54 protein-coding genes and 2 pseudogenes (1 of these 56 only partly in view) are annotated in these 57,168 nt (G+C 64.2%); 26 read left to right on the top strand and 30 right to left on the bottom strand.

From position 1 onward, the window contains the following. Together panB and P8014_RS01395 are read left to right on the top strand one after the other, a co-directional pair. On the top strand, positions 1-32 hold the 3' end of the coding sequence (gene panB, locus P8014_RS01400) for a 3-methyl-2-oxobutanoate hydroxymethyltransferase (protein ID WP_337815519.1). The gene continues 841 nt to the left of window position 1, outside the view; only the last 32 of its 873 coding nucleotides appear in the window; its start codon lies beyond the left edge, outside the window; it ends in the stop codon at positions 30-32. A 92-nt stretch (positions 33-124) separates the two neighbouring features. After that, entirely contained in the window at positions 125-559 is a 435-nt protein-coding gene (locus tag P8014_RS01395; RefSeq protein ID WP_337815518.1) for a GNAT family N-acetyltransferase, read from the top strand. Between the two features lie 19 nt (positions 560-578). Here the strand turns inward: P8014_RS01395 and P8014_RS01390 are convergent, their stop codons facing one another. Then, positions 579-1,760 (bottom strand): MFS transporter, encoded by a 1,182-nt coding sequence (locus P8014_RS01390; RefSeq protein WP_337815517.1) that lies wholly within the window; start codon positions 1,758-1,760, stop codon positions 579-581. A 299-nt stretch (positions 1,761-2,059) separates the two neighbouring features. Between P8014_RS01390 and P8014_RS01385 the strand changes: the two genes are divergently transcribed. The 3 genes from P8014_RS01385 to P8014_RS01375 all read left to right on the top strand — a co-directional run bounded on the left by P8014_RS01385 (position 2,060) and on the right by P8014_RS01375 (position 3,892). Beyond that, entirely contained in the window at positions 2,060-2,635 is a 576-nt protein-coding gene (locus tag P8014_RS01385; RefSeq protein WP_337815516.1) for an AAA family ATPase, read from the top strand. A 46-nt stretch (positions 2,636-2,681) separates the two neighbouring features. After that, entirely contained in the window at positions 2,682-3,098 is a 417-nt protein-coding gene (locus P8014_RS01380) for a VOC family protein (protein WP_337815515.1), read from the top strand. A gap of 122 nt (positions 3,099-3,220) precedes the next feature. Then, complete coding sequence (locus P8014_RS01375) at positions 3,221-3,892, top strand: hypothetical protein (protein ID WP_337815514.1); 672 nt, start codon at positions 3,221-3,223, stop codon at positions 3,890-3,892. 69 nt (positions 3,893-3,961) lie between these two features. Here the strand turns inward: P8014_RS01375 and P8014_RS01370 are convergent, their stop codons facing one another. Both P8014_RS01370 and P8014_RS01365 read right to left on the bottom strand, forming a co-directional pair. Further along, positions 3,962-5,245 carry an FAD-binding oxidoreductase gene (locus P8014_RS01370; RefSeq protein WP_337815513.1) on the bottom strand — a complete coding sequence of 428 codons (1,284 nt, stop codon included), beginning with the start codon at positions 5,243-5,245 and terminating at the stop codon, positions 3,962-3,964. Positions 5,246-5,313: 68 nt separating this feature from the next. Next, positions 5,314-6,696 (bottom strand): glutamine synthetase family protein, encoded by a 1,383-nt coding sequence (locus P8014_RS01365; RefSeq protein WP_337815512.1) that lies wholly within the window; start codon positions 6,694-6,696, stop codon positions 5,314-5,316. A gap of 249 nt (positions 6,697-6,945) precedes the next feature. On the opposite strand from P8014_RS01365, the gene P8014_RS01360 reads away from it, so the two are divergent. The 9 genes from P8014_RS01360 to P8014_RS01320 all read left to right on the top strand — a co-directional run bounded on the left by P8014_RS01360 (position 6,946) and on the right by P8014_RS01320 (position 18,019). Continuing rightward, positions 6,946-7,695, top strand: coding sequence for a gamma-glutamyl-gamma-aminobutyrate hydrolase family protein (locus tag P8014_RS01360; RefSeq protein WP_337815511.1), 750 nt, complete (start codon positions 6,946-6,948; stop codon positions 7,693-7,695). A gap of 86 nt (positions 7,696-7,781) precedes the next feature. Further along, the gene (locus tag P8014_RS01355; RefSeq protein ID WP_337815510.1) at positions 7,782-9,140 is read left to right on the top strand and encodes a glutamine synthetase family protein; all 1,359 of its coding nucleotides are present in this window, start codon (positions 7,782-7,784) and stop codon (positions 9,138-9,140) included. Positions 9,141-9,171: 31 nt separating this feature from the next. Then, positions 9,172-10,545, top strand: a complete 1,374-nt coding sequence (locus P8014_RS01350) for an aspartate aminotransferase family protein (protein WP_337815509.1) — start codon at positions 9,172-9,174, stop codon at positions 10,543-10,545. Positions 10,546-10,729: 184 nt separating this feature from the next. Then, positions 10,730-11,836 (top strand): polyamine ABC transporter substrate-binding protein, encoded by a 1,107-nt coding sequence (locus P8014_RS01345; protein WP_337815508.1) that lies wholly within the window; start codon positions 10,730-10,732, stop codon positions 11,834-11,836. Positions 11,837-11,911: 75 nt separating this feature from the next. Further along, the gene (potA, locus tag P8014_RS01340; protein WP_337815507.1) at positions 11,912-13,039 is read left to right on the top strand and encodes a polyamine ABC transporter ATP-binding protein; all 1,128 of its coding nucleotides are present in this window, start codon (positions 11,912-11,914) and stop codon (positions 13,037-13,039) included. After that, positions 13,036-13,944 carry an ABC transporter permease subunit gene (locus P8014_RS01335; RefSeq protein WP_337815506.1) on the top strand — a complete coding sequence of 303 codons (909 nt, stop codon included), beginning with the start codon at positions 13,036-13,038 and terminating at the stop codon, positions 13,942-13,944. The genes potA and P8014_RS01335 overlap by 4 nt, the downstream gene beginning before the upstream one ends. Then, on the top strand, positions 13,941-14,855 hold the full coding sequence (locus P8014_RS01330) for an ABC transporter permease subunit (RefSeq protein ID WP_337815505.1): 915 nt from the start codon (positions 13,941-13,943) through the stop codon (positions 14,853-14,855). Before P8014_RS01335 ends, P8014_RS01330 begins: the two co-directional genes overlap by 4 nt. Before the next feature lie 241 nt (positions 14,856-15,096). Beyond that, positions 15,097-16,461, top strand: a complete 1,365-nt coding sequence (locus tag P8014_RS01325; protein WP_337815504.1) for an NAD-dependent succinate-semialdehyde dehydrogenase — start codon at positions 15,097-15,099, stop codon at positions 16,459-16,461. A gap of 142 nt (positions 16,462-16,603) precedes the next feature. Then, entirely contained in the window at positions 16,604-18,019 is a 1,416-nt protein-coding gene (locus P8014_RS01320; RefSeq protein WP_337815503.1) for an APC family permease, read from the top strand. A 3-nt stretch (positions 18,020-18,022) separates the two neighbouring features. Here the strand turns inward: P8014_RS01320 and P8014_RS01315 are convergent, their stop codons facing one another. From P8014_RS01315 to hisB, 11 genes and pseudogenes are all read right to left on the bottom strand, one after another. After that, on the bottom strand, positions 18,023-18,667 hold the full coding sequence (locus tag P8014_RS01315) for a cytochrome b/b6 domain-containing protein (protein ID WP_337815502.1): 645 nt from the start codon (positions 18,665-18,667) through the stop codon (positions 18,023-18,025). Positions 18,668-18,791: 124 nt separating this feature from the next. Further along, a complete protein-coding gene (gpmI, locus tag P8014_RS01310) occupies positions 18,792-20,342 on the bottom strand; it encodes a 2,3-bisphosphoglycerate-independent phosphoglycerate mutase (protein WP_337815501.1) in 1,551 nt (516 codons plus the stop codon). Positions 20,343-20,527: 185 nt separating this feature from the next. Next, positions 20,528-21,229 (bottom strand): annotated as a pseudogene (gene tatC, locus P8014_RS01305) (twin-arginine translocase subunit TatC); the annotation flags it as partial. Between the two features lie 113 nt (positions 21,230-21,342). Beyond that, entirely contained in the window at positions 21,343-21,879 is a 537-nt protein-coding gene (gene tatB / locus P8014_RS01300; RefSeq protein ID WP_337815500.1) for a Sec-independent protein translocase protein TatB, read from the bottom strand. 29 nt (positions 21,880-21,908) lie between these two features. Then, positions 21,909-22,154 (bottom strand): twin-arginine translocase TatA/TatE family subunit, encoded by a 246-nt coding sequence (gene tatA, locus P8014_RS01295; protein ID WP_337815499.1) that lies wholly within the window; start codon positions 22,152-22,154, stop codon positions 21,909-21,911. 96 nt (positions 22,155-22,250) lie between these two features. Further along, positions 22,251-22,571, bottom strand: coding sequence for a phosphoribosyl-ATP diphosphatase (locus P8014_RS01290; protein ID WP_337815498.1), 321 nt, complete (start codon positions 22,569-22,571; stop codon positions 22,251-22,253). After that, complete coding sequence (gene hisI, locus P8014_RS01285) at positions 22,561-22,974, bottom strand: phosphoribosyl-AMP cyclohydrolase (RefSeq protein ID WP_337815497.1); 414 nt, start codon at positions 22,972-22,974, stop codon at positions 22,561-22,563. Before hisI ends, P8014_RS01290 begins: the two co-directional genes overlap by 11 nt. 70 nt (positions 22,975-23,044) lie before the next feature. Beyond that, positions 23,045-23,824, bottom strand: coding sequence for an imidazole glycerol phosphate synthase subunit HisF (gene hisF / locus P8014_RS01280; protein ID WP_337815496.1), 780 nt, complete (start codon positions 23,822-23,824; stop codon positions 23,045-23,047). Between the two features lie 6 nt (positions 23,825-23,830). Next, complete coding sequence (gene hisA / locus P8014_RS01275; protein WP_337815495.1) at positions 23,831-24,571, bottom strand: 1-(5-phosphoribosyl)-5-[(5-phosphoribosylamino)methylideneamino]imidazole-4-carboxamide isomerase; 741 nt, start codon at positions 24,569-24,571, stop codon at positions 23,831-23,833. A gap of 56 nt (positions 24,572-24,627) precedes the next feature. After that, the gene (gene hisH / locus P8014_RS01270; RefSeq protein WP_337815494.1) at positions 24,628-25,281 is read right to left on the bottom strand and encodes an imidazole glycerol phosphate synthase subunit HisH; all 654 of its coding nucleotides are present in this window, start codon (positions 25,279-25,281) and stop codon (positions 24,628-24,630) included. Between the two features lie 33 nt (positions 25,282-25,314). Further along, on the bottom strand, positions 25,315-25,908 hold the full coding sequence (gene hisB / locus P8014_RS01265) for an imidazoleglycerol-phosphate dehydratase HisB (protein ID WP_337815493.1): 594 nt from the start codon (positions 25,906-25,908) through the stop codon (positions 25,315-25,317). Between the two features lie 152 nt (positions 25,909-26,060). Here hisB and fnr point away from each other — a divergent pair, with 152 nt between their 5' ends. Then, positions 26,061-26,819 carry a fumarate/nitrate reduction transcriptional regulator Fnr gene (fnr, locus tag P8014_RS01260; RefSeq protein ID WP_337815492.1) on the top strand — a complete coding sequence of 253 codons (759 nt, stop codon included), beginning with the start codon at positions 26,061-26,063 and terminating at the stop codon, positions 26,817-26,819. 24 nt (positions 26,820-26,843) lie between these two features. On the opposite strand, the gene dtd is transcribed toward fnr, so the two are convergent. Genes dtd through ttcA form a run of 3 tightly spaced genes read right to left on the bottom strand, consistent with a single transcriptional unit; the run spans position 26,844 to position 29,155 of the window. Next, positions 26,844-27,290, bottom strand: coding sequence for a D-aminoacyl-tRNA deacylase (gene dtd, locus P8014_RS01255; protein WP_337815491.1), 447 nt, complete (start codon positions 27,288-27,290; stop codon positions 26,844-26,846). Further along, a complete protein-coding gene (gene pip / locus P8014_RS01250; RefSeq protein ID WP_337815490.1) occupies positions 27,287-28,243 on the bottom strand; it encodes a prolyl aminopeptidase in 957 nt (318 codons plus the stop codon). The genes dtd and pip overlap by 4 nt, the downstream gene beginning before the upstream one ends. A 42-nt stretch (positions 28,244-28,285) precedes the next feature. Next, positions 28,286-29,155: a tRNA 2-thiocytidine(32) synthetase TtcA gene (gene ttcA, locus P8014_RS01245; RefSeq protein WP_337815489.1), complete on the bottom strand. Its 870-nt coding sequence runs from the start codon at positions 29,153-29,155 to the stop codon at positions 28,286-28,288. A gap of 302 nt (positions 29,156-29,457) precedes the next feature. Here ttcA and P8014_RS01240 point away from each other — a divergent pair, with 302 nt between their 5' ends. Beyond that, complete coding sequence (locus tag P8014_RS01240) at positions 29,458-30,339, top strand: lipid A biosynthesis acyltransferase (RefSeq protein ID WP_337815488.1); 882 nt, start codon at positions 29,458-29,460, stop codon at positions 30,337-30,339. Positions 30,340-31,256: 917 nt separating this feature from the next. On the opposite strand, the gene P8014_RS01235 is transcribed toward P8014_RS01240, so the two are convergent. The 12 genes and pseudogenes from P8014_RS01235 to def form a co-directional block, all read right to left on the bottom strand. Continuing rightward, positions 31,257-31,850, bottom strand: a complete 594-nt coding sequence (locus P8014_RS01235) for an ATP-dependent Clp protease proteolytic subunit (RefSeq protein WP_337815487.1) — start codon at positions 31,848-31,850, stop codon at positions 31,257-31,259. Positions 31,851-32,488: 638 nt separating this feature from the next. Next, positions 32,489-32,800 (bottom strand): tetratricopeptide repeat protein, encoded by a 312-nt coding sequence (locus P8014_RS01230; RefSeq protein ID WP_337815571.1) that lies wholly within the window; start codon positions 32,798-32,800, stop codon positions 32,489-32,491. 10 nt (positions 32,801-32,810) lie between these two features. After that, on the bottom strand, positions 32,811-33,389 hold the full coding sequence (locus P8014_RS01225; protein ID WP_337815486.1) for a methyltransferase domain-containing protein: 579 nt from the start codon (positions 33,387-33,389) through the stop codon (positions 32,811-32,813). After that, positions 33,389-34,837: a TrkH family potassium uptake protein gene (locus P8014_RS01220; protein ID WP_337815485.1), complete on the bottom strand. Its 1,449-nt coding sequence runs from the start codon at positions 34,835-34,837 to the stop codon at positions 33,389-33,391. Before P8014_RS01220 ends, P8014_RS01225 begins: the two co-directional genes overlap by 1 nt. Positions 34,838-34,902: 65 nt before the next feature. Further along, positions 34,903-36,354, bottom strand: coding sequence for a TrkH family potassium uptake protein (locus P8014_RS01215; protein ID WP_337815484.1), 1,452 nt, complete (start codon positions 36,352-36,354; stop codon positions 34,903-34,905). Between the two features lie 10 nt (positions 36,355-36,364). Then, positions 36,365-37,608, bottom strand: a pseudogene (gene trkA / locus P8014_RS01210) (Trk system potassium transporter TrkA). 20 nt (positions 37,609-37,628) lie between these two features. Further along, positions 37,629-38,993 carry a response regulator gene (locus tag P8014_RS01205; protein WP_337815483.1) on the bottom strand — a complete coding sequence of 455 codons (1,365 nt, stop codon included), beginning with the start codon at positions 38,991-38,993 and terminating at the stop codon, positions 37,629-37,631. Beyond that, entirely contained in the window at positions 38,990-41,206 is a 2,217-nt protein-coding gene (locus P8014_RS01200; RefSeq protein ID WP_337815482.1) for an ATP-binding protein, read from the bottom strand. Before P8014_RS01200 ends, P8014_RS01205 begins: the two co-directional genes overlap by 4 nt. Next, positions 41,191-41,769 (bottom strand): DUF4390 domain-containing protein, encoded by a 579-nt coding sequence (locus P8014_RS01195; RefSeq protein WP_337815481.1) that lies wholly within the window; start codon positions 41,767-41,769, stop codon positions 41,191-41,193. The genes P8014_RS01200 and P8014_RS01195 overlap by 16 nt, the downstream gene beginning before the upstream one ends. Continuing rightward, positions 41,766-43,079 (bottom strand): 16S rRNA (cytosine(967)-C(5))-methyltransferase RsmB, encoded by a 1,314-nt coding sequence (rsmB, locus tag P8014_RS01190; RefSeq protein WP_337815480.1) that lies wholly within the window; start codon positions 43,077-43,079, stop codon positions 41,766-41,768. Before rsmB ends, P8014_RS01195 begins: the two co-directional genes overlap by 4 nt. A gap of 137 nt (positions 43,080-43,216) precedes the next feature. Continuing rightward, positions 43,217-44,146 (bottom strand): methionyl-tRNA formyltransferase, encoded by a 930-nt coding sequence (gene fmt / locus P8014_RS01185; protein WP_337815479.1) that lies wholly within the window; start codon positions 44,144-44,146, stop codon positions 43,217-43,219. 28 nt (positions 44,147-44,174) lie between these two features. Beyond that, a complete protein-coding gene (def, locus tag P8014_RS01180) occupies positions 44,175-44,708 on the bottom strand; it encodes a peptide deformylase (RefSeq protein WP_337815478.1) in 534 nt (177 codons plus the stop codon). Between the two features lie 166 nt (positions 44,709-44,874). On the opposite strand from def, the gene P8014_RS01175 reads away from it, so the two are divergent. The 9 genes from P8014_RS01175 to P8014_RS01135 all read left to right on the top strand — a co-directional run bounded on the left by P8014_RS01175 (position 44,875) and on the right by P8014_RS01135 (position 54,337). Then, the gene (locus tag P8014_RS01175) at positions 44,875-46,029 is read left to right on the top strand and encodes a LysM peptidoglycan-binding domain-containing protein (RefSeq protein WP_337815477.1); all 1,155 of its coding nucleotides are present in this window, start codon (positions 44,875-44,877) and stop codon (positions 46,027-46,029) included. A 7-nt stretch (positions 46,030-46,036) separates the two neighbouring features. After that, the gene (gene dprA, locus P8014_RS01170) at positions 46,037-47,155 is read left to right on the top strand and encodes a DNA-processing protein DprA (RefSeq protein WP_337815476.1); all 1,119 of its coding nucleotides are present in this window, start codon (positions 46,037-46,039) and stop codon (positions 47,153-47,155) included. Between the two features lie 53 nt (positions 47,156-47,208). Beyond that, on the top strand, positions 47,209-47,685 hold the full coding sequence (locus P8014_RS01165) for a DUF494 domain-containing protein (protein WP_337815475.1): 477 nt from the start codon (positions 47,209-47,211) through the stop codon (positions 47,683-47,685). A 59-nt stretch (positions 47,686-47,744) separates the two neighbouring features. Further along, the gene (locus tag P8014_RS01160) at positions 47,745-50,132 is read left to right on the top strand and encodes a DNA topoisomerase I (protein WP_337815474.1); all 2,388 of its coding nucleotides are present in this window, start codon (positions 47,745-47,747) and stop codon (positions 50,130-50,132) included. Positions 50,133-50,273: 141 nt separating this feature from the next. After that, complete coding sequence (locus tag P8014_RS01155) at positions 50,274-50,837, top strand: Sua5/YciO/YrdC/YwlC family protein (protein WP_337815473.1); 564 nt, start codon at positions 50,274-50,276, stop codon at positions 50,835-50,837. A gap of 2 nt (positions 50,838-50,839) precedes the next feature. Beyond that, positions 50,840-51,751: an oxygen-dependent coproporphyrinogen oxidase gene (gene hemF / locus P8014_RS01150; RefSeq protein WP_337815472.1), complete on the top strand. Its 912-nt coding sequence runs from the start codon at positions 50,840-50,842 to the stop codon at positions 51,749-51,751. 30 nt (positions 51,752-51,781) lie between these two features. Continuing rightward, complete coding sequence (gene hemB / locus P8014_RS01145; RefSeq protein WP_337815471.1) at positions 51,782-52,783, top strand: porphobilinogen synthase; 1,002 nt, start codon at positions 51,782-51,784, stop codon at positions 52,781-52,783. 5 nt (positions 52,784-52,788) lie between these two features. After that, on the top strand, positions 52,789-53,625 hold the full coding sequence (gene aroE, locus P8014_RS01140; protein WP_337815570.1) for a shikimate dehydrogenase: 837 nt from the start codon (positions 52,789-52,791) through the stop codon (positions 53,623-53,625). A 37-nt stretch (positions 53,626-53,662) separates the two neighbouring features. Further along, positions 53,663-54,337: an OmpA family protein gene (locus P8014_RS01135; protein ID WP_337815470.1), complete on the top strand. Its 675-nt coding sequence runs from the start codon at positions 53,663-53,665 to the stop codon at positions 54,335-54,337. 46 nt (positions 54,338-54,383) lie between these two features. On the opposite strand, the gene gorA is transcribed toward P8014_RS01135, so the two are convergent. Further along, positions 54,384-55,739: a glutathione-disulfide reductase gene (gorA, locus tag P8014_RS01130; protein WP_337815469.1), complete on the bottom strand. Its 1,356-nt coding sequence runs from the start codon at positions 55,737-55,739 to the stop codon at positions 54,384-54,386. Positions 55,740-55,882: 143 nt separating this feature from the next. On the opposite strand from gorA, the gene ubiA reads away from it, so the two are divergent. Further along, entirely contained in the window at positions 55,883-56,791 is a 909-nt protein-coding gene (gene ubiA, locus P8014_RS01125; RefSeq protein WP_337815468.1) for a 4-hydroxybenzoate octaprenyltransferase, read from the top strand. Positions 56,792-57,168 lie beyond the last annotated feature (377 nt).

Below are 57,168 nucleotides of genomic sequence, written 5' to 3'. Positions count from 1 at the left end.
TTGTCAGGGAGGTGAGGGAAAGGGCGTTTTAGCTTTTGCATCCACGGGCGTAGTCCCGTAACCGACCGACAGGAGGAACGTGCGTTGTATATTTGCGCATGGAGCCCACCCTGCAATAACGCCAATGCCCTATTCGTTCATCGTCACCGACAACGCCGAAGAAGCCGACGTCAAGGCCATCCTCGCGCCCCTGAGGCAATTCAACGAAAACCAGGCCGGCCCCAGCGGACACCGCCCGCTCGGCGTGCTGCTGCACGACGAAGGGGAACAGGTGGTCGGCGGCATGTGGGGAGCCACCAGCTACGGCTGGCTGTTCACGCAGTTGCTGGTCGTGCCCGAACATCTGCGCGGCCGCGGTTTCGGCACGCGTCTCATGCAGCTGGCCGAAGAGGAGGCACTGGCCCGCGGCTGCCACGACGCATGGCTGGACACGCACGAATTCCAGGCCCGCGCGTTCTACGAACGCCTCGGCTACACCTGTTTCGGCGAACTGCCCGACTATCCGCGGGGCCACGCCCGGTTTTTCATGCGAAAGTCGCTGGAGCACGCCACCGCATGAGCAGAATTTCAAACCACGGCTAGTCCGGCTCTGCTGCGCCCCGGCGCAGCAGAGCCGGACCGGCCAGCAGCGACGCCAGCACGCAATAGGCGGCGAAAGCCAGCCCCATCGCCCCGGCGCCGATCTGCGGCGACAGCATCAGGGCGGTAACCGCCGGAGCCACGGCGGTGGCGAGCACCGTGCAGGCCACGAACACGCCGCGCACCAGGCCTATCGACGCGGTGCCGAACAAATCCACCCAGACCGCGCCGCCGAGCACCGAATTGGCGCCGTTGGTAAAGCCGACGCCGGCAAAGGCCACCCAGATCGAAGCGCTCCCCAGGGGGACGGCCAGCGACGCGAACGCGAGCGCCATGGGCAGCAGGTGCAGACGCGCCATGCGCAGCGCGCCGAAACGGTCCGCCAGGCGGCCATAGCCCCAGGTCCCCAGGGCCCGCGACAGCGCGAATACCATGAACGCCGCACCGATCGACTGCGGCGACCAATGCATCAGCCTGCCGATGGCGGCCTGTTCGAACAGAAATCCGGTCGCCATGAACGGCGGGGCCAGCAACAGGGCCGCTCCGGCCCAAAAAGCAGGCTGGCGCAACAGGACGCGGCGCTGCCCTATCGAGGGCTGCGGCGTGCCTGCATCGCCGGCGGAAACCATCCAGGGCAGGCCACGGCCGAACAGCAACAGCGCCGGCAGGACCGCACACAGGAGCAGAGCACTCACGCCATGCCACAACCAGCGCCACTCGACCACGGCCACGGCGGCCAGCACCGCAGCCGGCAACACCGCTTCGCCCAGGATCACGCCCATCGATGCCCAAGCGATCATCGCCCCCTTGCGTCTGCCGCCGCCACGCGCGGCAGTGACGATTCCAAGGTGCGACATCAGCCCCTGACCACCCAGGCGCAACAGGAAAAACGCCGCGAGCAGACCGGTCTGCGTGCCTACCGCGCCCGCCAGCAGGCTTCCGGCCAGGTAGATACCCGACGCGATGAGGATGGCCCGGCGCAGCGGCACCCGGTCCAACGCACCTCCGAGCCAGAACAGCAGGCTGCCGCTGAGCAGGGTCGCCAAGCCGTACAGCATGCCCAGACCAGCGCCGCCGATACCGGTGGCCGCCTCGAACTGCGGGCTGAACAAGCCCAGGAAAAAGGTCTGTCCGAAACTCGAAACGAAGGTTGCGATGAAGCCGAAAGCGATGATGCGCATACCGAGTCGCCCATCACTCTGAAGAGACTGTTCTTGCATCCGAATCGTCATGCCTCCTGGCTGTAGCGGTGTGTACCGGTCCCTGGCACACTCGGGTGACTTTCCGGCCGTGGCCCGCCTGTCAGCGGGCGCAAAGCACCGTGCCGCAGCAAGGTAGCGAGGGGGCGATAGGGCCGGAACAATCAAATACGAAGGGCAACAGCAGTCGCCTGTCGTCGACAAGCGTGCCGGAACGCAACTGCCTCGGACAACAATAGCAGGCCGACGGACCACGTGCGGAGCCGGGAGGATCAAAGCCGATGATGAATGCTCCGCGAGGCCGCAAGCCCGGACCACCCGCCTCGGTGAACGGCGGCGACCACGGAACGCCGGTCCTCTACAGCTTCTCCGGCCTGCCCGGCACGGGCAAGACGACGCTGGCCAGGGCGCTCGCCGGCCACCTTCACGCCGCCTATCTGCGTATCGATACGCTGGAGCAGGCGCTGCAAGATATCTGCGCCGTCAGGGTGCACGCGGACGAAGGCTACCGCCTGGCTCACAGGATCGCCGCCGACAACCTGCAACTGGGTATCGACGTGGTTGCCGACTCGTGCAACCCGATCGAGATCACGCGCCGGGCGTGGGAGCACCTGGCCGAGAAGTCCGGCGCCAGATGCATCGATGTCGAGCTTCTCTGCTCGGACCCGCATGAACATCGCCAGCGCGTGGAGAGCCGCGCAAGCGACATCGACGGACTGCGCCTGCCCACCTGGCAGGACATCGAAGATCGCGAATACCAGCCGTGGGCGGACGCCGTCATTCACATCGATACCGCGGGGCGGTCGCCGCAGGAGTGCTTTAATCAGTTGTTACGTGCCTTGAACGCGACTTCCTGAACGGCGCTGCCAGGGTCGTCCCACCCGTCTGCACAAGGCTCCAGCCATGAATCCACGCATCAGCATGATCACCCTTGGCGTCCGCGACCTGAGCGAGGCGATCGAGTTCTACGAGCAGGGCCTGGGCTTCCCGCGCATGGAATCGCCCACCGAAGTCGCATTCTTCACGCTCAACGGCACCTGGCTCGGCTTATACGGCTACGACGCTCTGGCCGAGGATGCGGGCGTACCCGCCGACGGTGATGGTTTCAGAGGTTTCACTCTGGCGCACAACGTCGCCTCGGAAGCAGAAGTCGACAAGGCGATGGCACTGGCCGTTAATGCCGACGCAAGGCTGGTGAAATCCCCACAGAAGGTCTTCTGGGGCGGCTACAGCGGATACTTCAGAGACCCGGACGACTACCTGTGGGAAGTCGCCCACAACCCGCTGTTTTGGGTCGGCCCCCGGGACGCCCCCGAATGACAGGCCACCGCTGCGCGCAATCCGGCGGCTGATCGACTATGCTTTCAGGTGGAATGCTTTGCGCCTGCAGGCGCAAGGTGACCATCACACGGCATCGAGGAACGGCCTCAAGGGAGGTCATCATGTCCATCGACAGTATCGGCAACGCACCGCTCGGCGGTCTGTATGCCGCGAACACCCCCTACAACAGCACGCTGTCCGGTGCCGCGGCCGACAGCGGCGCGGAAACCACCGGCAGCGGCGCTCAAAGCGCAGCCAACGGCTTGGTACAGGCGCTCAGCCTCGCCCTGCAGCAAAGCGGCTTCGAAACACCTCCTGTCGTTACGCCGCCCGCTGCAGCGAGCAGTGCGGCGGAAGCGGCCAACGCCCCGCCACCGCCTCCTCCACCCATCGCAAATTCCGGTCAAAGCTCAGGCAACCCGGTGCATACGTTTATCTACGCGCTCGCCCAGGCCCTGTCCGCCGATGCTGGCGCGACCCCGGTCAGCAGCGCATCCGGCACCTACTCCGGCTCCAGCGCCGGCTACGCCAGTCTGGAAAACCGCTTGCAGAGTCTGATATCCACCCTCGACTCGAACAACGAGACCAATTCCAACCCTGCCCTCAAGCAACTGGAATCGGCTTTTCAGAACCTGGCCACTCAGTCCGCGCCACCGACTACCGGGACGGGAGCGGCAAATGGCTCCAGTCTCGAGCAATTCCTGCAGACCCTGACCCAGAATCTGGCAGCCAGCGACCTCACCGCCGGGCAACCGCTCAGCGGGAGCGGCACGCTGGTCGGCACCACTGCATAGAACCCGCAGGCGAGTGTTAAGGGCCGACACGCGGCTTCCATACACCGCCGAGCGTTCTTCTCTGGCCGGTCAGGGCAGCATGTCGCGCAGCCGGAACCATGCCATGCCGAGCACCAGCGCCGGAGTCCGGAACCAGCGCCCTCCGGGAAACGGCATGTGCGGAATGCGCGCGAAAACGTCGAAACGCTCGGCCGTGCCGGCGACTGCTTCGGCCATGAGCTTGCCCGCAAGGCCGGTAAGCGCGATGCCGTGGCCGGAAAAACCCTGTGCATAGAAGATGTTGTCGGCGAGGCGGCCGAAGTTCGGCGCGCGATTCTGTGTGATGGCGACGTAGCCGCCCCAGGCATAGTCGATACGCGCGTCGGACAGCTGAGGAAAGACCTTGAGCATGCGTGCCCGCATGGACTGCCCGATCGACATGGGCTCGATGGTGGAATAGGACACCCGGCCGCCGAACAGCATGCGGTGATCGGCGGAACGACGGAAATAGTCGAGCACGAAGTTGCTGTCGGCAACCGCCGCATTGCCGGGCAGCAGTTGCTCGGCAAGCGCCTCGCCCAGCGGTTCGGTGGCGATGATGTAGGTACCGACCGGCATGATGCGATGCCACATCTTCGGCTCCAGCCCGTCCAGATGAGCATTGGCGCAGACCACGACGTGGCGCGCACGCACCTGTCCGACAGAGGTATGCACCACCGCCGGTTCGCCCCGCTCGATGCGGATGACGCGTGAATCCTCGAAGAACCTCGCGCCGGCGCGTTCGGCCGCCTCGGCCAGGCCCATCGTGTAGTTGAGCGGATGGATGTGACCGCAGCGCGGATCGGACACGCCGGCAACATAGCGGTCGCTGCCGATCATCGCATGCAGGGCATCACCCTCGACGAGTTCAAGTCCATGGAAGTCGTACTCGCGCGCCATGTCCTCGACCCACTCGGCCAGATCCCGGCGCTGGCGCGGTTTGACGCCTGCATGCAGATAACCTTGCGCCGAGTCGCAGTCGATCGCATGTCGTTCGACCAACCCATCGAGCAGGTCGACCGCTTCCAGCGACATATCCCACAGCCTGCGGGCGTCGTCGGCGCCGACCTGCCGCCGCAGCACGCTCATGTCGCAGCCGAAACCGTGCAGCTTCTGGCCGCCGCTGCGCCCCGATGCACCCCAACCGACCCGATCGCCTTCCAGCACGGCGACACTGTAGCCGCGCTCGGCCAGATGCAGCGCGGCCGAGCAGCCGGTGATGCCGGCACCGACCACGCAGACATCGACGGATTGCTCGCCCTCCAGACGCGGAAACTCGGGATTTCGGTTACGACTGGCGGCGTAGTAGGAATCGACGTGTGGCTGGCCCGGCATAATTTGGTCTCGCAACGTGATAGAGGGCCGGATGCCCCGGGAGGATCGCCCCCCGTCCGGCCGTCCGTTTAAACAGTGAGCAGATACCACTCGTGCTCAAGCGGCGAGACGTGGTAGCTGAAACGCTCGCGCTCGAAGTACTTGTTCGCCAGATAGACGCGCAGGAAATCCGCCCCCAGATACCGCGGAATGATCTCGGCGTTCTCCAAGGCGGTCAACGCCTCACCCCAAGTGGTCGGCAGGCAGGGTTCCAACTGCGCGTAGGCATTGCCCTGCACCGGCTCGCCGGGGTCGACCCGCTGGCTCAGCCCATGGTGGATACCCGCCAACACGGCGGCGGTCAGCAGATAGGGATTCACGTCGGCGCCGGCCACGCGATGTTCCACGCGGCGGGCATGATCGGCACCGGCCGGAATGCGCAACGCAGTAGTGCGGTTGTTGAACGCCCAGGCGGGACACAGCGGCACGAAGTTGTCGCGCCGGAAACGGCGATAGGAGTTGGCGTTGGGTGCGAACAGCGCCATGGATTCGACCATCGTGGCCATGAGCCCCCCGATGGCGTGGCGCAAAGTCTCGCTGCCCAATTCATCCGCACCGGCCAGCACGTTGCGCCCGGCATTATCGACCAGGCTGACGTGAACATGCGTTCCGCTGCCGGCGCGGTCATCATAGGGCTTGGCCATGAACGTGGCATCCATGCCGTGGCGCGACGCCACCTGCTTGACCACGCGCTTGAGCAGGATGGCATGGGCACAGGCGGCCAGCGCGTCGGGTGTGTAATGTAGGTTGATTTCGTACTGTCCGGGAGCATACTCGGCGACGGCGGTGTCCGCCGGGATGCCCTGCTCCTCGCAAGCGTCGCTCACATCCGCTAGAAACGCACTGTAGTCGTCAATCTCGGCCATGCCGTAGACCTGCGTCTTGCGCTCACGCTCACCGGTTACCGGCGAAATCGGCGGCTGCGGAGCGCCCAGCGCGGCACGCTCTCGATCGATCAGGTAGAACTCCATTTCCACCGCGACCACGGGCGTCAGCCCGAAATCGTGTTTGAAACGCTCCAGCACGCGGGCCAACACGTGCTGAGGGTCGGCGAAATAGGGGCGCCCTTCAAGATCGTACATGCTCAGCAACAACTGGCCCATGGGCTGCGGGTGCCAGGGCACGCCCGCCAGGGTGCCGGGAACCGCATGGCAGATCTGATCCGCATCACCGATGTCGAAACCCAGTCCGGTTTCCTCCGCCGTATCCCCGGTAATGTCGGCACCGAACACCGAACCGGGCAGATTCACGCCGTCGGCGAACACCTTGTCCAGGGCGTCGATGTCGATCCGCTTGCCGCGCAGTACGCCATTGACGTCCGGAATGAGAAGATCCACCGCGCGCGCCTGTGGATATCGGCGCCGGAACTCAGCCAGCTCCTCGTGCATTTCAACGTGCGCCGATGCCGCCATCGTCATTCCCCCTGAGAACTCCCATCGGACGCCGACAACGTGCGCGGTCAGCGGTCGTCCACGGCCTTGCGTGTTTAATATCCAAATACTGGTAACAGAGCGCCCAGACTGTCAAGACATCTACCAATAATGCCGAAAGGCGCATAACTAAGCCACCAGAAAGGATTTTCAAGCATCAAAAAAGACAGCTTGTCGCCTTCAAAGACCGGTGCTATGTTTAATATATTACACATAAAATGAGGTCGCTTAATGCCGCGCAAGCCACTCATCGGGGTTCCGGCAGACCGCAAAATCATCGGCCTCCATCCTTTTCATACGGTGGGCGAAAAATACCTGACGGCGCTGACCGACGTCGCCGGGGTCACGCCTCTGGTGATCCCTTCTCTGGCGGACCGCCTGTCCGTCGACGCACTGCTCGACGCCCTCGACGGCCTGCTGTTCACCGGCAGCCCCAGCAACGTCGAGCCAGAATACTACGGTGGCTCGCCCAGCACGCCTGGCACGGAGCACGATCCTGCCCGCGACGCACTGACCCTGCAGTTGCTGCCCACAGCGCTCGAACGCGGCATCCCCATACTGGCGATCTGCCGCGGATTCCAGGAATTCAACGTGGCGCGCGGCGGCAGCTTGCACCAGCAGGTGCACGAGTTGCCCGGCCTGCTCGACCACCGCGAGGACCCGAACCAGCCGCTGGACGTACAGTACGGTCCGGCGCACAGTGTCGAATTGTGCGAAGGCGGCCTGTTGCGGCGCCTGACAGGACGTTCGAGCATAGAGGTCAACTCGGTACACGGGCAGGGCATCGACCGGCTGGGGGCCGGCCTGCGCGCCGAGGCACTCGCCCCGGACGGCCTGGTTGAAGCCTTCACCGCGCCGGACGCGCCGGGCTTCAATCTTGCTGTACAGTGGCATCCCGAGTGGCGCGCCGCGGAAAATCCGGTCTCGGTGAACATGTTCGAGGCCTTCGGCTCGGCTTGCCGCGAAGAGACGTCCACCTGAAACGCCGGACACACGGCCTTCGATACCCCACCAATTCACGACAGGCGGAAACGGACCATGACACCACCGCCGAATCAAGGTGAAACATGAGTTTCAACACCGCAGAAATGGACTACATCAACGCGTGGTTCAAGGAACACTGTATCACCGAGGTCGAATGCCTGATCCCCGACATGACGGGCAACGCACGCGGCAAGATCATCCCTGCGGACAAGTTCTGCAAGGAACAGGGCATGCGCCTGCCCGAAATGCTCTTCATCCAAACCGTCACCGGCGACTGGCCGGACGACGAAAGCATGGTCGATCCGCGCGAAATCGACATGGTCCTGCGCCCCGATCCCGACACGGTGCGGCTGGTACCCTGGGCCGTCGACCCCACCGCCCAGGTGATCCACGACTGCTATCTGCGCGACGGCTCGCCGGTCGACATCGCCCCGCGGGCGGTGCTCAAGCGGGTGCTGGCCGAATACGCCAAGCGCGGCTGGCAACCGGTGGTCGCCCCCGAACTCGAGTTCTACCTGGTGCAGCGCAACACCGACCCTGACTATCCTCTGGAACCGCCCGTCGGCCGCTCCGGCCGCCCGGAGCGCGCGCGCCAGTCCTATGGCATCGACGCGGTCAACGAATTCGATCCACTGTTCGAGGACATCTACGACTACTGCGAGGCGCAGCAACTCGACATCGACACGCTGATCCACGAATCCGGCGCCGCGCAAATGGAGATCAACTTCCTGCACGGCGAGGCGCTGTCGCTGGCAGACCAGGTCTTTCTGTTCAAGCGCACCGTTCGCGAAGCGGCCATGCGCCACGACATGTACGCCACGTTCATGGCCAAGCCCTTCGAGGACGAACCCGGCAGCGCCATGCACATTCATCAGAGCATGATCGACGCCGCAACCGGCGAAAACCTGTTCGGCACCGCTGACGGCGGCATGAGCGAACTGTTTCGCCACTACATCGGCGGCCTGCAGGCCTATCTGCCCGCGGCAATGTCGTTCTTCGCCCCGAACGTGAACTCCTACCGCCGCATCGCACGCCACGAATCGGCCCCGATCAACGCGGACTGGGGCACCGACAACCGTACCGTCGGCCTGCGCGTACCGTTCGCCTCACCCCAGGCCAGGCGCGTGGAGAACCGCGTGGCCGGCGCCGACGCCAATCCCTACCTGGCTCTCGCGGCAACTCTGGCCTGCGGCCTGCTGGGAATCGTTGAAGGCATCGAGCCCCGCCCCGAACAGAAGGGCAGCGCCTACGAACTGCCCTTCGGCCTGCCGCGCAGCATCGAGGACTCCCTGCAGAACCTCGAAGACGCTCCCGAGTCCCTGCACGCACTGCTCGGCAAACGCTTCGTCCGCGCCTATGCCGCGATCAAGCGCAAGGAGTACGAAACCTTCTTCCGCGTCATCAGCTCCTGGGAACGCGAATTCCTGCTGCTGTCCGTCTGAACACGCATCAACCGCCACCGGAATCGTCGTCATGAGTCAACCGCAACGCTCCACCGCCGACTGGCAGCGCCTCGACGCCGCCCACCACCTGCATCCGTTCACCGATTACGGCGAACTAGGCGCCAAGGGCTCGCGCATCATCACGCGCGCCGAAGGCTGCTATCTGTGGGATTCCGACGGCAACCAGATCCTGGACGGCATGGCCGGCCTGTGGTGCGTCAACATCGGCTACGGGCGCAAGGAACTGGCCGAGGCCGCCTATAAGCAAATGCAGGAGCTGCCCTACTACAACAATTTCTTCCAGTGCAGCCACCCGCCGGCCATCGAACTGTCGCAGCTGCTGTCGGAAGTCACCCCCGAGCACATGAAACACGTGTTCTTCACCGGCTCTGGCTCGGACTCCAACGACACCATCCTGCGCATGGTGCGCTACTACTGGAAGCTGCTCGGCAAGCCCTACAAGAAGGTCATCATCTCGCGCGAGAACGCCTACCACGGCAGCACCGTGGCCGGCGCCAGCCTGAGCGGCATGAAGCCCATGCACGGGCAGGGTGACCTACCCATCCCCGGCATCGAACACATCGAACAGCCCTATCACTTCGGCCGCGCGCCGGACATGGACCCGGCCGAATTCGGCCACCAGGCCGCGCGGGCGCTGGAGCGCAGGATCGACGAGATCGGCGAGTGCAACGTCGCCGCCTTCATCGCCGAGCCCATTCAGGGCGCCGGCGGCGTGATCATCCCGCCCGACAGCTACTGGCCGGAGATCAAGCGCATCTGCGCCGAGCGCGACATCCTGCTGATCGTCGACGAGGTCATCACCGGCTTCGGCCGCCTCGGCACCTGGTTCGGCTCGCAGTACTACGACCTCAAGCCCGACCTCATGCCCATCGCCAAGGGTCTGTCCTCGGGCTACATGCCGATCGGCGGCGTGATGGTATCGGACCACGTGGCCAAGGTGGTCATCGAGGAAGGCGGCGAGTTCTTCCACGGCTATACCTACTCCGGCCATCCAGTGGCGGCGGCGGTCGCTGCGGAGAACATCCGCATCCTGCGCGACGAGGGCATCATCGAACGCGCCGGCGCGGAAATCGCCCCCTACCTCCAGGCCCGCTGGCGCGAGCTGGGCGAGCATCCACTGGTTGGCGAGACGCGCGGCGTGGGCATGGTGGCGGCGTTGGAACTGGTCAAAGCCAAGCAGCCCCTGGAGCGCTTCGAGGAACCCGGCAAGATCGGCAGCCTCTGCCGCGACCTGAGCGTCAAGAACGGCCTGGTAATGCGCGCAGTGGGCGGCACAATGATCATTTCGCCGCCGCTGGTTCTCAGCCGCGAACAGGTCGACGAGCTTATAGACAAGGCCCGCAGGACATTGGACGAAACCTACAAGGCCATCGGCGCCGGCTGAACCGGCGCCCTGCAGCATACCTTTTGCAACATCCGTTTTTGGGCACGACAGAACACCGGCTTTCACGTAATAATTCGACAACAAAGACCCTGCGGCATGACCGCGGGGATGCAGGAAGGGGAAGCAGTTCGAAATCACTGACGGCGCCGCTCGCGGCACAACCGGAAATGAGGGGGGAACCACCATGCTACGCAAAACCCTGACGTCGCTTACACTCGCGGCCTGCGCCGCGATGGGCGTGGCACAGGCCGCGCAGGCGGCCGATGCGCCGCCCCTGCGGGTCTACAACTGGTCGGACTACATCGCCGAAGACACTATCCCCAATTTCACCAAGCAAACCGGCATCCCTGTCACCTACGACGTCTTCGACAGCAACGAGGTACTCGAAGGCAAGCTGCTGGCCGGCCACACCGGTTACGACGTCGTCGTGCCCTCGTCCTACTTCCTGTCGCGCCAGATCCAGGCCGGCGTGTTCCAGAAGCTGGACAAGGCCATGATCCCCAACATGAAGGGTCTCGATCCGCACCTGATGGCCGAGCTCGCCAAGGTCGATCCGGGCAATGCCTACGGCGTGCCCTACATGTGGGGCACCACCGGCATCGGCTACAACGCCAAGCTGGTGAAGAACGCCCTTGGCGCCGACGCCCCGCTCGACAGCTGGAAGCTGGTGTTCGATCCGAAGTACGTCTCCAAGCTCAAGGGCTGCGGCGTTGCCTTCCTGGACGCGCCAACCGACGTGATGCCTGCAGCACTGCATTATCTCGGCCTGAATCCCAACAGCCAGAATCCAGCCGACTATTGGAAAGCCTACCAACTGATGAAAAAGGTTCGCCCCTACATTCGCTACTTCAGCTCCTCGCAGTACATCAACGACCTGGCCAACGGCAATATCTGCGTCGCCATCGGCTGGTCCGGCGACGTATTCCAGGCGGCCGACCGGGCCAGCGAAGCCAAGAACGGCGTGGATGTCACCTACGTGATTCCCAAGGAAGGCGCGCAGCTCTGGTTCGACATGCTCGCCGTGCCGGCCGACGCTTCGCACCCCAAGGAAGCCTTCAAGCTGATCAACTATCTCCTCTCGCCCAAGGTCGAGGCGGCCAATACCAACTACATCAGCTACTCCAACCCCGTACCCGCCTCGCTGCAGTACGTGGAAAAGGACATCAAGGACAACCCGGCGATCTATCCGCCGCAGGCCGTCATGGACAAGCTCTACACCTTCATGACGCCGACGCCGAAGATTACGCGGACCATGACGCGGCTCTGGACCCGTCTGAAGACGGGAACCTGAGCGATCGATGTATGGCACCTCGCCGTCTGCGGCGAGGCGCTTTTTCCTGCATGCAAGTGTTTCCCGGTACTCACCATGGCTGAGCAAACGACGACTATCGCCGCTTCCACGGCCGACGAGCACTACGTCCGCCTGGAAAGGCTGCGCAAGGAATTCGATGGCACCATCGCCGTCTTCGAGACAAATCTAGACATCCACAAAGGCGAGATCTTCGCCCTGCTCGGCAGCACCGGCTGCGGCAAGACCACCCTGCTGCGCATGCTTTCGGGCTTCGAGACGCCGAGTGCCGGACGCATCCTAATCGACGGCGAAGACATGACCCGCGTCGCACCGCATCACCGCCCGACCAACATGATGTTCCAGTCCTACGCGATCTTCCCGCACATGACCGTCGAGCAGAACATCGCCTTCGGCCTGAAGCAGGAGGGCCAGCCCAGGGAACAGATCAGGAAAACGGTCAGGGAAATGCTCGAACTGGTGCGTATGACGCCCTACGCCAAGCGCAAGCCGCACCAGCTCTCTGGCGGCCAGCGCCAGCGCGTCGCGCTCGCCCGCAGCCTGGCCAAGCGCCCCAAACTGCTGCTGCTCGACGAACCGATGAGCGCACTGGACAAGAAACTGCGCAACCAGGTGCAGTTCGAGATCGTCAACATCCTGGAACAGCTCGGCATGACCTGCGTCATCGTCACGCACGATCAGGAAGAGGCCATGACCATGGCTCACCGCATGGCGGTCATGGACCAGGGCGAGATCCTGCAGGTCGGCACGCCGAGCGAGATCTACGAACACCCGAACTGCCGCTTCACCGCCGAGTTCATCGGCAGCGTCAACCTGTTCGAAGGCACGCTGACCGAGGACGAGCCCGACCACGTGATCATCGAATCGAACGAAGCCTGCTGCCCGATCCGCGTCGGCCACGGCATCAGCGGGACGCTGGGCATGCAGGTGTGGGCCGCGATCCGCCCGGAAAAGATCCGTATCCAGCGCGAACCTTCCGAACACGGCTTCAACTGTGCCCAGGGTACCGTGGACGAAATCGGCTACCAGGGCAGCCACTCGATCTATCACGTCCGTCTGGACAGCGGCAAACGCGCCATCTCCACCCAACCCAATCTCAGCCGCGACCTCGATGAACGTCCCACCTGGGGCGACCGGGTCTATCTGAGCTGGGACGAACACGCCGCCGTGGTGCTGACGCGATGAAACCGATCTACAAACCGCTGTTTCCGCACGGGCGGCGGTTCATCATCGCCGTTCCCTATCTATGGTTGCTGCTGTTCTTTCTGATCCCCTTCGTCATCGTCCTGAAGATCAGTTTCGCCAACTCGGCCATCGCCATCCCGCCGTACACGGCGCTCTATCATTTCAAGGACGGCGTCATCCAGCTCACCCTGGACTTCGGCAACTATCTGTTCCTGCTCGGCGACGACCTCTACGCCCTGGCCTATCTGGGATCGATCAAGATCGCGGCGATCTCGACTCTGCTGTGCCTGCTGATAGGCTACCCGATGGCCTACGCCATCGCCCGCGCCACACCCACGCGGCGCAACATCTTCCTGATGCTGATCATCATCCCGTACTGGACCTCGTTCCTGATCCGCGTCTACGCCTGGATGGGCATCCTCAACACCAACGGCCTGCTCAACGATATGCTGCTCAAGCTGGGCCTGATCGATCGTCCGCTGCATATCATATTCACCCAGTTCGCGGTGTACCTGGGCATGGTCTACGCCTACCTGCCGTTCATGGTGCTGCCGCTGTACGCCAACCTGGTGCGCCACGACCCCAGCCTGCTGGAGGCGGCGCACGACCTCGGCGCGCGGCCCTGGAAGGCGTTTTTCACCATCACCCTGCCGCTGTCCAAGGGGGGCGTCATCGCCGGCTCGCTACTGGTGTTCATCCCGGCCGTCGGCGAGTTTGTCATCCCCGAACTGCTCGGCGGACCGAACACGCTAATGATCGGCCGCGTGGTGTGGAACGAGTTCTTCGCTAACCATGACTGGCCCACCGCCTCGGCCGTGGCCATCGTCATGCTGGCGATTCTACTGATACCCATCGTGCTATTTCACCGCTACCAGTCGCGAGAACTGGAAAGGGGCGTGCGATGAGCAACGGCGTCATGAAACTGCGCACGCCGAACATCATGCTCGGCCTCGGACTGATGTTCCTTTACATCCCGATCGTCAGCCTGATCGTCTACTCCTTCAACGCCTCGCGGCTGGTCACCGTATGGGCCGGCTTCTCGCCCAAGTGGTACGCCGCCCTGTTTCAGGACCAACAGATCCTCAACGCCGCCTGGATGAGCCTGCGCATTGCCTTCTTCAGCGCCAGCACCGCCGTAGTCCTGGGCACGCTGGCCGCGCTGTCCATGGTGCGCTACGGACGCTTCCGCGGCCACACCCTGTTCGCCGGCATGATCACCGCGCCGTTGGTCATGCCGGACGTCATCCTCGGGCTGTCGCTGCTGCTGCTGTTCGTGGCCCTGCAGACCAGCATCGGCTGGCCGTCCGACCGCGGCATGCTCACCATCTGGATTGCACATTCGACCTTCTGCACAGCCTACGTCACGGTGGTCATCGCCTCGCGCCTGCGCGACCTCGACCGCTCGCTGGAAGAGGTCGCAATGGATTTGGGCGCCGCTCCGTGGAAGGTGTTCTTCGTGGTGGTGCTCTCCGGTCTGGCGCCGGCGCTGATGGCCGGCTGGCTGCTCTCCTTCACCCTGTCGCTGGACGATCTGGTGGTCGCCAGCTTCGTCGCCGGTCCCGGCTCGACCACGCTGCCGATGGTGATCTTCTCGCGCGTGCGCCTGGGCGTCAGTCCCGTCATCAACGCGTTGGCCACACTGCTGGTGCTGATCGTGACCGTCAGCGTGCTGTTGTCGGCCTGGATCAGTCACCGCATGGACCGCAAGCTGCGGCGCGAGGCCCAACTCGCCCGGTCCGACGCCGACGAGACGCTGGAATCACCCTCAGTTCCCGGCCGCAATCCGGACGTCGCAGCGCACGGTGTGCGCGAGTAGAACCCCCTGTCCAGAGCGAAGAGTGTTTAATATTCAAATACTGAATATTTGACCATCACAACTGCCCCATATTCGAACACGATTAAAAAAACCTTAAAAATCCAGTGCGGAACTGTTTTTGACGCCTTGTGTCAGATCACCTTGAGAAGGTGAAACGGTGCTGCTATGTTTAATAAATTAAACAGCCATCGACCCCGAGTGCGATACGCACCCTGAGTCGCCCCCACTCCGCGGAGATCTCATGCGCCTCGAATCCATCAACGCCGCAACCGGCGAACAGCTTTCCGCTTTCGATTTCTGGAACGACGCCACGCTCGAAAATGCGCTGGAGAGCGCTGCCGAGGCCTCTCGCGCCTGGCGCAGCCGCAGCGTAGGCGAGCGCGCGGAATACGTCGGCGCCCTGGCCAGCCATCTACGCGAACGCAGCGACGAGCTTGCACGCCTGGCCAGCCTGGAAATGGGCAAACCCGTCCGCGAAGCCCGGGCGGAGGTCGAAAAAAGCGCCTGGGCCTGCGAATACTACGCCGAGCACGCCGAGGCAATGCTGCATGCCGAGCCGGTCAGCACCGATGCCAGCCGCAGCTATATCGACTACGAACCGCTGGGCACCGTGTTCGCGATCATGCCCTGGAACTTCCCGTTCTGGCAGGTCTTCCGGCACGTCGCACCGACGCTTGCCGCCGGCAACACCCTGCTGCTCAAGCATGCGCCGAACGTTCCCCAGATCGCCGCAGCGATCGAGGACCTCATCCGCGAAGCCGGCATTCCCGAGGGTGTGTTCGTCAATCTGCCGATCGACATAGAACAAAGCGCAAAAGTCATCGCCGACGGCCGTGTGCACGCCGTCACGCTGACCGGCAGCGAGCGCGCGGGCCGCAACGTCGCGGCACTGGCCGGACAGAACCTGAAGAAGGCCGTGCTCGAACTCGGCGGCTCCGATCCCTTCATCGTGCTCGATGATGCGGACCTCGACCTGGTGCTCAGCCAGGCCGTGACAGCCCGCTTCCAGAACGGCGGACAGAGCTGCATCGCTGCCAAGCGCATGATCCTGACCGAGGCCATCGCCGATGCTTTTGTCGAACGCTTCGTGGAGACAGTGGGTGCGCTCAAGGTCGGCGATCCGCTGGATGAAGAGACGCGGATCGGCCCGATGGCCCGAGCGGACCTGCGCGACCAGCTCGCGCAGCAGGTCGAGCGCAGCATCGCCTCCGGCGCGCAGTGCCGCCTCGGCGGCCACGTTCTGGAAGGGCCTGGGCATTTCTACGCGCCCACGGTGCTCGACCACGTCGGCATCGGCATGCCCGCCTATCACGAGGAACTGTTCGGCCCCGTGGCGACGATGATCCGCGTGCAGGATGCCGATGAAGCGCTGGAGGTTGCCAACAGTTCGCGCTTCGGCCTGGGCGGCAGCATATGGACCCGCGATACGGCTCGCGGAGAACGCCTGGCGCAGGCCATCGAGTCAGGCTGCGCCTTCGTCAACGGCATGGTCAAGAGCGACCCGCGCCTGCCCTTCGGCGGCGTCAAGGCCTCGGGTTACGGGCGCGAACTCGGCGTCCAAGGCATCCACGAGTTCGTCAACGTCAAAAGCATCTGGATTCGTTAGGGCGATAGCAAGGGGGCGTGCGACGGTGGCTCAGGCGTTCACCGGAATTTTCCACTACTACAAGCTGTAAAACGCCACCACCGGACTCCTTGCCGCCCACTATCGGTGCGGCGGGACATAACTATTCTTAAGGAGATTCCGTATGTCTACCCAAGTACCGTCCGCCCCCGCCAGACTGCGGCAGGGCGAGCTAGGCCTTGGCCACATCGTTTCGGCCACACTGGCCAACATCGCCCCGGCCATGAGCTTCTACTTCGGCTTCGCCGTCATCGCCGACGGCGCCGGCATAGCCGCCCCGCTGACCATACTCGCAGCCATGGTCGCAGTCTTGTTCCTGGCCAACACGCTGGCGGAATTCTCGCGCTTCACGCCATCCGCAGGCTCTTTCGTCACCTTCATCGGCAAGGGCTTCGGCCCGACCGCAGCGGTCACCGCCGCTGTGTTCCTGATCTTCGGCTACATCCTCGCCGGCTCGGCCGTGGTCGCGGTAATGGGCGGCTGGACGGCCGAAACGATACACAAATACCTTGGCCTGAACATCCCCTGGGAAATCCTCACGTTTGCGGCGATCGTGCTGGTAGGCGTGATGACGGTACGCGGCGTGCGCCTGTCCACCGCCTGGGCTGCGGCCGCATTCTGGGTCGAACTCGCCATCCTGGTCGTCATCGGCATCGCGCTGCTGGTCGTCCACGGCGGCCTCAATCTGCACCCCTTCAACCCTCAATACCTCGACGGCGGCTTCAAGGGTCTCGGACTGGGCTTTCCCATCGCCATCTTCCTGTTCATCGGCTGGGAAAACGCCTCGATGATGGCCGAGGAATCCAAGGAACCCAGACGCCTGGTACCACGCGCACTATTCACCAGCGCCATCGCGATCGGCCTGCTCTATACCTTCCTCGCCTACGCCACCGAGGTCGGTTTCGGCTATGACGTCAAGGCGCTCAATGCCGCCCAGGTACCCTACGTGGACCTCACCGCGCATCTGCTCGGCGGCATCGTGGTCCTGCTGTACCTGGCCGGCGTCACCAGCATCTTCGGCTCGCTGATCGGACTGGTGAACGCTCAATCGCGCATCCTGTTCAACAGCGGCCGCGAGGGCCTGCTGCCGAACGTGTTCGGCGCCGTACACACCGAACACGGCACGCCGTGGGCCTCCATCGCCACTTTCCTGCTGATCGCCTTGGCGCTGCTGTTCATGTTCGCCGAAGGCAAGAATCCGGTCGACTACTTCGGCGAAGCAGCGACCTGCGGCACCATTCCGGTGGCGATCATCTACGGCGTGACCAATCTGGCCCTGCCCGTGTACGTCTGGCGTACACACCGACAGACCTTCTCCTGGCTGCGCCACGCATTGCTGCCCGCGTTGGGCTTCCTGGCCATGATCCTGCCGGTATGGGGATTGGTCACGCCCGGCCAGCCGTATCCGTTCAACCTCTATCCCTACATTGCGCTGGCGGTGCTGGTCGTAGCCTTCCTCTACGCCTGGCGCATGGTCGGCCGCGACCCGAACATCGCCGAGCGCATCGGCTCGGTCGTCGCGGACGAAGCCGTCAAGTAGGCATCAACGCTCGCCGGCAACGTCCACCACGGGCGTTGCCGGCGCACGGAACGCTGCACGTTCCGGCCGCGGTTTCCACGGCAGCATGCGGCGCAGCACGTCGTCGCCGAGCACGAAATGGTGATGAAGCGCCGCTATGGCGTGGCCGACGACCAACGTCGCCAGAGTGCCGGCGATAAAGGCGTGGATCTGCATCAGGCCGCCGGAGTAGACCAACCTCGGATCCGGCGCGATCGGCAGGCCGACGTGCCAGAACACGAAGCTCAGCCCGGCCCCGGTCAGGCCCATGATCCAGATACCGAGAAACGACTCGGCGAGTATCAACAGATACAAGGCGCCGTGCGCCATGCCGGCCAGGCGGGCCTGCATGTCACTCAGGCCATGACCGGAGCGGCGTCGTTCGATCAGGCGCTGAAACAGCATCCAGAGCGCGATGAACAGGATCGCCAGGCCGACTTCCTGATGCATGACGATACCGGCCATCTCATGGTGGCGAAACCAATCGACATGCAAGTTGGCGTAGCCGAGCAGCCCCTGGAATACCACCAGCAGGGCCATCAGCCAATGCAGGGTGCGGGCGAGCAGGCTCGGACCATCGTCCGGCAATTCTGCCGTCGCACCATGGAGTTTTTGATCGGAGGTCATCATCGCAAGGGTTCCTTAACGGGTTGAATTTACCCGAAAAGCCTACCTCGCAATGACCGCCGATCCACTTACGGTTTGGTAACCGCCCCAGCGCGCCGCCAGCCCCTGCCGAACGGGGTTCGGACCGTCATTCGGGTACCGACAGACGCTCGACCAGCAGTGAATGGCCGGTCATTTCCGGCGGCTGTGCCACGCCCATGAGTTCGAGCAGCGTCGGCGCGATGCCGCTCAGGCCGCCGTTGGTGGCCAGACGCCAGCGCTCCGAATCGACCAGCAACAGCGGCACCGGATACGTGGTGTGCTGCGTATGCGGTTCGCCGCTCTCCGGATCGACCATCTCGTCACAATTGCCGTGATCGGCGGTGAGCAATACTGAGAAATCGTGTTCCACGGCCGCATCCAGCACGCGTCCGACCGCCTCGTCCAGAGCCTCCACCGCGCGGATCACCGCCTCCCGTACGGCGGTGTGCCCGACCATGTCGCCGTTGGCGAAGTTGACCACGATGAAGCTGTAGTTCTCGCTTTCAATGGCCTTGATCACCTCGTCGGCGACTTCCGACGCGCTCATCTCCGGCTTGAGGTCGTAGGTGGCCACCTTGGGCGAGGGCACGACCACGCGGTCCTCTCCGGGGTACACCTCCTCCCGTCCGCCATTGAAGAAGAAGGTCACGTGCGCGTACTTCTCGGTTTCCGCGCAATGGAACTGCCCGTATCCCCCCTCGCTCAGCACCTTGGCCAGACAGGTGCCGGGGCGATCGGGCGCGAACGCGATGGGCATGCCGTAGCGCGGATCGTATTCGGTCAGCGTGGTGACGCTCACCGGCTCGAAGCCGTCGCGCCCGAAACCGTCGAACCCCTTCAGACCCAGCGCGGCGGCTAGCTGGCGCGGGCGATCATTGCGGAAGTTGAAGAACACCACCGAATCGCCGCTGCACACCGGCTCACCGCCGGCAATCACGCGCGGGCGAATGAACTCGTCGGTTTCGCCTGCCGCATACGCAGCCTCGATGGCTTCACGGGCACTGCCCGCCGCAGCACCTTCGCCCAGCACCAACGCACGCCACGCCAGTTCGGTGCGATCCCAGCGATGATCCCGGTCCATGGCGTAATAACGGCCGACCACGGTGACGATCCGCCCACCCGCGGCTTCCAGCCGCTTCTCCAGTTCCGGCAGATAGGCGGGAGAGGACTTGGGCGGCGTGTCGCGGCCATCGGTGATCATGTGCACCACCGGCACGGCGCCGCCGGCACGGCACAGATCGATCAATGCGTACAAGTGGCGCACATGGCTGTGCACGCCGCCGTCGGACACCAGGCCCAGCAGATGCAGCGGCCGGCCCGCCTCACGCGCTGCAGCCACCGCTGCCGTCAGCGCCTCGTTGCGGGCAAAACTTCCATCTGCCACTGCATCGTCGATACGTACCAGATCCTGGCGCACGATCTGCCCGGCCCCTAGGGTGAGATGCCCGACCTCGGAGTTGCCCATCTGTCCTTCGGGCAGGCCGACCGCGCGGCCGGAGGCTTCCAGTGCCGTATGCGCGTGATGCGCAAAATAGTCGTCGAGTCGCGGCGTATGCGCTTCGACCACCGCATTGTTCTCTTTCGAGGGATTCAGGCCGAAACCATCGAGGATGACGAGCAGCGCGCGGCGGCGGGGAACGATCTGTTCAGCGGACATGGCGAAGCCTTGCAGTGAATGTGGGCGGTACGAAAGAGCAAACGAAGCCGGCCGGATTTCAGCCGGCTACGCTCAGCCTATTCCGAACGATCCTTGGATTCCAGACCCTGTTCCTCGCCGGCGGCATCGTCCAGCGCACGGTCCATGGCCTGCTCATCCATCTCGTAGTCGTCTTCTTCCTCCTCACGCTCCTTGCGGCGGCGGTAGACCAGACGCGAGGCCAGCAGTCCAGCTTCGAACAGCACCAGCAAGGGTACCGCCAGCATGATCTGCGAAAACACGTCCGGCGGCGTGAGAATCATGGCCACCACGAACGCCCCGACGATGACGTAGGGGCGCCCCTTGGAGAGCTGCGGCGGCGAAATCAGACCCAGCGCAGTCAGCAAGACGATGGCCACCGGCACTTCGAACGCCGCGCCGAACGCCAGGAACATGTTCGATACGAAACTGAGGTAGGCCCCGATATCGGTCATCATCTGCACGCCCGCCGGCGTGGCGTGCGTGAAGAAGCGGAACATGATGGGAAACACGGCGTAATAGGCGAACGCCATGCCGGTATAGAACAGAATGGTGCTCGACAACAGCAACGGCAGCACCAGACGTTTTTCGTGCTTGTACAGGCCTGGGGCAACGAATGCCCATAGCTGGTAGAGCAGGAACGGAATGGCGATCACCACCGCCAACAGCATGGTCAGCTTGAAAGGCACGAAGAACGGCGCCGCCACATCGATAGCGATCATGCTGGCACCTTTCGGCAGTTGCGAGATCAGCGGCCCGGCCAGCCAGCTGTAGAGCTGGTTGGCGAACGGCGCGAGGCCGATGAAGATCACCAGCACGAACACGATCGAGCGCAGCAGCCGCGAACGCAGTTCGATCAGATGCACCATCAGGCCGGACAGCGTGCCGCCTTCTTCCTCGTCACGCGGCTCGTCGTCTCGCTTGTCGCTATCTTCGCTCATGTATCAGAAAGCCGGCTGGCGTACGGACGTACGCGCATTCATCATGATTTGGCGCTCTTTTCGCTATCCATCGCTGCGCCATCGGAAGCCTCGCTCGGGGGGCTGGTATCGGCCTGGCCGGAGACAGGTATGGACTCCGTCGTCTGTTCGCCGGCCTGCAACGGGGGCTCGGGCGCAGTAGAAGCGTGTTCCTCGGTGGGTGCCTCCAGAGCATGCTCTTCAGCGGGAATCGGGGTATCCCTCGAGGCATTGTCCAGGTCGAGGCTATGACGCAACTGCTCGCCGGCCGAATCGACTTCCTGCGCAATGTCGTCGACCTCGTTGTGAATCTGGCTGCGCGTGTCCTGCAGCATGTCGCGTAACTCGCGGATCTCGTCCTCTTGCCTGGTCAACATGCTGCGCAGCTCATCGGCGTTCAGCTCACGCTCGATTTCCGAACGCACGTTGACGACATAGCGGCGAAAGCGGCCAACCCAGTAGCCAGCTTTGCGCGCGAGGCCCGGCAATCGCTCCGGGCCCACCACGACCAAGGCGACGATCATGATGAGCATGATCTCGGAAAAGCCCAAATCGAACATCGAACGCCTCCGCGCTCAGCTGCCGTGTCTCAGACTTTGTCCTTATCCTTGTGCTCGGACTGGGCATCGAACACGCGGCCGCTGCTGTCATCCTTGAGCTGCTGCTCGGAGGATTCGCTCTTCTTCTCCGCATCCTCTTCGCCTTCACCCATCGATTTCTTGAAATTCTTTACCGCCGAACCGAGGTCGCCACCGACATTGCGCAGCTTCTTGGTGCCGAACACCAACACCACCACCAGCAGCAGAACCAACCACTCGTAACCACCTGGAATCATGACCGTTCTCCGTAACTAATCCATCTCGGCGATCGCTTGGACGCCTTTATTCGACATTTGGCCGCGGGATACCCGCCCTTTTCGCGCTTGCGGCCCTCAACGGACACGCTGCGCCTTCTCCTGCAACCCGGAGGTACCCATGCGCCGCGCAAGCTCGGCAAGCACGTCCTCCGGCGCCAGCCCCTGATGTGCCAGCAACACCAGGGTATGAAACCACAAATCCGCCACCTCGTAGACCAGCTTGCCCGGCACCCCGTCCTTGGCCGCCATCACCGTCTCGGTGGCCTCTTCGCCGACCTTCTTGAGAATGGCGTCGAGCCCCTTGGCATACAAGCCGGCAACATACGAGCTGTCGGCAGGGGCCGACTTGCGCGATTCCAGCACCGCAGCAAGCTCGTTCAATATGTCATTCGCCATAAATCGCCTCGGGCGCCTTGAGCACCGGTTCGACCGTTTCCCAGCTGTCCCGTTCCCCGGCCAGACGTCGGAAGAAGCAATGATGGCGTCCGGTATGGCAGGCGATGCCACCATCCTGGCGCACCGTCAGCAACAGCGTATCGCCGTCGCAGTCCAGGCGAATGTCCTCGACATGCTGCACATGACCGGACGACTCGCCCTTGTGCCACAGCCGCCCACGCGAACGCGACCAGTACACCGCCTCGCCCAACTCGACCGTCCGCTGCAGCGCCGCACGGTTCATCCAGGCCAGCATCAGCACCTGCCCGCTGCCGGCCTCCTGCGCAATGACGGGCGCCAGGCCTTCGCTATTCCATGCCACCGCATCGAGCCATTCGGCACTGTCGCCAGGTGCTGCGCACATCTGAACCAACCTCAAGATACAAGGGTCTGGAGCATAGCACAGCGCCGGAACCGCGCCGGACGCACGCCCATCAAACCCACTCGCGCACCTCAATGCCGCGCTGCGCCATATAGGCCTTGGCCTCACCCACGGTGTGCTCGCCGAAATGAAAGATGCTCGCCGCCAGCACCGCATCCGCGCCGCCCTCGATCACGCCGGCGGCCAAGTGCTGCAGCGTACCGACACCGCCGGAAGCGATCAGCGGCACGTTGACCGCCTCGTTCATCGCCCGCATCAGCTCAAGATCGAATCCCTCGCGCGTGCCGTCGCGATCCATGCTGGTGACCAGCAGCTCACCCGCGCCGTAATCGGCCATGCGGCGCGCCCATTCCAGCACGTCGATACCGGTCGCCCGACGTCCGCCGTGGGTGAACACTTCCCAGCGCAACGCCTCGCCTGCAGCCGAAACACGTTTGGCATCGACGGCCACCACGATGCACTGATTGCCGAAACGTGCTGCAGCCTCGGCTACGAACTCTGGGCGCACCACCGCCGCCGTATTGATGCCGACCTTATCAGCGCCGGCGTTCAGGAGCCTGCGGACGTCGGCCAGAGTGCGCACGCCGCCACCCACGGTCAACGGAATGAACACTTCGGCGGCGACCGCCTCGACGACATGTGCCATCGTTTCGCGTTCGTCGCTGCTGGCGGTGATGTCGAGAAAGGTGATTTCGTCGGCGCCCTGCTCGTAATAGCGCCGTGCGACTTCCACCGGGTCACCCGCATCGCGAATATCGACGAACTGCACGCCCTTCACCACGCGGCCGTTGTCGACGTCGAGACAGGGAATGACGCGTTTGGCCAGCGACATCGTACGCTATTCCGCGACCAACGCGTCGGCGCGCTTCTGCGCCTCGGCGAAATCCAGCGACCCTTCATAGAGCGCCCGGCCGATTACCACGCCGCTGACGCCTTCCCCCTCGACTGCACACAGCGCCTCTATGTCGGCCAGCCCGCTCACCCCGCCGGAGGCGATGACCGGGATATGCACCGCCTGCGCCAGGCGCACGGTCGCCTCGACGTTGGGGCCACCCATCATGCCGTCGCGGCTGATGTCGGTGTAGATGATCGCGGCCACGCCGTCGTTTTCGAAATGCATGGCCAGGTCCGCCACGTCGTGGTTGGAGAGTTTCGACCAGCCGTCGACCGCCACCTTGCCGTCCTTGGCATCGAGCCCGACGATGATGTGGCCGGGAAATTCCAAGCATAGATCGTTGACGAAATGGGGCGCAGAAACGGCCTTGGTACCCACGATGACGTATTGCACGCCTGCATCCAGATAGGCCTGCACGGCGTCTACGTCGCGCACGCCGCCGCCAACCTGGATCGGCAGTTCGGGATAGGCCCGCGCGATACGCTCGACGACCGTCGCATTGCGGCGCCCGCCGGCCACAGCCCCATCCAGGTCGACCAAATGCAGACGCCTGGCACCAGCCTTGACCCAGCGTTCCGCCATGGCCACCGGGTCATCGGAAAAGACGGTCTCATCATCCATGCGGCCCTGGCGCAGACGTACGCACCGTCCCTCCTTGATGTCGATGGCAGGGATCAACAACATGACGCCAAACCTCCCATTTCGGTTAACGGGCTCATCAATTCACAGCTCGTGCGGGGTCAAGCGGCAGCCCCGTCCCAACGCGCGAAATTCGATAGCAGCCGCAATCCCGCCTGCGCGCTCTTCTCCGGGTGACACTGGATCGCAAACACATTATCGCGCGCCAGCGCGGAACAGAACCGAATGCCGTACTCCGTGGTCGCGGCGACCAGGCTGGCGTCGGACGGCGCCACGTAATAACTGTTGGCAAAGTAGAAACGGCTACCCGGCGCGATGCCGTCCCACAGCGGGTGATCGCGGGCAGGCTCGACGCGATTCCAACCCATGTGCGGCACCTTGATATGCTCGCCGGTGACCGGATCCCGCGGCGCCGCACCGAAATACCGCACATCGCCCGCATGGACGCCGAGACAAGGGGTACCGCCGTTTTCCTCGCTGTGCTCGAGCAATACCTGCATGCCCATGCACACTCCCAGAAAAGGCCGCGTGTGCGCGGCTTCGCGCACCGCATCCTCCAAGCCGCAGGCCCGCAGCTCGTGCATGCAGTCGCGTGCCGCGCCCTGCCCCGGGAACACCACCCGGTCGGCCGCCAGCACGACAGCAGGATCGGAAGTCACCACGACGCGATCCTGCACGGGAGCGACGTGCCGCAAGGCATTCGCGACCGAGCGCAGATTGCCCATTCCGTAATCGATGATTGCCAGATCAGCCATGCCCGCCAGGCTCGGAAACCGGTAAGAGTGAAGTTATAGGGCGCCCTTGGTCGAAGGCAACTGGCCCGCCGAGCGCGGATCCGGCTCGGCGGCCATCCGCAGGGCCCGACCCAGCGCCTTGAACACCGTTTCGGCGATGTGATGCGCATTGCGCCCGCGCAGGCTGTCGACATGCAGCGTCAGCCGCGCGTGATTGACCAGCGCCTGCAGAAATTCATGAATCAGATCGGTATCGAACTCACCGATGCGGGCACGCCGGTAATCGACCTCGTGGACCAACCCGGGGCGGCCGGAGAAATCCACCACCACGCGCGCCAAGGCTTCGTCCAGTGGAACATAGGCGTGGCCGTAGCGGCGAATGCCGCGCTTGTCGGCCAGCGCTTCGGCGAGCGCCTGCCCAAACGCGATGCCGACATCCTCCACGGTGTGGTGCGCGTCGACGTGCAGATCGCCTTGGGCGCGCACCTCGAGATCGATCAAACCGTGCCGGCCGACCTGATCGAGCATATGGTCGAAGAAGGGAACTCCTGTCGCGATGGACGTCTCACCGGAACCATCCAGATTCAGCCGTACGCTGATCTGCGTTTCCAATGTATCGCGCTGAACGGCGGCAGTGCGCTGGGCCATGATCACACAAAACAGTATGCGGGCCTGCAGGATACCATAAGGGCCGCAGCGATAAAGTGACCTAGATCAGAGAGTACGAACATTCGGTATCATTTGTTAAGCTTGCCAATCAACGAAGTCATGACGAGGGGAAAGTAATGGAGTCGTTCAACGTGATCACCCTCCAAGGCTTTTCCCGCGCGTGCGCAGACTGCCAACTGCAGGATCTTTGTCTGCCGATCGGCATCTGCCGCAGCGATGTCGCCCGGCTGGACCAGATCATCAACCGCAAACGGCCGTTGCAGCGCGGGGCGGCGCTGTTCAATCAGGGCGACCAATTCGGCGCTTTGTATGCCATCCGTTCCGGCTCGATCAAAAGCTTTTCCATCTCCGATGACGGCCGTGAACAGATCAACGCGTTCCATCTGCCGGGCGAGATCCTCGGCCTCGACGCCATCAGCGACAGCTCGCACCCCAGCTCCGCCGTCGCGCTGGAAACCACCAGCGTATGCGAGCTGCCCTTCGAGCGCCTGCATGCTCTGGCCCATGAGATCAAGGACCTGCAGCACCAGTTGCTGCGCGTCATGAGCCGCGAACTCAACGCCGACGAACGCTTCATGCGCATCCTCGCCAGCCGCAATGCCGAGGAACGCCTCGCCGGCTTTCTGCTCAACCTCTCCTCGCGCCACGGCATGCGCGGCTATTCGAGCACCGAATTCAATCTGAGCATGTCGCGCCACGACATCGCCAACTATCTCGGTCTGGCCGTGGAAACCGTCAGTCGTCTGTTCACCCGCTTCCAGCAGGACGGCCTCATCGAGGCGCAGCGCAAGGCCGTCAAGATTCTACAGCGCGAGGCGCTGGCGGAAATGGCCGGCAACACCGGCCCCGACCCGAATCAGGACGACAGCCGCAACCGGGAATCCTCGTAAGCCGGCTGCCCCGCAAAGCAGCCGTCAGACCGGCGGCACCTGCAGCCAGAACGTGACCGGCCCGTCGTTGACCGATTCAACCTGCATGTTCGCACCGAACAAGCCGGTGGCCACCGGCTTGTGGCGGGTTCGCGCGTGCTCTACAAGCCAATCGAACAGCCTCCGCCCGTCCTCCGGCGCCGCAGCCGGCGTGAAAGACGGACGCATGCCCTTGCGCGTATCCGCCGCCAGCGTGAACTGCGGCACCAGCAGCAAACCGCCGCCGACATCCTGGAGACTCAGATTCATACGCCTCTCCGCGTCGCCGAACACGCGGTAGCCGAACAGACGCTCGAGCAGACGATCGGCCTGAGCCTCGGTGTCGCCGCGTTCGACCCCGACCAGCACCAGCAATCCAGCCTCGATGGCACCGACGCTCTCACCATCCACCCGCACAGCGGCACGACTTACACGCTGCAGCAGGCCGATCACGCCAGCTGCTCGGCAAGATCCCGCGTCGCCCTTACCAAGGCATCGACGATACCCGGCTCGCTGGCCGAATGTCCCGCGTCCGGGACGATCTCCAGCCGCGCCTGGGGCCAGGCTTCATGCAGCGCGAAAGCCTGATCGATCGGACAGATCATATCGTAGCGCCCATGCACGATGACGCCGGGGATTTCGGCCAGGCGGTGCGCCTCACGCAGCAGTTGGTCGGGTTCAAGGAAAATACGGTTGCGGAAATAGTGGTTCTCGATACGCGCGAGCGACAGCGCCACATGCGGATCGGTGAAATGCTCCTCCACCGCCTCACTGGGCAACAACGTCGCCGTGCGCCCTTCCCACTGCGACCAGGCCCGAGCCGCCGCCATACGCGCAACCTCGTTGCTGCCGGTCAGCCGCCGATGGTAGGCCTCGAGCATATCGCCGCGCTCGGCCTCGGGAATCGGCGCCAGGTAGTCCTGCCAATAGTCGGGGAAGACGTGGTCGGCACCCGACTGGTAGAACCATTCGATGTCACGCGGGCGGCACAGAAAGATCCCGCGCAGCACCAGGCCCAGCACCCGCTCCGGATGTGCCTCGGCATAGGCGAGCCCCAGAGTCGACCCCCAGGAGCCGCCGAACACCACCCAGCGCTCGATGCCCAGTTCCTCGCGTACACGTTCGATGTCGGCAATCACGTCCTGCGTGGTGTTGCCCTCGAGTTCGGCATGCGGCAGCGAGCGGCCGCTGCCGCGCTGGTCGAACAGCACGATGTGGTAGACCTGCGGATCGAAGAAACGCCGATGCCAGGGCTCGCATCCCGAACCGGGGCCGCCGTGCAGAAACACCACCGGCAAACCACCGGAGCGTCCGCACTCCTCGACGTGCAGGGTATGCCGATCGTCGACCGGCAGCATGCGGCTGCGAAACGGCGTGATCTCGGGATAAAGCTCCAAGCGACTCATAAGAAATTCCCTGGGAAGGTTTGCACTGTGGACGACGGGCGCTCAGAAGCGGTGCAGCACCGCCTCCGCAGGCCGTCCGAACCCGCTCGCGACGGAAGCCGTCTCTGCAACTTCGGTTTCCGCTCCGACCGAATCCCCCGGAACCAAGGCCGGGAAATCGAACAGCGAATGATCCAGAAGATGGGACGGCGAGGCGTTACCCAGCGCCCGGAACATGCTTTCCAAACGCCCCGGGAACTTGCGGTCCCATTCCTGGAGCAAGGCCTTCATCTCCTGGCGCTGCAGATTCGGCTGCGAGCCGCACAGGTTGCAGGGAATGATGGGAAACTCCCTGGCGGCGGCATAGGCCTTGATGTCCGCCTCCTTGCAGTAGGCCAGCGGGCGGATGACCACGTTGCGGCCGTCGTCGGACAGCAGCTTGGGCGGCATGGTCTTGAGCGAGCCGCCGAAGAACATGTTCAGCAGGAAGGTCTCGAGTATGTCCTCGCGATGATGGCCCAGCGCGATCCGGTCTGCACCGATTTCCTGCGCGGTGCGATACAGAATGCCGCGGCGCAGGCGTGAACACAGCGAGCAGGTCGTCTTGCCCTCGGGCACCTTGTCCTTGACGATGCTGTAGGTGTCCTCCTGCACGATGCGGTACTCCACGCCCAGGCTGTCCAGATAGCCCGGCAGCACCTCTTCCGGAAATCCCGGCTGCTTCTGGTCGAGATTGACCGCCACGACCTCGAAGGACACCGGCGCCACGCGCTGCAGATAGAGCAGGGTATCCAGCATGGTATAGCTGTCGGCGCCGCCGGAAAGACAGACCATGATGCGATTGCCATCCTCGATCATGCCGAAGTCACGGATGGCATTGCCCGCCTCGCGACGAATGCGCTTCTGCAATTTGTTGAAACTGTATTCGTTCATCGACCTACGTGTAGCGGTCCCGGATGGTCAAGACAGTACCCGCCACAGGTGGACGCGGCTGCCGCCGATCGAATGTCAGGACCTACGAAACGACCGAATGCTTTATGATTGGGAACCGACGGGGGAAACCGCCGCATCGACGGCGCCCACATCTTGCGCAGATTCCCCGTGCAGATCAAGCATCCGGAACCTCCCGCATGGCGGCAAAGCCCGACAAATTCTCGCTGTTCCTGCAACCGAAACCGTACCGCAACGCCCGCCGATCGCCCATGCGGCGATGCCGGACCGGCTGAGCGCGCGCCATGTCCGCCCTGTTGGCGCGAGCCCTTCTGCACCTGTTCGGGCACCTGCCGCTGCGCCTCAACCAGTGGCTCGGCGGCGTGCTCGGCGCGACCGCCTGGATGCTGTCGCCGAAACTGCGGCGCATCACCCTGGGCAATCTCGCGCTGTGCTTCCCGGAGCGAGACATGGCCTGGCGTCAGCGCGTAGGGCGGCGCAGCCTGATCGAAAGCACCCGCGCACTCACCGAGGCGCCTTGGCTGTGGCGCCAGGATGCTGCCCGGCTGCGTTCACTCCTGCAGTTCGGCGAACGACATGAACTGCTGCAAAGCGCCGGACTCAACGGAGAGGCGGTGCTCGCCACGCCACATCTCGGCAGTTGGGAATTCTCCGGCCTGTGCCTCGCCACGCTGCGCCCGACCACCGCACTCTACCGTCCGCCACGCATGCGCGCGCTGGATGCGCTGATCCGCGAATCCCGTGCGCATACCGGCTCGCGCCTGGTGCCCACCACGCCGACCGGCGTACGCGCCCTGCGCCAGGCGCTGGAGCGCGGCGAGGTCGCCGGCCTGCTGCCGGACCAGACGCCCAAGGGCAGCGGCGGCGTCTTCGCGCCTTTCTTCGGTCATCCGGCCTACACCATGCGCCTGCTGTCCAACCTGGCGCGGCGCGCGCGCAGTCCCGTAGTGCTCGCCTTTTGCGAACGCCTGCCGCAGGGGCGAGGGTTTCGCGTACACAGCGTGGCTGCCGGCGAGGACATCTACTCCGACGACCCAGCAGTCGCCGCTGGCGAACTCAACCGCTGTGTGGAGACGCTGGTCAGACGCTGCCCGGAGCAGTATCTGTGGAGCTATCGGCGGTTTGCGCGGCGGCCGAAGGGAATGGCGGATCCTTATCGTTCGTAGTCGGCTACCGGCGGACTTTAAAGGTTCGCGATTTCAGCCGATCATGCGTTGCGAGAGGCTTCACATTCTTCAGAGACCGGGATTACTTCGGGCGCGGATCACCGGTTGTGGTTTTGATCTTACGCGGCTGAATGCGACGTATTTGCTGGCCGTGACGGTCTGTTTCGGACGCGATTCGACGTTTGGGGCTCAGATCAATCGAGGTGACGCGCCCGAGCCGATTTGTTCGACGCATCCCTGCGCCTCACCCCTTCGGGGCTTGCGCGAAAAATCGTTCCCGACGATTTTTTCTTTGAAATGCGCAAAGAAACCGACGAAAGAAACGCACCCCAAAAGCACTCTGCACCTGTGCCATTCGCCATCCGGGCGAAGAACTGCTTGGCCGGCGTCCTGCCGGCCATCCCCGCCCAGGCGCACGCTCGCGAGGCAAGCGATCAGGACGGGCAAACGTCAAAACACGGCGAGTCCGACAGCGAAGTACTCCGAACAAGCTGGCTCAGACATTCAGACGTTGGGGGCCGTTCTGTTTTGATGTACCGGTTCACGTTTGGCCTTGCCTCGAACGTGCGCCCTGGCGCGGGGTCGGGCGGCAGGACGCCGCCCGAGCAGGCTTTGCCAGGAGGGCAAGTGACTGCGGTGCCCCGGGACGGGGTGTGCGCTCGAGGTCTGCCCGCAGGGACAAGGCCTTTCTGGCGCCTTTCTTTCGTACCTTTCTTTGGGCGTGCAAAGAAAGGTACTCGAGCGCGTCACTTCAGCAGAGAGATGCTCCATACCTCGAATCGCGCACGAAATAGGCCACCATAGCCAGCTAGTACCCTGCATTCACTCACACAAGTCAAAACCGTAGACGCTAATTCCCGCCCGCAAAACCTTCCATCTCCCGGCAAAGAATGTGCGGAGCCGAAATCCAAACCCGTCTACGCCAACTCACTATCGTGCTCAATCACCCGCGACACCAAACCATACGCCAGCGCCTGCTCGGTATCCATCCAGTAATCACGCTCGATATCGCGCGCCACCTTTTCCATCGGCTGTCCGGTCTGCTCGGAGATGACGCGAGCGATACGCTCACGCGTCTTGATGATCTGCTCCGCCTGGATGGCGATATCCGACGCCGGACCACCGGCGCCACCGGCAGGCTGGTGAATCAGGAACCGCGTATTCGGCAGGCACACCCTACGCTCCTTCTTCGCGGCCAGGAAAATATGCGCAGCGGCGCTACCGACCCAGCCGGTCCCGACCATCGTCACCGGAGCACGCACGAAGCGAATCATGTCGTGAATCGCATCGCCTGACTCCACGTGCCCACCCGGCGAGGATATCAACACGGTGATCGGTGCATCGGACTCCTCGGACAAGGCCAGCAGACGCCGGCAGACTGCACTCGCCTGCTTGTCGTCGATCTCGCCGAATACAAGTACCTTGCGCGATTTGAACAACAACCGTTCTTCCGCGCCCCGGCCTTCGGGTTGGCCGGACTCGTCGCTCTTGGCTTCCAGTTGATTGAACATGCAATTCTCCAGTGTGATAAATGTCTAAACGCCGATCCCTACGAAATTCGCCATAAGGGAAGTGATCGACCATGTCCGCATCCGGACTCGAAGCCGCCGCACCCTGTCTCCAGCATTCCTCGCGCATGATTCTACGCAAACCGACCTCGCAGGATGCACCTGCCGTGTTCGCCATCTTCGGCGCCTCCGACACCAACCGCTTCAATCCCGCCGGTCCGCATTCAGGCCCGGAGGAATCCGAGGCGTCTCTGCGGCGCTGGCCCGCGCACTGGGCCGCTCACGGTTTCGGCCAGTGGACCATCAGCCTGAAGACCTCCCTGGAGGAGATCATAGGTTTCGGCGGACTGGCTTACCGGAGCTTTGGCAACGCCCTACACGTGAATCTCGGATTTCGCTACACCGCTCCCGCATGGGGCCAGGGGCTTGCAACGGAACTGCGCTGTTCTCCCGCGAATTCGGCTTTGAAGTGCTTGAACTGGAACAGATATGGGCATCGGTCCGGGAAAACCACCCGGCCTCGTGCCGCGTCCTGGAAAAAACCGGCATGCGCCAGATCCGCCGGGAACCCGATCCACGCGGCGTATCCGCCAGCCTCATCTACCGCATTCAAGCCGGCGCCTAAGGGCGCCGTTTCCGTCTCAGCCGGCACGCTCCAGGCGGCGCAGAAACACCTGCATCTCCTTGCTCGCCTGCTTGTCGCCGCGCGCCTCGGCCACCTCGATGCCCTCACGATAGGCCTGCATCGCAGCAGCGGCATCGCCCGCCTCGGCCAACGCACGACCGAGCCGCTTCCAGGCGGCAGAGTATTGCGGATCCTGACGCACCGCTTCGCGCAGGTGTTCGGCCGCCTCGGCCGGGCGCTGCTCCTTGAGGTAGGCATCACCCAGGGTGAACCGCAGCAAGGCGCTGTCCTGGCCTGAGGCCAGCATTTTCTCGAAGCTGTCGATCATGCTCATGTGACTAGTCAATCTCACGCGGGCGCTGGAACACGGCATAGGCTTCGTCCCGAAATCCAGCGTCGGGATCGCCCAGGCAACCTTCCTCACGATAGACGATCACGCGCAGGCCGGGAAAGAGCCCGAGCAGTTCATTGGCCGCCAGACGATATTCCGGCCGGTGCGGCCCACGGTCGGCATGGACCGCGTCGCGCACGAACGTCTGGTAATAGAGAAGTCCGCCGGGGCGCAGTGCGTTCTGAAGCGCCGGTACCAGAGAACGCTCCAGGAAGCGGCTGACCATGATCACGTCGAAGGCGCCGGCCGGCGGCGGCTGCGCGACGATGTCGCGCACCTGCGCCCGCACGTGGACTCCTTGATGCTCCGACGATTCGCGCAGGCGGGCTATCGCGACCTCGGCGCTGTCCCAGGCCTCGACCTGCAGTCCGCTTCGCGCCAACAGGCACGCGTTGGCTCCCAGACCGCAGGCCAGATCCAACGCCCGCCCCTGCCGCGGTAGCAGGTGCGCAAACTCGCTCAGAACCCGCGCCGGAGCAACTTCGGCGGTGTCGCAACCCGCATAGCGCTCATTCCAATTCGGCATCAGCGCCTCCAGTACATCGGGGTCAGCAGCACCAAAAAGGTAAAGATCTCCAGGCGTCCTACCAACATGGCGATGGAGCAGGTCCACTTGGCGGCATCGCTGATATGGGCGAAGTTGCTGCCGACCATGCCCAGCCCTGCGCCCATGTTGTTGAAACAGGCCGATACCGCTGCGAAGGCGCTGTCCCAGTCCATACCCGTACCGAGCAGGATCAACATGAACAGGAGGTAGACCAGGACGTAGGCCGCCAGGAAGCTCCAGATGGCGCTTACCACCCGCTCGGGGAGCACGTTCCTTCCCAGCTTGACCGGGATCTCGGCGCGCGGATGGAGAATACGGCGAAACTCGCGCACGCACTGCTTGACCGCCAACTGCACGCGCACCACCTTCATGCCTCCGGCGGTGGAACCGGCGCTGCCGCCGACGATAGCCAGCATCATCAGCAGAGCCGGCAGAAACACCGGCCAATGGGTGAAGTCGGTGTTGACGAAACCGGTACAGGTAACAACAGTGAGCACCTGAAAGGCACCGTAGTTCAAGGCCGCACCGAAGCTGGAATAGGTATGCGTCAACAGCAACGTCAGAGTGACCAATGTAATGCTGGCGCCGATGAAGCCGACATACACGCGCGCCTCCGGGTCTGTCCAGTACGCCCGCAGGCTACCTTTGCGCAGGGCGATATAGTGCAGCGCGAAATTCATTCCCGAAAGGAACATGAACACATCGGCGATGGCGCTGATCATCGGACTGTGCCAATACCCGAAACTGGCGTTGTGGGTGGAAAAGCCACCGGTCGCCATGGTGGCGAAGCCCTGGCAGACGGCATCGAAAAAGTTCATGCCAGCCGCCCAGAAACCCAGGATGCAGAGCCCCGTCATGCCGACATAGATAGCCCACAACGCCCGCGCGGTATGCTCGATGCGCGGCGTGAGCTTTTCGTCCTTCATCGGCCCCGGCGTCTCGGCCTTGAACAACTGCATGCCGCCGACACGCAGCAGCGGCAACACGGCGATGGCGAGCACGATGATACCCATGCCGCCCAACCAGTTGAGCTGGGCGCGGTAATACAGAATGGACTTGGGCACCTTGTCGAGATTGACGATGGTGGTCGCGCCGGTGGTGGTGAAACCGGACACGGACTCGAAAAAGGCGTCGGTGAAGTCCAGGTGCGGACTGAAGTGGAAGGGCAGCGTACTGACGGCGGAGAGAATGACCCAGTACAGCGTGACGATGAGAAAGCCTTCGCGGCGGCGCAGCTCCTGCTGCGTGCTGCGCACCGGAAGCCACATCACAAGACCAATAGTCAGCGTGACCAGGAAAGAATCGACAAAATGCAGCGCCTGACCGTCACGGTACAGCAGCGCGACGCCGGCCGGCACCAGCATGGTGACGCTATAGGCGGCGATCAGCACACCCAGAATGCGCCGCACGGCGGCGAACCGCATCATGCCGGAACCTCCACGCGACGGCTCCGCAGCCGAAGGCCCTCCGAATGCACGGGCACCCACCTCTCCTAACGCCGCCAGAACCCCGGCGTGAACAGCACCAGCGGCGTGAACACTTCCAGGCGGCCGAACAGCATGGCCAGGCACAGCAGCCATTTTGCGATTGGGTTCAGATTGGCGAAATTCTCTCCCACGCTGCCCAGTCCGGGTCCGAGATTGTTCATGCATGCCGCCACGGCGGAGAACGCCGTGACCTGATCGAGCCCAGTGGCCATCAGCGCCAGCATGATGATACTGAAGGTCGCCACATAGGCGGCGAAAAACCCCCACACGGCGTCGATGACGCGGTCGTCAACCGGGCGGCGTCCGATCTTGACCGCGAACTGCGCGTTCGGGTGAACCAGCCGCATCAGCTCGCGCCCTCCCTGCTTGAGCAGCAACAGGAAACGCACCACCTTGATGCCGCCACCGGTCGAGCCCGCGCAACCGCCGATAAAGCTGGCGAAGATCAGCAGCGCAGGCAGAAAGCCCGGCCACTGGTGGTAGGCCGACGTCGTGAAACCGGTGGTAGTGCCGATGGAAACTGCCTGGAACAGACCGTGGCGAAAATCGTCGCCGAAACCGCCGAAGTGCCCGGTGAGATACAGATATCCGACGGTGATCGCGGCCAGTACCGCCAGCACCGTGAAGTAGGTCCGGAATTCGCTGTCCTCGAGATACGGACGCAGGCTGCGACGGCGTATGGCGAAGAAATGCAGGCCGAAGTTGGCGCCGGCGAGCAGCATGAACACGATCGCCACCGCCTCGATCAAGGGGTTGTTGAAGTAGCCCATGCTGGCGTCATGCGGGGCGAAACCGCCGATGGACACCGTGGAAAAGCTGTAGGCCACGGCATCGAACACGTCCATCCCGGCCAACCAATAAGCTAGGCCGCAGGCGACGGTCATGCCCAGGTAGATGTACCACAACGCCTTGGCGGTCTCGGCGATGCGCGGGGTGAGCTTAGCGTCCTTGATCGGCCCGGGCGTCTCGGCGCGATAGAGCTGCATGCCGCCGACACCGAGCATGGGCAACACGGCCACCGCCAGCACGATGATGCCCATACCGCCCAGCCACTCAAGTTCCTGACGGTAGAACAGAATGGACTTGGGCAGGACATCGAGGCCGACGATCACCGTCGCGCCCGTGGTGGTCAGACCGGAAATCGATTCGAACACGGCGTCGGTGATCGACAGGTGCGGATGCGCCGCCAGCGCCAGCGGAATGGCACCGAACAGCCCGAGCACCACCCAGAACGACACCGCGACGATAAAACCATCACGCAAACGCAGGTCGCGGCGCACGTTGCGCGCCGGCCACCACAGAATCAGCCCGGTACCGAGCGTGACCAGGAAACCGTCCAAAAACGGGCGCACGCCGATGTCGCCGTAGATCCAGCCGACCGCAGCGGGCGGCAGCATGGTGAAGCTGAACACCATCAGCAACAAGCCGAGAATGCGCTGGATGACTCGGGGCTGCATCAGGAGCGTCCTAGAGGAATGTCACGTCGACCTGGAACAAACGCTCGACCTCGGCGATGCGCGACTTGTCGACCAGGAACAGGATGACATGATCCTCCGCCTCGATGGCGGTATCGCTGCGTGCCATGATCACCTCGTCACCGCGCACCACGCAGCCGATGGTAGCTCCTTTCGGCAGTTTGATCTCGCCTACCCGCCGGCCGACCACGCGCGAGGTACGCGGATCGCCGTGAGCGACAGCCTCGATAGCCTCGGCCGCCCCGCGGCGCAACGAATGCACCGCCACCACGTCGCCGCGGCGTACGTGCGCCAGCAACGCGCCGATGGTTACCTGCTGCGGCGAGATGGCAATGTCGATAATGCCGCTCTCGACCAGGTCGACGTAGGAGGGCCGGTTGATCAGCGCCATCACCTTGCGGGCTCCAAGACGCTTGGCGAGCATGGCGGAAAGGATGTTCGCCTCGTCGTCGTTGGTCAACGCGCAGAACACGTCGGTCGCGTCGATACTCTCCTCGATCAACAGCTCTTCGTCGTGCCGCCGCCGGCGATGACGATACGCTTATAGGTCTTGTCGACTTGGCGCAGCTCCGCGGTGATGGCGCGGATGTTCTTCTTCGAGGCGATGAAAAACACCTCGTCGTCGGCCTCGATGACGGTATTGCCTTCGGGAAGGATCGCCTTGCCGCGGCGAAAGATCGCCGCCACGCGCGTCTGGATGCCCGGCATATGATCGGCCAGGGCGCGCAGCTCGCTGCCGACCAGCGAACCGCCGTAGTAGGCGCGCACGGCGACCAGAGACACCTTGCCGTCGGCGAAGTCCAGCACCTGAAGCGCGCCGGGATGCTCGATCAGCCGGTGCACGTAGCTGGTCACCAGGTCCTCGGGGCCGATCAGCACGTCGACCGGCAGCGCTTCCTGGGCGAAGATCTCGCGCCGGTTCAGATATTCGACTGCACGCACGCGAGCAATCTTGGTCGGCGTGCGGAACAGCGTATAGGCGATCTGGCAAGCCACCATATTGGTCTCGTCGCTGCTGGTCACGGCGATGACCATATCCGCGTCCGGTGCGCCGGCCTGCTCGAGCACTTCGGGATGCGAGGCGTGTCCGACCAGGGTGCGCAGATCCAGCCTGTCCTGCAACTCGCGCAGCACTTCCGCCCGCGTGTCCACCACCGTGATGTCATTGGCCTCGCTGGCGAGATGCTGGGCAACCGAACTGCCGACACGGCCGGCACCCAATACGATGATTTTCATAGCAGTCTTCTACCGTCCCTTTACCCTGACCGGCGCCGTTCACGGCGCGGCTCGATACCCAGCATGCGCAGCTTGCGGTACAGGTGCGTGCGTTCCACACCGGCCTGCTCCGCGAGTCGGGAGATATTCCCCTCGGTCTCGGTCAGCCAGTGCAGCAAATACGCCCGCTCAAAGCGTTCCCTTGCCTCCTTGAGCGAGAGTTCGAACAATTCATCATAGGCCGGCGGCGCTTCGCCCAGCGCATCGTCGCCGCGCAACTTCAGGGTGCCCAGTGCGTCCTCGGCCTCGTCAGCTCCCACGTCGCCGCCGCGTCCCGTGACCAGCACCAACCGCACTAGCGAGACTAGCTCGGCCACATTGCCCGGCCAGCGATGGTGCCGCAGACGGTTCTGCGCCGCCACCGTGAACTGGCGGTAGGCAAGCCCCTCTTCGCGGTGCAGGCGGTCAGCATGATACTGCAACAGCTCGGGCACATCCTCGGCATGCTCGCGCAGCGCGGGCACATGGATATAGCCCGCCTCGAAGCGCTTGGCCAGTCCTGGGTCGAGACGACCCCGCTCGATCCAGGACGCCGGCTGCACATCGCCACCGAGCATCCCCGCCACGCGCACGTCGGAGCCTTCCGGATCGCTGGCCTCGAGCAACTCCAGCAGCGTCGCCTGCTCCGGTGGCTGCAGTTTGAGCAGATCGCCGACGAACAAAAACCCGCCCTGGGCTGCAGCAACAGGCTCTTTGAGCGCATCTGCCTGCGGGTGGTTCAATGCCCGTTCGAGCAATTGCGCCCAATGAGGTTCCCCAAGGTCGACGAAAGCGCCGCCGTGGCGGGGACTGCGGGCATGCAGATAATGCAGCAGAGTACGCCGGCCGGCGCCGCACTCGCCTCCCGCCAGCAGCCATTCGTGGCGCACCGCGTTGGCTGCCGCCTGTTCGCGCAGGCGTCGCAGTTTTCCGCTGGCGCCGACCAGCTGGGAAGCGTCGTCGCGCTGCGTCGCCACCGACGGCCGGCGCAGCGTTCTGGACGCTTCTATGCCGCGGCGCACCGTGAGCAGCAGGCGCGCCAGCGACAGCGGTTTCTCGATGTAGTCGAAAGCGCCGTGGCGCGTCGCCTCCACCGCCGTCTCGACCGTGCCATGGCCGGACATCATGATCACCGTATAGCCGAGCGGTCCCTGTGAACTCCAATGTTTGAGCAGGGTGACGCCATCCTCGTCCGACATCCAGATATCGAGCAGCACCACGTCGGGGCGCTGGCGCGAGACGGCCGTACGCGCCTGTGCGGCATTGGCCGCCGCCTCCACCGCGTAGCCCTCGTCTTCCAGAATCTCCTGCAGCAGCCGACGGATCTCCGGTTCGTCGTCGACCACAAGAATACGTTCAACGCTCATTGCACCTCCGTCGCATCAGTCGCTTCCGCCCTACCCTGCAGCGGCAGGCAAACCACGAAACGCGCTCCCCCGGACGAACTGTTCTCACCCCACACCCGTCCTCCGTGTTCCTCCACGATCTTTTTCACCACGGCCAGGCCCAAACCGCTGCCCCCCGTTTTCTCGCTGACATAGGGTTCGAAGACCCGCGCCAACAGCGCCTCCGGAATGCCCGGTCCATTATCGCTCACGCTCAGTTCCACGAACCGCTGCCGTTGATCCTGGGATGCAAACGCACGGGTGCTCAGCACGACGCGCGCCTGCGGATTGCCCTCGGCCGCCTCGATCGCGTTCTTCAGCAGATTGTGCAGCAACTGGCGCAAACGCCCCGGATCGGCGTATAGCACGCCGACGGCCGGGTCCGCCTCGAACTTGAGCTGTACCCCGGGGTGCGCCCCATAGAGTTCGAGCACGCCCTCGATCAACGCGTTCAACCCCACTTCTTCCGGCTGCATCGCCGGCGCCCGCGCATAGTCGCTGAAGGCGGACACCATCTGCTTCATCGCCTCGACCTGCTGCACAATGGTATCGGTCGAGCGCTCCAGCATCTGTGCGTCGGTCTGCGCGACACGCGGCGCGAGCTTGCGACGCAGGCGTTCCGCGGACAGCTGAATTGGCGTGAGCGGATTGCGGATCTCGTGCGCCAGGCGCCGCGCCACCTCGCCCCAGGCCGCATCGCGCTGAGCGCGGATGAGCGCCGTCATGTCGTCGAACACCAACACGTAGCCGCCGCCCGCACCGTGCTGGACGGGCAAGCGCGCACCGCGGCAGATCAGCACCTTGGGACCGGTCTCGCCGAACAGCTCCAGCTCCTGCTGCCAGGTTCCCTGACGGCCGTCGAGCCGATGCACGACCCCCCGATACAGCTGATAGAGCATCTTGCCGCGCGAACCGATATCGGCCAGCCGACGCCCGAAGAACGGGACCAGCGGCTGTTCGAGAATGAGATCCGCTGCCGGATTCGCGGTACGCAGAACCGCATTGCGGTCCAGCGTCAGCACGCCCGAGGACAAATGCTCGAGCACGGTCTGCAGGTACCCACGTTGGCGCTCGAGCTGGCGGCGGCCGCGTTCGGTCTCCTCGCGCGCGTTGGTCAGGCGCGAGGTCATCTCATTGAAGGAACGCGCCACCAGACCGAGTTCGTCCCTGCGCCCGGCTTCGAGCTTGGTCTGCAGATCACCGCCGGCTACGCGGCGGATCGCCGCGATGAGCTGTCGAATGGGACGCAGCACCCTGCGCGCCGACACAAAAGCCGCCCACAGTGCCGACAGCGCCGACAGCATCAGCACCACCGAAAGCGTGAGAATGAAGCTCTGCTTGAGCGGCACCCGCGAAAAGGACAGCTCCTGGTAACGATCGTAAGCGTCCTGGACGTTGATCGCCAGCGAACTCTGGCGCTCGGGGATGCGGTACAGTGCCTGCAGCATGTCAGGTCTGGCGGCAACGGAGGCCGTATCCGCCGGCAGCGGCACCGCAACCAGCACGCGCACCAACAACTGGTGCCCCCCGGTCGGCTCCAGCCCCGCGTAGACATGCCCGTCGGCGTACTGGCGAAGTGCATCGGGCGGCGGCAGATTGGGCACCAGCTTGGCTAGCGATTCGCTGCTGCTGGACAGAATCCGCCCGTTCGGCCCGAATACCGTCAGCTCGCTCGCCTGCAACCGCGAGCGCAGGGTGTTCAAAGTGACCGGCAGGTGCACGGCATCCATGCCGATGAGCGTTTCCGCGCCATGCTGCGTCTGGCGCAGATAGTCGCGCATGCGATAGTCCAGCGCGGAACGTCCCAGCTCCAGCGCGTCGCCCAGCGCCTGCTCGACGCGCACGTTGAACCAGCTGTCGATGCCGTGATCGAGAAAACGGATGGAAAAGACGTAAACCACGAACACCGGGACAAGCGCAAGCAGCACGAAGATCCCCGCCAGGCGAAGAGTCAGGCGCGCACCCGGCTCGCGGCGCAGCCCGCGGCGTACGATCTCGAATACATTGACCGCGATCAACGCCGCCAGCAACAGCAGCACCAATGTGTTGAACAGCAGCAGCCAAATGTAGTGATCGCTGAAGCGCTGGGAGTTCTGCACCGCGTCCGACATGGCGAGCACCGACCCCAGCGTGAGCAGGATCAGCGCCGCCACCGGCCATACGCGCACGGACAGCCGTTTCAGCGGAAGTCGCATCGGTACCAGGGACTCGAGGGATGCCAAGCGGTGTTGAAAAAGGCGCGCACCCGCAGCGGAAGGGGGAAATCAGCCGTATCCACGCGCAAGCGCACGTCGGTCACCACCGCGCCACTCTTGGGCATCAGGCTCTGATCGAGCACCGGAAAGCCCTGCACCCGGTCGATCATGTTCAGCGCATCGCTGAGCCGGGCGTAGCTGTAGCTCACGCCGGTATTGATGTTGTCCACCAGATAACGGCGTGAAAGCGGGTGATAGCGCAAGCGGTAGCGCTGGCTGAGCGTGGCCACGGTGTCGTCGAACCACCACCAGGCGCCCGGGCGCGACACGCGGACATCGTAGATCAGCAACAGACTGACGCCGTTGTTCAGCGCGTCGCGCAGCTTGTCGTCGAACCTCGTCTCGGCCCGGGCATCGAGGTAATAGACCAGGTTCCGCTTGTAGACGTGCGCCGACAGGATCTGGAAATCAGGCCCCGGCGCGGCCTCGGCCTGCGCGAGCCCACCCGCCGCCAGGCTCAGCATCAACCCGAACAGCCACCGGCCGAGCGTCTTCGCGCTCACGCTTCGCCCTTGCCCAGACAGGCGTAGTAGAAGCCGTCCATTCCATCCTCTCCCGGCAGGATCTGGCGCCCGTGGCTGTCCGCCTGCCCCCAGGGCACCTCGATCGGGAACTCCCTGGCATCGTCGCGGCGCTGCAGGAAGCGTTCGATGTTCAACGCGTTTTCAGTGCGCAGGATAGAACAGGTCGCATACACAAGCCTACCGCCGGGGGCCAGAACGCTCCAGGCCACGTCCAGCAGCGCCTGCTGACGTCGGGTCAAGTCCTCGATGTCCTCCGCCCGCCGCAGACTCTTGATGTCCGGATGGCGGCGGATCACGCCCGTCGCCGAACACGGCGCATCCAGCAGAATGCGGTCGAACGGCCGCCCGTCCCACCAATCCTCCGGTTTCGCCAAGTCGGCCGTCGCCAGACATGCCGACAACCCGAGACGGGACAGCGTCTCCTCCACTCTGCGCATCCGCGCCGGGTCCACCTCCACCGCGGTCAGTTCAACCTCGCCGCGCGCATGCTCCAGAATGTGCGCGGTCTTGCCTCCCGGTGCGGCGCAGGCATCCAGCACGCGCTGGCCGGCATCCACCGCTAGCAACCCCACGGCAAGCTGCGCGGCAGCGTCCTGCACCGACACATCGCCAGCCGCGAAGCCCGGTAACTGCATCACGTCTGCCGGTTCATCCAACACCAATGCGTCAGCGCCATGACGCGCCGGATGCGCCGCCAGCCCCGCCTCCACCAAGCGCTCGCAATAGGCCAACCGCGTCGTACGCATGGCATTCACCCGCAGCGTCATGGGCGCACGCGCGTTGTTGGCCTCAAGAATCCGTTGCCAGTCCTGCGGCCAATCGCTGTGCAGGCGCCGAATCAGCCAGTCCGGGTGCGCATAGCGCGCAACCTCATCGGACTCGACCAACGCGGCAAGTTCCTCCTCGCGCCGCCGCGCATTGCGCAGCACCGCATTGACCAGCTTCGCCGCCCACGGTCGCTTGAAGCCGCGCGCCACGCGCACCGCTTCGCTGACCACGGCGTAATCCGGCGTGCGCAGAAAGAACAGCTCGTACAGCCCCACCTGCAGTAGTGCGCCAACCACCGCGTCGCGTCGGCGCAGGGGCTGGGTCAACAACAGTTGCAGCCAGGCGTCCAGGCGCGGAGCGTAACGCAGGCTGCCGTAGCACAGCTCGCGCAGCAACGCGCGTGAGCCTCCTTCATCGAGATGCTGTTCGGCCGCCGGCAGGGCGGAACTCAGCGAACGCCCCTGGCCGCGCACCTCGTACACGACCTGTGCGGCCAGGGCTCTGACATCCGGCTTAGCCATTCAGCGGCATCCTCTGCGGCCACGACGAGGCCAACGATTCACGGCGGGGGGAGCTGACGAAACGCGCACACCGGCACCGCCCGACCGTCCGCGTCGATTCACTCATCATGCGCCGGGCGCCCGTTCGGCAACCGGCCTCAATTCGGCAAAGGCTCGCGCCCCAGGCTGCGGCCGTTGACGAACTCGGCAGCCGACTGCGCGCGCCGACCGGCCACCTGCAGACGCAGCACGCGCAGCACGCCGTCGCCGGTCGCGATGTCGATGCCTTCGCGGGTCTCCGCCATCGGCGTGCCGGGCGGCACCGTCGCCACCTGATCCGTCACCCTCGCCTCGAGCAGCTTCAGCGGCTGTCCCTGGAAGCGGGTCTCCGCCACCGGCCAGGGATTGAAGGCCTGGACCTGGCGCGCGATCTGCACCGCCGGCAGCGACCAGTCGATGGCCGCCTCGTCCTTGGACAGCTTGCGCGCATAGGAGGCCCGCGCCTCGTCCTGCGGTTCGCCGCGCAGCGTTCCGGCATCCAGCGCCGGCAATGCCTCCAACAGCGCCTCCGCGCCAAGCCGGGCAAGCCGGTCGTGCACAGTGCCGGCCGTGTCCTCGGAAGTAATCGGCGTCCGGCTACAGGACAACATCGCGCCGGTATCCAGGCCTTCATCCATCTGCATGATGGTCACGCCGGTCTGCGCATCGCCCGCAAGCACGGCGCGCTGGATCGGCGCCGCGCCGCGCCAGCGCGGCAACAGGGAAGCATGGATATTGACGCAGCCCAGACGTGGAACGGCCAGCACTTCGGCCGGCAGGATCAGGCCATAGGCCGCCACCACCATCAGGTCCGGCGCCAGGGCGCGCAGTTGCGCCTGAGCCTCGGCGTCACGCAGAGTCTGGGGCTGGCGCACCTCGATATCCAGTGCCGTCGCCGCCTCCTTGACCGGGCTCGGGCGCAGCTTGCGCCCGCGCCCGGCGGGGCGATCGGGCTGAGTGTAGACCGCCACCACGCGGTGCCCGGCTTCGACCAGCGCACGCAGTGCCGGCACGGCGAACTCCGGCGTGCCGGCATATACGATATTCAAGGGCTATCTCCAGAACCAGAACATGTCTTCAGATCGCCGGCGTCGTACCGCGCGTCGGCAGGTTGCCCAGCCGCGTCTGCTTCTCGAGCTTGGAGCGAATCCGCGAACGTTTGAGCGGCGAGAGATAGTCCACGAAAAGCTTGCCGTCGAGGTGATCCATTTCATGCTGAATGCATACGGCAAGCAGGCCGTCGGCGTCCATTTCGAACGCTTCACCCTGCTCGTTCAGGGCACGCACCCTGACACGCTCCGCCCGGCGCACCGTTTCGTAATAACCCGGGACCGACAGGCAACCTTCCTCCATCTCCTCCTCGCCGTCGCTGGTGACCAGCTCCGGATTGATCAGGCACAGAGGCTGATCCTGATCGGACGAAACGTCGATCACGATGATGCGCTGGTGGATGTTGACCTGAGTCGCCGCCAGGCCGATGCCGGGCGCCGCGTACATGGTTTCAAACATGTCGCGCACGATGCCGCGGATGCCATCGTCGACTTCGGATACGGACACGGCCTTGGTACGCAGCCGCGTATCGGGAAAATGTAGTACTTCGAGAAGAGCCATACCTTTGATACAGTCCGGATTAATTTGTGCAGTCTCGAATGAATCTCTGCTAAAGTAATGATCAGGCTACGCTTAGTCGACTCGTTTTATGCCTCGACATAGCGGCTAAGAACCATACAGATTGTGTGACCCGACACGAACAAGAATGGCTCCAAGGGGAACCCGAATGCCGGCCCTGCGCACCCGCTCACACGCCATCGTTTCGGCCTCTGCCGTCATTGTAACGCTTCTCGTTGCCGGTTGCGCCAGCCAGCGCCAGCCGATGCCCGAGATCGCTCCTCCGCCCGCACCGGCACCGCGGGCGACTCCGGCACCCGCGGCCCCCAAGCCGGTCCGGGTCGAAGTCAGGCCCACGGCCCCGACGCGTTACGTGGTGCAGAAGGGCGATACCCTGTGGGACCTCTCCAAACGCTTCCTGTACAACCCGTGGAGCTGGCCGGAAATCTGGTATGCCAACCCCCAGATCAAGAACCCTCACTGGATCTATCCCGGTGACGTGCTGACGCTGTACTACGTCAACGGCCAGCCGCGTGTTTCAGTCACCGGCGGACCGCGCGTGACCGGCATCTCGACCATCGTGCTCAAGCCCGGCGTGCAGTACGAAAAGCTGCCCAGCGCCGAGCATCCGATCCCGATCCAGACCATCCGCCCTTTCCTGATCCATCCGCGCGTCGTGCCGGTCGAGCAGATGCTCAAGGCGCCGCACGTGGTAGGCTCCAGCGAGGACCGAATCCTATTCGGCAACGGCGATCAGGTCTATGTGCGTGGCCTGCCGGCCAAGCCCAAGTCCTCGGTCTACAGCCTCTACCGCCCCGGCGCCGTGCTGCGTTCGCCCAAGACCGGCAGGATCATCGCACATGAGGTGACCTACCTCGGCGACATCCGCATCATTCACGATGGTCCGGTCGCCACCGGCGTACTGGAAAAGGTCACCCGCGCCGTCCATCCGGGCGACCGCTTGTTGCCTTACGCTAAGAAGGACCTCAACTACACCTTCATGCCGCAGGCACCGAAGGTGAAGCTCGACGGCCAGATCATCTCGCTGTTCAACGCGATCAGCATGGTCGCGCAATACCAGGTCGTCGTGCTCGACATCGGCACCCAGCAGGGCGTGCGCAAGGGCGACGTGGTGGCGCTCGAGCAACATGGCCGCCTAATTCAGGACGACAACGCTTCGCCCGGCGAATCGCGCAGCGTTCGCCTGCCCAATTCCCGCTCCGGCGTGGCCATGGTCTTCCGCGCCTTCGATCACATCAGCTACGCCCTGGTGATGTCCTCCATTCGTCCCATCGAGATCGGGGACGTCGCCACCAATCCCTGACGCGCCGTTGCCGACGCCGCCGCAAGACGACTCGCTTCGAGCCTGGCTGCGCATCCATCGCACGCCAGGCGTCGGCATTCGCGCCGTCGGCCAGCTGCTCAGCGCCTTCGGCTCCGTACAGACCGCTCTGACGGCCTCTCAGACCAGCCTGCGAGCCGCGGGACTCAGCGAGGCCGCCAGCCAGGCGCTTGCCAATAACCGGAATCTCGACGTTCAGGCCGAACTCGCCTGGGCCGAACAGCCACAGCGCCACATCATCCCCTGCGACAGTTCCGCCTACCCTCAACGGCTTGCCGAACTCAACGACGCACCGGTCCTGCTCTACGCTGCAGGCGACGTCGAGCTGCTTCGGCACCCCCAGCTGGCCATTGTCGGCAGCCGTCACCCAACCCCCGGTGGACGCGAAAACGCCTACCGCTTCGCTCATCACCTCGCCTCAGCCGGACTGGGCATCACCAGTGGCCTTGCCCTCGGCATCGACGGCGCAGCGCATGAAGGCGCACTCGATGCCGAGGGCATCACCATCGCCGTGGCCGCAACCGGGCTCGATCGCGTCTATCCGGCCAGGCACCACGCCCTGGCCGAACGCATCGTGGCCGAAGGTTTGATGATTTCGGAAAGTCCTCTAGGAACCTCCATCAACAGGGGCGCCTTCCCGCGCCGCAACCGTCTGATCAGCGGCCTAGCACGTGGTGTGCTGGTGGTCGAGGCTGCGCGTCAGAGCGGTTCGCTGGTCACCGCCCGGCTTGGCGCCGAACAGGGCCGCGAGGTTTTCGCCATCCCCGGCTCCATCCACAACCCCATGGCCCGCGGCTGCCATCATCTCATTAGAGAAGGAGCCAAACTGGTCGAGACCGCCGACGACATTCTCGCCGAACTGGACCTGCGTGACACGCCGGCGCCCTATGGATCACCGCCAGCCAAATTGGGCGCAGACACTAACGGGGCGCTGGATGGCGCCCACCGAGAACTGCTCGAAGCCATGGGTTACGACCCTGTTTCCGTCGACCTTCTGGTCGAGCGCCTTGGATTGACCCCGGAGGCCGTTTCCTCCATGCTGCTGATCCTCGAACTCAAGGGCTCGGTGGCTACCGTCGACGGCGGGCGCTACCAGCGAACCCCTTGACCGCGCCCTCCGGAGCCATGGGCGCTCCGGGCTCTACTGTTTTTGGATGATCGATGAAAGAATCCGTATTGGACGTCCTCATGTACCTCTTCGAGCACTATGTCGACGAGGACATGGAAGACCTCGAACCGGATCGCGAACAACTTGAAATTCGTCTGCTCGATGCCGGCTTTCCGACCACAGAGATCGATCGAGCCTTCGATTGGCTGGACGGTTTGGTCGAACAGGGCAGCGCGCTGGCGAACACGGGCACGAATGCCTCATTGCGGTTGTATACGCAGGCCGAAATGACACGAATGGACAGTGAACTGCGCGGTTTTCTGCTATTTCTGGAGCAGGGAGGCATCCTCACTCCCACCACCCGCGAACTGGTCATCGATCGCGTGATGGCGCTGAACGAGGAGGAAATCGACCTCGAACAGCTCAAATGGGTGGTGCTGATGGTGCTGTTCAACCAGCCCGATAGGGAACTCGCCTATTCCGAGTTGGAAGACCTTGTGTTCGAGGAAACGCCCCCTTATCTGCATTGAATGCTGCGCGGTCCTTCCGGCTCGCCCGATCAAGTCATTCGTTTTGAATAGTAGGTGCCATGGGTAACAAACTGGTCATCGTCGAATCGCCGGCCAAGGCCAAAACGATCAAGAAATACCTCGGCAAGGACTTCGAAGTCATGGCCTCGTACGGTCATGTCCGCGATCTGGTGCCCAAGGAAGGCGCGGTCGATCCCGAGCACGGCTTCGACATGAACTACGAAGTCATTCCGCGCAACCAGAAACACGTGGACGCCATCGTCAAGGCGCTCAAGAAAGCCGACGCGCTCTACCTCGCGACCGACCCCGATCGCGAGGGCGAAGCCATCTCGTGGCATCTGTATGAAATCCTGCGCGAGCATGAGCTTCTGAAGGACCGCACGGTGCATCGCGTGGTGTTCTACGAGATCACCAAGCAGGCGGTGAACGAAGCCGTCAGCAATCCGCGCGAACTGTCCACCGACCTGATCAATGCCCAGCAGGCCCGGCGCGCACTGGACTATCTGGTCGGCTTCAATCTCTCACCGCTGCTGTGGCGCAAAATCCGCCGCGGTTTGTCCGCAGGGCGCGTGCAAAGCCCCGCCCTGCGCATGATCGTCGAGCGTGAAGAGGAAATCGAACGCTTCGTCAGACGCGAATACTGGACGGTCGACGCCCAAAACGCCAAGAACGGAACGCCGTTCAAGGCACGCCTGACGTACTACGCCGGCAAGAAACTTGAACAGTTCGACCTCGACAGCGAGACCGGCGCCGAGGATGCCCGCCGCACCCTGCTGGAGGCAGCGCAGGGCACCCTCACAGTGCGCAAGCTGGAACAGAAACAACGCAAGCGCAATCCCGCCGCACCGTTCACCACTTCCACCCTGCAGCAGGAAGCCGCGCGCAAACTCGGCTTCAGCACTCGCCGCACCATGCAGGTCGCGCAGGAGCTGTACGAGGGCATCGACCTGGGCGCCGGCCCCATCGGGCTGATCACCTACATGCGTACCGATTCGGTCAACCTGGCCGCCGAAGCGATCACCGAACTGCGCGAACTGATCGGCCAGCGTTACGGCACGGACAAGCTACCGGCACAGCCGCAGAGCTACAAGACCAAGTCGAAGAACGCCCAAGAAGCGCACGAAGCCATCCGTCCGACCTCGGCAATGCGCCTGCCCGACGAACTGCGCGGCCACCTCAGCCACGACCAGACGCGACTCTACGATCTGATCTGGAAGCGCACCGTCGCCTGCCAGATGATCCACGCCACCCTGGACACCGTCGCCGCCGACCTCGAGGCCGGCCAGGGCGGCAACCACCTGTTCCGGGCCAACGGCTCGGCCCTGCGCGATCCCGGCTTCATGCTGGTTTATCGCGAAGGCATCGACGATGCGGAACAGGAGAGCGACGACCGCCTGCTGCCGCCGCTGGAACAGGGCGAACGCGTCGAACTCCGCGACGTCCTGGCCGAGCAGCATTTCACCGAACCGCCGCCCCGCTACAGCGAGGCCAGCCTGGTCAAGGCGCTGGAGGAATACGGCATCGGCCGCCCCTCCACCTACGCCTCGATCATCTCCACCCTGCTCGCGCGCGAGTACGTCGAACTCGAAAGCCGGCGATTCACACCCACCGATGTGGGCCGCGTGGTGAACCGCTTCCTGACCCAGTACTTCAGCCAGTACGTCGACTACGACTTCACCGCCCGGCTGGAGGACGAACTCGACGAGATCTCACGCGGCGAAAAGGACTGGGTGCCAGTCATGCGCGAGTTCTGGGAACCCTTCCACGAACTCATCGATGAGCGCGCCCGCACCGTGACGCGCGAGGAAGCCGTACAGGCCCGCGAACTGGGCACAGAGCCGAAGAGCGGCAAACCGATCAGCGTACGCATGGGCCGCTACGGGCCCTATGTTCAGATCGGCACGCGCGAGGACGAAGACAAGCCGCGTTTCGCCGGCCTGCGGCCTGGCCAGAAAATGGACAGCATCACGCTCGAGGAAGCCCTCAAACTGTTCGATCTGCCCCGGCAACTGGGTACCACCCCCGCCGGCGACGAGGTCAGCACCAACATCGGGCGCTTCGGCCCCTACGTGAAATACGGTTCGAAGTACGTCTCCCTGAGTGGCGACGACGACCCGTACACCATCACCCTCGAACGCTCCCTGGAACTCATCGAAGAAAAGAAGCGCATCGAGGCCGAACGCATCATCCATCAGTTCGAGCGTGAGGACGGCGGCAAGGTCGAGGTCCTGCGAGGCCGCTACGGGCCGTACATTACCGACGGCGAACGCAACGCCCGCATCCCCAAGGACGTCGAACCCGAAACGCTCGACCTCGAAACCTGCGAGAAGCTCCTGGCGGAAGCTCCGCCCAAGAAGGCCCGCCGCGGTTCTGCCAAGAGCGCGGCAGCGAAGCGCAGCACGGGCAAACGGGCTTCCGCGACCAAGAAAAAGGCCAAGTCCGACTGAACAACGCCGCGCGCTTTGCGCGGCGCCCAGTATCGGGCGCGGGCAGGCAACGCAGCAAGCAATCCCCGACACATCGAGCGCCCAGACGCGGCAAGAGGATGGAATCCGCCTCGCGCGCCTGGATACTCGAACCGACGAAACATGGACACCGCTGAAGAAACCGCAGTCCTGGATGCCGCCCGAATCCTCCGCGCCGGCGGCCTGATCGCCTATCCCACCGAGGCCGTGTTCGGTCTGGGCTGCGACCCGCACAACGAAGCCGCGCTCGCGCGCCTGCTCTCGCTCAAGGACCGCCCCCAGGAAAAGGGCCTGATTCTGATCGCCGCCGACGAGGGGCAACTCGAACCCTGGGTCGAAGCACTGCCCGCCGACTCCGCCGCGCGCGTGCGGTCCAGCTGGCCCGGACCGGTGACCTGGCTGATTCCGGCACGTCCCGGCGTCGCCACCCTGCTACGAGGCGCGCACACCAGCCTCGCCGTACGCGTGACCGCCCACCCGCTGGCCGCTGCGCTGGCACGGGCCTTCGGCGGCGCTCTGGTGTCGACCAGCGCCAACCCGAGTGGCGAACCACCGGCGCGGGAAATCGCGGCGCTGCGTGTCCGCTTCGGCAACGCCATCGACTACTATCTGGCGGGACCGCTCGGCGGCCGCGAACGGCCAAGCGAAATCCGCGACGCGCTGACCGGGGAAATCCTGAGGAATTGAAGATGCCCAACATCGCCGCCGTCGAAACGGCGCTCACCCGACTGCAGCACGACATCTGCGCCGCCCTGGAAACCGCGGACGGCTCGGCGCGCTTTCACATTGACGACTGGTCGCGCGCCGAAGGCGGCGGAGGCAGCACCCGCGTGCTTGCCGACGGCAGCGTGTTCGAACAGGCCGGCGTCAATTTTTCGCATGTGCACGGCAAAGCGCTGCCGCCCTCGGCCAGCGCCGCACGTCCCCAACTGGCCGGACGCAGCTTTCGCGCGCTCGGCGTGTCTCTGGTGGTACACCCGCGCAATCCCTTCGTCCCCACCTCGCACGCCAACGTACGCTTCTTCATCGCCGAACATCCCGACGAGGCCCCGGTCTGGTGGTTCGGCGGCGGCTTCGACCTCACGCCGTACTACGGCTTCGACGAAGACTGCGTGCACTGGCACCGCTGCGCCAAGGCCGCCTGCGATCCCTACGGGGTCGACCTCTACTCGCGCTTCAAAGCCTGGTGCGACGAATACTTCTTCCTTTCGCATCGCAACGAACCGCGAGGCATCGGCGGACTGTTCTTCGACGATCACAGCAGCGGCGACTTCGACCATGACCTCGCCTTCATCGACGCCGTCGGACGCGCCTATCTGAACGCCTACCTACCGATCGTCGAACGCCGCCGCGACACGCCCTACGGTGAACGCGAGCGCGAGTTCCAGTGCCTGCGCCGCGGACGCTACGTGGAGTTCAACCTAGTCTACGACCGCGGCACCCTGTTCGGCCTGCAGTCCGGCGGACGCACCGATTCCATCCTCATGTCGTTGCCACCGCAGGTCGCCTGGCGCTACGCCTGGCACCCCGAACCCGGCAGCGCGGAGGAACGTCTATACACCCATTATCTCAAACCACACGACTGGCTGGCTTCGGCCTGAACAGCCGGTTAGAGCAGGAGACCCAAGAACATGCAATACGCTTCCTACCCACACAACCGCCCCCGCCGCATGCGCCGTGACGAATTTTCGCGCCGCCTCATGCGCGAGCATGTGCTCACCCCCGCCGATTTCATCTATCCGGTGTTCGTGCACGAGGGCAAGACCTCCGAACCCATACCCAGCATGCCCGGCATCAACCGCCTGAGCCTGGATGACCTGCTGCGCGAGGGTGAAACGCTGCTCGAACTCGGCGTACCGGCGCTGGACCTGTTTCCCGTGGTCCCGAGCGCAGCCAAGGACCTGCAGGCGAACGAGGCCTACAATCCGGACGGTCTGGTGCAACGCGCAATTCGCGCGCTCAAGCGCGAACTGCCGGAACTCGGCGTGATCACCGACGTCGCCCTCGATCCGTACACGGTGCACGGTCAAGACGGCCTGATCGACGACGAAGGCTACGTCATGAACGAAGCAACCGTGGAGGTACTGGTGCGCCAGTCGCTGTCACACGCCGAAGCCGGCGTCGACGTCGTCTCACCCTCCGACATGATGGACGGACGCATCGGCCGCATACGCAGTGCCCTGGAAGACGCAGGCCACATCCACACGCGTATTCTCGCCTACTCGGCCAAGTACGCCTCGGCCTTCTACGGGCCGTTCCGCGACGCCATCGGCTCGGCCGGCAACCTAGGCAAAAGCAACAAGTTCACCTACCAGATGGACCCGGCCAACAGCGACGAAGCCATGCGCGAAACCGCGCTGGACATCGCCGAAGGCGCCGACATGGTGATGGTCAAGCCCGGCCTGCCCTATCTCGACATCCTCTACCGCGTGAAGCAGGAACTGCGCATGCCGACCTTCGTCTACCACGTCAGCGGCGAATACGCGATGCTTGCAGCGGCAGGGCGCAACGGCTGGCTGGACGAGCGCGCCTGCGCGCTCGAGGCGCTGATGAGCATGAAGCGCGCGGGTGCCGACGGCATCCTCACCTACTACGCCAAACAGGCCGCCACCTGGCTGCGCGAAACACAGTGAGTACGATGAACCGCTATGCCGTCATGGGCAATCCGGTCTCGCACAGCCTGTCGCCGGCCATTCACGCCCTGTTCGCCGAACAGACGGGCCAGACGCTCGAGTACGACGCCGTCCTCGTACCGCTCGACGGCCTCGCCAAGGCGATCGCAGGCTTTCGCGCCGCCGGCGGACTCGGCCTCAACATCACGGTGCCGTTCAAACAGGAGGCCTACACGCTCGCCGACCGACTCACGCCCCGTGCCCAGCGGGCAGGTGCGGTCAACACCCTGTGCCTGAAGCCTGGCGAACCCGTGCTGGGCGACACCACCGACGGCGCAGGCCTGCTCGCCGACCTGCAGCAGAATCTGGGCCTGAACCTTGCCGGACGCCGCGTGCTGGTGCTTGGCGCCGGCGGCGCCGCGCGCGGCGTGCTGCAACCACTGCTCGAGGCCGGCCCGGAAACGCTGGTGATCGCCAACCGCACCGCTCACCGTGCCGAACAGCTGGCGGAAATCTTCACCGGCTGCGGCCCGGTCAGAGGCATTGGACTGGACGCGCTGGGTCATGAAGCGGCCTTCGACATACTGATCAACGCCACCTCGGCCAGTCTTGGCGGCGAGACGCTGGAATTGCCCGCGCACCTCTCCGCGCAGGGCGCAGTGGCCTATGACATGATGTACGGCGCACGCTCCACGCCATTTCTGCAATGGGCCTCGGAGCACTGCGCTGGCCTGCGTGCGGACGGGCTCGGCATGCTGGTCGAACAGGCCGCCGAATCCTTCCTGCTGTGGCGCGGCGTACGGCCTCTGACGGCTCCGGTCGTCACCCGCTTGCGCGCGCAGCTCGCAGCGACCTATTCTTGACGGGCCTGCGACAAGCCCAATATCCGGAGACACATTGATGAAGTTGCGTCGTTTCGCATTGCTCCCGGCAATCACTCTGAGCGTCAGCCTGATCGGCTGCACCACCAACCCATACACCGGCCAGGAGGAAGTCAGCCGTTCCGCAATCGGCGCCGGCATCGGCGCGGTCGCAGGCGCGGTCCTCGGCAACGCCACAGGCGGTGACCACCAGCGGCGCAACCGGCTCGTGGGCGCGACGCTCGGCGCCCTGGCCGGCGGTTCGGTGGGCTACTACATGGACCGCCAGCAGGCCGAGTTGCACCAGCAGCTGCAGGGCACCGGCGTCAGCGTCACCCGCAGCGGCAACAACATCATCCTCAACATGCCGGGTGACGTGACCTTCGCCACCAACCAATATCAGGTCGAATCGCGCTTCTTCCCGGTGCTCAACTCGGTCGCCAAGGTGCTCACGCACTACGACAAGACGCTGGTCGACGTCGCCGGCTATACCGACAGCACCGGCACGGCGAGCTACAACCTGCAGCTCTCGCGCAAACGCGCCGAGTCGGTGGCCAACTATATGGTTGCCCAGGGCGTACAGGCGATGCGCATCCAGGCCACCGGCTACGGCGAGAACAATCCCGTCGCCAGCAATGCCACCGCGTCCGGAAGAGCCATGAACCGCCGCGTGACCATCACGCTGAGCCCGGTCACCCAATCCAGCGGCGGCTGAGCATCATCCGGCCTGCCGCGGGACTCGCCCCGCGGCAGGCCGACCCTCAACGCAGCGTCACCAATTCCTCCGCGCTGGTCGGATGGATGGCCACGGTGTCGTCCAGATCCTTCTTGGTGGCCCCCATGCGCAGCGCGACCGCAAAGCCCTGCAGCATCTCGTCGGCGCCGTCGCCGATGACGTGTACGCCGACCAGCTTCTCCTTCGCTCCGACCGTCACCAGTTTTACCGCGGTTTTCACCTTGCGCTCGGTGGCTGCGTGATACATCGGCGTGAACGAGGTCTGATAGACCTTCACCGCGCTGCCGTGCGCCTCGCGCGCCTCATCCTCGCTCAACCCCACGGTGCCTATCGGGGGATGACTGAAGACAACCGTGGGAATGTTCTCGTAGCTCAGGTGCCGGTCCGGCTGCCCGCCGTACAGCCGGTCGGCCAAGCGCCGCCCGGCGGCGATCGCAACCGGCGTGAGTTCCGCCCGCCCGGTCACGTCGCCGATCGCATACACGCCCGCGACGTTGGTGTTCTGATGCGCGTCGGCCACCACGTAGCCCGCCTCGTCCAGGATCACGCCCGTGGATTCGAGATTGAGCCCATCGACCGCCGGCCGTCGGCCGATGGCCCAGATCACCGTATCGAAATCGCCGCGGTCGTGGCCCTGCTCGCAATAGACGCCCAGGGTACCGTCGTCCGCGCGACGCACCTCCGCCACCTGCGTGCGCGGAAAGATGTTCACGCCATCGTCCAGCATCGCCTCGGTCAGATGCTCGCGCAGCAGACTGTCGAAACGGCGCAGCAGATGCTCGCCACGCAGGAACAGGCTCACCTCCGAGCCCAGTGCGTTGAGCACCCCGGCAAGCTCCACCGCGATATAACCGGCTCCCACCACCGCCACGCGTTCGGGCAGCGACTCCAGTTGGAAAAAGCCGTCCGACGTAATCCCCAACTCCGCCCCGGGGATCGTCGGCAGCACGGGTTCGCCTCCGGTCGCGACGACAATGTGATCGGCCGTATACGTCTTGCCGTCGACCTCGATACGGTGCGCGTCGAGAAAACGCGCATGGCCCTTCAGAACGGTGACGTCCGAATCGCCCAGATAGGTGTGATACCACGCGTTGATACCGCTGACGTAGGCATCGCGCTTGGTCTTGAGCGTTGCCCAATCGAAACCGCCGCGGGTGACCTCGAAGCCGTAATCACGCGCATCGTCCAGCGCATGGGACAGCTGCGCGCCGAACCACATCACCTTCTTCGGCACGCAGCCCACATTGACGCAGGTGCCGCCCAGGCGTCGCGCCTCGACCACCGCGCAGCGTGCGCCATAGCCCGCGGCACGTTCGGCTACCGACAGGCCACCGCTGCCTGCACCGATGGCGATAAGATCGAAATGCTGTTCGGACGACATACACACTCCCATGCTGCAAATACGTTTGGACGGAAAGCTCCGCCCGGTTCGAGGCGAAGGCCGCACTTTACGCCTAGCCGCAGATCCGGGCCACCGCCGGCCGGCTTGATTTTGCGTCCCCCCTGGTGCGAAAGTCCTGCGCCATGACCACATCCAAGACCTCATTTGCCGACACCCAATGGCCACACATCCGCGAACGGCTGTGGCAATACGCCCTGCTCACCCGGGCCCACCGCCCCATCGGCGCGCTGCTGCTGCTCTGGCCGATGCTGTGGGTACTATGGATCGCCGCCGACGGTCGCCCCAACATCGGCGTCCTGATCGTCTTCCTGCTCGGCACCTGGATCATGCGTTCGGCCGGCTGCGCCATCAACGACTTCGCCGACCGCAAGGTCGATCCTCACGTGGCCCGCACCACCGAGCGGCCGCTGGCCGCCGGGCGCATCAAACCACGCGAGGCGGTCTGGGTCTTCGTCGTATTGAGTCTGCTCGCCTTCGCCCTGGTCCTGACCCAGAACCGGCTCACCATTCTGCTGTCCTTTGCCGGCGTCGCGCTCGCCGCCAGCTATCCCTTCATGAAGCGCTTCCACCATTTGCCGCAGGTACATCTGGGTGCGGCCTTCGGCTGGGCCGTGCCAATGGCCTGGACGGCGCAAACGGGCCAGCTACCCTCCCCCCTGGCCTGGCTGGTCTTCCTCGCCGCAGTGGTCTGGGCCACCATCTACGACACGCAGTACGCCATGGTCGACCGCGAGGACGATCTCAAGATCGGGGTCAAATCGACCGCCATCCTGTTCGGCGACGCCGACCGGATGATCATAGGCATCCTGCAGGTGCTGATGCTGCTAGCGCTGCTGCTGATCGGCGTCAACGCCGGCCTCGGATGGCCCTATTTCCTCTCGCTGGTCGTCGGTGCCGGCATGTTCGGCTATCAGCAGATGCTCACTGCCTATCGGGTACCCGAGTTCTGCTTTCGTGCCTTCATGAACAACAACTGGTTCGGGGCGGTGATTTTTGCCGGAATCGTGTTGAGTTACCTGTTGCGTGGCTGAGAAGCTGAGGTTGGTTTTTTGCGGATGTGGATCGCGCATTCGTTAGCAACCAAGGCGTTATTCTGGCGCGAGTCGAGGTATGTCGTTTCTGTTGGTGACTCGGTGGGAGTTTTTCCTGTTTTTGGCGCTGAGGCACGTTTCGGGCGCGAATCAGCGTTTCCAGTATTGATCCTACTTTGGGTGACGCGTCCGAGCCGATTTGTTCGGCGCATCCCTGCGCCTTACCCCTTCGGGGCTAGCACGAAAAATCGCTCCCGGCGATTTTTTCTTTGAATGCGCAAAGAAACCGGCGAAAGAAACGCACCCCCAGGATCGCTTGTCCCTACGGGCAACCTCGCGAACGCACCCCTGAACGGGGCCCGCAGTCATTCGCCGTC

The organism is Acidihalobacter sp., from assembly GCF_037381185.1.
In the GTDB taxonomy this organism is placed as follows: Bacteria; Pseudomonadota; Gammaproteobacteria; order DSM-5130; family Acidihalobacteraceae; genus Acidihalobacter_A.
Note: the sequence above shows the minus strand (reverse complement) of the source record. Positions and strands in the feature narration are given on the sequence as shown.

Excerpts from the sequence above, each read along its gene's own strand:
- P8014_RS01395 (WP_337815518.1), top strand. The coding sequence starts at position 125 with ATGCCCTATTCGTTCATCGTCACCGACAACGCCGAAGAAGCCGACGTC.
- P8014_RS01390 (WP_337815517.1), bottom strand. The coding sequence starts at position 1,760 with ATGCGCATCATCGCTTTCGGCTTCATCGCAACCTTCGTTTCGAGTTTC.
- P8014_RS01385 (WP_337815516.1), top strand. The coding sequence starts at position 2,060 with ATGATGAATGCTCCGCGAGGCCGCAAGCCCGGACCACCCGCCTCGGTG.
- P8014_RS01380 (WP_337815515.1), top strand. The coding sequence starts at position 2,682 with ATGAATCCACGCATCAGCATGATCACCCTTGGCGTCCGCGACCTGAGC.
- P8014_RS01375 (WP_337815514.1), top strand. The coding sequence starts at position 3,221 with ATGTCCATCGACAGTATCGGCAACGCACCGCTCGGCGGTCTGTATGCC.
- P8014_RS01370 (WP_337815513.1), bottom strand. The coding sequence starts at position 5,245 with ATGCCGGGCCAGCCACACGTCGATTCCTACTACGCCGCCAGTCGTAAC.
- P8014_RS01365 (WP_337815512.1), bottom strand. The coding sequence starts at position 6,696 with ATGGCGGCATCGGCGCACGTTGAAATGCACGAGGAGCTGGCTGAGTTC.
- P8014_RS01360 (WP_337815511.1), top strand. The coding sequence starts at position 6,946 with ATGCCGCGCAAGCCACTCATCGGGGTTCCGGCAGACCGCAAAATCATC.
- P8014_RS01355 (WP_337815510.1), top strand. The coding sequence starts at position 7,782 with ATGAGTTTCAACACCGCAGAAATGGACTACATCAACGCGTGGTTCAAG.
- P8014_RS01350 (WP_337815509.1), top strand. The coding sequence starts at position 9,172 with ATGAGTCAACCGCAACGCTCCACCGCCGACTGGCAGCGCCTCGACGCC.
- P8014_RS01345 (WP_337815508.1), top strand. The coding sequence starts at position 10,730 with ATGCTACGCAAAACCCTGACGTCGCTTACACTCGCGGCCTGCGCCGCG.
- potA (WP_337815507.1), top strand. The coding sequence starts at position 11,912 with ATGGCTGAGCAAACGACGACTATCGCCGCTTCCACGGCCGACGAGCAC.
- P8014_RS01335 (WP_337815506.1), top strand. The coding sequence starts at position 13,036 with ATGAAACCGATCTACAAACCGCTGTTTCCGCACGGGCGGCGGTTCATC.
- P8014_RS01330 (WP_337815505.1), top strand. The coding sequence starts at position 13,941 with ATGAGCAACGGCGTCATGAAACTGCGCACGCCGAACATCATGCTCGGC.
- P8014_RS01325 (WP_337815504.1), top strand. The coding sequence starts at position 15,097 with ATGCGCCTCGAATCCATCAACGCCGCAACCGGCGAACAGCTTTCCGCT.
- P8014_RS01320 (WP_337815503.1), top strand. The coding sequence starts at position 16,604 with ATGTCTACCCAAGTACCGTCCGCCCCCGCCAGACTGCGGCAGGGCGAG.
- P8014_RS01315 (WP_337815502.1), bottom strand. The coding sequence starts at position 18,667 with ATGATGACCTCCGATCAAAAACTCCATGGTGCGACGGCAGAATTGCCG.
- gpmI (WP_337815501.1), bottom strand. The coding sequence starts at position 20,342 with ATGTCCGCTGAACAGATCGTTCCCCGCCGCCGCGCGCTGCTCGTCATC.
- tatB (WP_337815500.1), bottom strand. The coding sequence starts at position 21,879 with ATGTTCGATTTGGGCTTTTCCGAGATCATGCTCATCATGATCGTCGCC.
- tatA (WP_337815499.1), bottom strand. The coding sequence starts at position 22,154 with ATGATTCCAGGTGGTTACGAGTGGTTGGTTCTGCTGCTGGTGGTGGTG.
- P8014_RS01290 (WP_337815498.1), bottom strand. The coding sequence starts at position 22,571 with ATGGCGAATGACATATTGAACGAGCTTGCTGCGGTGCTGGAATCGCGC.
- hisI (WP_337815497.1), bottom strand. The coding sequence starts at position 22,974 with ATGTGCGCAGCACCTGGCGACAGTGCCGAATGGCTCGATGCGGTGGCA.
- hisF (WP_337815496.1), bottom strand. The coding sequence starts at position 23,824 with ATGTCGCTGGCCAAACGCGTCATTCCCTGTCTCGACGTCGACAACGGC.
- hisA (WP_337815495.1), bottom strand. The coding sequence starts at position 24,571 with ATGTTGTTGATCCCTGCCATCGACATCAAGGAGGGACGGTGCGTACGT.
- hisH (WP_337815494.1), bottom strand. The coding sequence starts at position 25,281 with ATGGCTGATCTGGCAATCATCGATTACGGAATGGGCAATCTGCGCTCG.
- hisB (WP_337815493.1), bottom strand. The coding sequence starts at position 25,908 with ATGGCCCAGCGCACTGCCGCCGTTCAGCGCGATACATTGGAAACGCAG.
- pip (WP_337815490.1), bottom strand. The coding sequence starts at position 28,243 with ATGAGTCGCTTGGAGCTTTATCCCGAGATCACGCCGTTTCGCAGCCGC.
- ttcA (WP_337815489.1), bottom strand. The coding sequence starts at position 29,155 with ATGAACGAATACAGTTTCAACAAATTGCAGAAGCGCATTCGTCGCGAG.
- P8014_RS01240 (WP_337815488.1), top strand. The coding sequence starts at position 29,458 with ATGTCCGCCCTGTTGGCGCGAGCCCTTCTGCACCTGTTCGGGCACCTG.
- P8014_RS01235 (WP_337815487.1), bottom strand. The coding sequence starts at position 31,850 with ATGTTCAATCAACTGGAAGCCAAGAGCGACGAGTCCGGCCAACCCGAA.
- P8014_RS01230 (WP_337815571.1), bottom strand. The coding sequence starts at position 32,800 with ATGATCGACAGCTTCGAGAAAATGCTGGCCTCAGGCCAGGACAGCGCC.
- P8014_RS01225 (WP_337815486.1), bottom strand. The coding sequence starts at position 33,389 with ATGCCGAATTGGAATGAGCGCTATGCGGGTTGCGACACCGCCGAAGTT.
- P8014_RS01220 (WP_337815485.1), bottom strand. The coding sequence starts at position 34,837 with ATGATGCGGTTCGCCGCCGTGCGGCGCATTCTGGGTGTGCTGATCGCC.
- P8014_RS01215 (WP_337815484.1), bottom strand. The coding sequence starts at position 36,354 with ATGCAGCCCCGAGTCATCCAGCGCATTCTCGGCTTGTTGCTGATGGTG.
- P8014_RS01205 (WP_337815483.1), bottom strand. The coding sequence starts at position 38,993 with ATGAGCGTTGAACGTATTCTTGTGGTCGACGACGAACCGGAGATCCGT.
- P8014_RS01200 (WP_337815482.1), bottom strand. The coding sequence starts at position 41,206 with ATGCGACTTCCGCTGAAACGGCTGTCCGTGCGCGTATGGCCGGTGGCG.
- rsmB (WP_337815480.1), bottom strand. The coding sequence starts at position 43,079 with ATGGCTAAGCCGGATGTCAGAGCCCTGGCCGCACAGGTCGTGTACGAG.
- def (WP_337815478.1), bottom strand. The coding sequence starts at position 44,708 with ATGGCTCTTCTCGAAGTACTACATTTTCCCGATACGCGGCTGCGTACC.
- P8014_RS01175 (WP_337815477.1), top strand. The coding sequence starts at position 44,875 with ATGCCGGCCCTGCGCACCCGCTCACACGCCATCGTTTCGGCCTCTGCC.
- P8014_RS01165 (WP_337815475.1), top strand. The coding sequence starts at position 47,209 with ATGAAAGAATCCGTATTGGACGTCCTCATGTACCTCTTCGAGCACTAT.
- P8014_RS01160 (WP_337815474.1), top strand. The coding sequence starts at position 47,745 with ATGGGTAACAAACTGGTCATCGTCGAATCGCCGGCCAAGGCCAAAACG.
- P8014_RS01155 (WP_337815473.1), top strand. The coding sequence starts at position 50,274 with ATGGACACCGCTGAAGAAACCGCAGTCCTGGATGCCGCCCGAATCCTC.
- hemF (WP_337815472.1), top strand. The coding sequence starts at position 50,840 with ATGCCCAACATCGCCGCCGTCGAAACGGCGCTCACCCGACTGCAGCAC.
- hemB (WP_337815471.1), top strand. The coding sequence starts at position 51,782 with ATGCAATACGCTTCCTACCCACACAACCGCCCCCGCCGCATGCGCCGT.
- aroE (WP_337815570.1), top strand. The coding sequence starts at position 52,789 with ATGAACCGCTATGCCGTCATGGGCAATCCGGTCTCGCACAGCCTGTCG.
- P8014_RS01135 (WP_337815470.1), top strand. The coding sequence starts at position 53,663 with ATGAAGTTGCGTCGTTTCGCATTGCTCCCGGCAATCACTCTGAGCGTC.
- gorA (WP_337815469.1), bottom strand. The coding sequence starts at position 55,739 with ATGTCGTCCGAACAGCATTTCGATCTTATCGCCATCGGTGCAGGCAGC.
- ubiA (WP_337815468.1), top strand. The coding sequence starts at position 55,883 with ATGACCACATCCAAGACCTCATTTGCCGACACCCAATGGCCACACATC.